This window comes from Mesorhizobium sp. P2_C7, from assembly GCF_056404515.1.
Window position 1 is genome coordinate 954,277 of sequence record NZ_JBFUDW010000001.1, and the last position, 54,700, is coordinate 1,008,976.

A 54,700-nucleotide genomic window follows, 5' to 3' on the forward strand; every position below is an offset into this window, starting at 1 on the left:
GCCGGCACGCTGGTGCGCGCCGGCCTCGCCGCCGACAAGAAGCTGATCACCGCTGTCTCGGTCTTCGATATTTTCGAAGGGGCGTCACTCGGCGAAGGCAAGAAGTCGATCGCCATCGAGGTGTCGATCCAGCCTGTCGAAAAGACGCTGACCGACGAGGATTTCGAAGCCTTGGCCAAGCGCATCATCGAGAATGTCGGCAAGCAGACGGGTGGCGTGCTCAGGACCTAGAACTGATGCTATGATGGGTCACACCAACGAGCTTTCCATCACTTGGCTGGCAACGCATATCGGGACGATCGACGGCTTCCTGGATGATCACGAATGCGCCGACCTGATCGCTGACAGCGAACGGCGCGGTTTTCGAGGCAGCCAGGGTGAACAGCTCCGGCGGTGCGACCGTCATGAAGGAGCTTCGCAACAACGACCGGGTTGTCTTTGACGACGAGGACCTTGCGGATCTGCTCTTTGCGCGGGCGCGCCCACTTCTCTATCGCGGCCTCGGCGACTGGCGGTTGACGGGACTGAATGAGCGTTTCCGGTTCTACCGCTACGGTCCGGGCCAGAAGTTCGATTGGCACAATGACGGCTATTTCGAGCGCAATGCGTCGGAGCGCAGCCAGTTCACCTTCATGATCTATCTCTCGGATGGATTTGATGGCGGCGGGACTTCGTTTCGGGGCGAGATGCCGGGCTATGACGGCACGAACCTCGTGGTGAAACCCAGGAAAGGCATGGCGTTGGCCTTCTATCACCCGATCGAGCATCGCGGCGACGAGGTGCTTTCGGGGTGCAAATATGTCATCCGGACTGACGTGATGTACAAGCGCCAATGACAGCGCAATGAGCTAAGGGATTGCAGGCAAGTGGCGAATCGCCCTCCAAAGGGCGATGGACCATTTGCGCTATTCCGGGCTCCCGTTCGAGGCACAACGCGCGGCGTTTCTGGACATTGTGTCGAGAGATGCGTTGCTGAGTGATGCTCTGGGTCGGGCGCGGCGTCTTGCCTTGCCCGACTGGCTGCTGGTCTCCGGCGCGCTCTACAACACCGTCTGGAACGAGCTTACCGGCAAGCCGTCGGGTTACGGCATCAGGGATGTCGACCTGTTCTATTTCGATGACAGCGACCTGTCCTATGAGGCTGAGGATGGCGTGATCGCCGCTGTCGCTCCGGTCTTTGCTGGACTGCCGCTGCCGGTCGAGGTGCGCAACCAGGCTCGCGTCCATCTCTGGTATCCCCTGAAGTTCGGACAGCCGTGCCCGCGCTACACGAGTTCCAGCGACTCGGTCCGCCACTTCGCCTCCAAAACCCACGCGGTCGGCGTCCGTTTCGACGCGGATGGGCAGCTTGACCTCGTGGCGCCGTTTGGCCTCGACGACATCTTCTCGTTTCGCATCACACCGAACCGGATGATGGACAACCGCCAGACGCATGAGGCCAAGGGCGCGCGTGCGAAGGCCTGCTGGCCGGAGATCACTGTCTATCCTTGGTGATGTCGGCGGGACAGAGGGGGTGTTTCGCGCCAACGTCTCGCACCTCCACGCGGTGCAAAAAGGAGGCGCCGCAGCGCCCCCTTTCAACTATCCGGCGGTGACCAAGCTCACCCATTAACAAGCGCCAGCAACTCCTCGGTGTAGCGCTTGCCGGTCACCTTATCCGGCGACAGCGCCTCGCCGATCGTTTGCACTTCGGCCGCGCTCAGCTCGATCCCGGCCGCCGCCGTGTTCTGTTCCAGATGGCGGATTTTCCGCGCGCCGGGGATCGGCACGATGAAATCGCCCTGGTGCAGCACCCACGCCAGCGCCAGCTGCGCCGAGGTCACGCCCTTTTCAGCCGCCATTTTCTCCAGCGTGGCGATGACAGCGGCGTTGGCCGCCATGGCGTCGGCCTGGAAGCGCGGCTGGCCACGGCGCCAGTCGTCGTCGCTCAAAGTCTCGGGCTTGGCGATCGTGCCGGTCAACAGACCACGGCCGAGCGGGCTGTAGGGGACGAAGCCGATGCCGAGTTCGCGGCAGACGGCGAGCACCTCGTCTTCCGGATCACGGCTCCACAGCGAGTATTCGCTTTGCACGGCCGATATCGGATGCACGGCATGCGCCCGGCGGATGGTTGCCGCACTCGCCTCCGACAGGCCGAGCGCCCGCACCTTGCCTTCGCGCACCAGTTCGGCCATGGCGCCGACCGTGTCCTCGATCGGCACGTTGGGATCGACGCGATGCTGGTAGTAGAGGTCGATGACATCGGTGCCAAGCCGCTTCAGCGACGCCTCGGCGACCGCCTTGACATGTTCGGGGCGGCTGTCGACGCCGGCCATGCGGTCGATGCCGGTGCCTTCCTCCAAAATCTTGAAGCCGAATTTGGTGGCGATGGTCACCTTGTCACGAACCGACTTCAGCGCCTTGCCGAGCAGGATCTCGTTCTCGTAGGGGCCATAGACTTCCGCCGTATCGAAGAAGTTGACGCCGATCTCGACGGCGCGGTGCAGGGTGGCGATCGCCTCGGCCTCCGCCTGGCCGCCATAGACAAAACTCATGCCCATGCAGCCGAGGCCGACGGGATAGACGTTCAATTCAGTTCCTAGCTTGCGGGTTTGCATCACGCGTCTCCTTGTTGCGATGCTTAACGCGTCGACAACGCGCTTTAAGTCTTAAGCATGTCGTTGCCCCCAAAACCGCTGCGCGCTTTTGGGCGACATGCATGGGGAGATAGCGCCTTGCTTTCCGTTCGATAATCGTCTCTCTTTTGCACGGCTTGTTCCAAGAAATAGATCAATGAATCGAACGAACCTCTCCCAACTCGTGGTGTTGGCCACCGTCGCCCGATGCGCCAGCTTTCGCGGGGCCGCCCGCGAACTTGGCATCGCGCCTTCGGCGGTCAGCCATGCGGTGTCCAGCCTGGAGGCGAGGCTGGGCGTTCGTCTTCTGGCCCGCAGCACCCGCAGCGTCGCCCCGACCGAGGAGGGCGCGCAGCTGCTTGAACGGTTGCGGCCGGCACTTTCCGAGATCGACCTTGCACTGGAGACGGCGGTCGAGGCGCGCGACCGGCCGGCCGGCAATCTTCGGCTCAGCGTACCGCGCACCGCCGCCCATCTGGTGTTGACGCCACGGCTCGGTGCGTTCGCGGCGGTCTATCCCGACATCGTGTTGGAGATCGTCATCGAGGATCGTTTCACCGATGTCGTCGAAGGTGGTTTCGACGCCGGTGTGCGACTTGGTGAGAGCTTGCAGCGCGACATGATCGCGGTGCGCATCGGGCCGGACATTCGTGGCGCGGTGGTCGGCGCGCCGTCTTATTTCAAAACCATGCCCAGGCCACACCACCCGCGTGAGCTTGCCGGTCATCGCTGCATCCGCTTCCGCTTCTCCAGTGGCATCCTCTACCGGTGGGAGTTCGAGAAGGGCGGCGAGGCGATCGAGATGGCCGTGCAGGGACCGCTTGTCCTCGATGAGGACCATCTGATCGCCCAAACGGCCGTCGATGGTGCCGGGCTAGCCTTTGTCTTCGAGGATTATGTCGCCACGCCGCTCGCCGACGGCCGACTGATCCGCGTGCTGGAGGACTGGTGCCCGCCTTTCGATGGGTTCTTCGTCTACTATCCCAGCCGCCGCCAGATGCGGCCGGCGCTCAGGGCTTTTGTGGATTTCTTCAAGATGAGTGGGTAGCGCGATCACCCTCCCCCTTGTGGGGAGGGTCGGCTCGCAATCGGAGCGAAGCGGAGGTTGCGAGACGGGGTGGGGGTGCGCCCTACGAGACCCCCACCCCGCTCCGCAAAAGCCGCCCTGCGGCATTTGCTGCGCGACCCTCCCCACAAGGGGGGAGGGTAAAGTGCGCCGGAAGAAAGTCCCACCGGCATTCGTTCACGTCCCATGCAGGCATCGATTACCAACAGCACGACCCGGTATGGCTGGGGTGCGATCATTCTTCACTGGCTTATTGCGCTGATCTTCATCGGCCAGTTCGGGCTCGGCTTCATCATGGTGCGGCTGACCAGCCAGCGCACTGCCTTCGAACTGATCCAGCTGCACAAATCCTTCGGCTTTCTGCTGCTCGGACTGGTGATCCTGCGCATCGCCTGGCGCTTCGGCAATGCGGCGCCGGCGCTGCCGGGCACAGTCGGAACCTTGGAGCGGCGGGCCGCGCCGCTCGCCCACATTGCGCTCTACGCGTTTCAACTGGCCCTGCCCTTGTCCGGCTGGGCGCTGGTGTCGGTGTCGATGCTGGAGATCCCCAGCCTGCCGTTCAACCTTTTCCTCATGCCGAACCTGCCGCTGGCCGAATCGGATGCGGCCGAAAGCTTCTGGACGTCAGCGCATTGGTATCTCGCCTATGCCGGCATGGCCCTGGTGGTGCTGCATGTCGCGGCGGCGTTGCGTCATCATTTCCAGCTCAGGGATGGCGTGCTCACACGCATGATCACGCCTTCGTCAGAGGACAGTGCGGAATAGAGCGGCCGGGCCATTCGTTCATTGGGTGAGGGCGCGCAGGAAATGCGCTGCCTACAACAAGGAACACCTCAATGTACACGCGTATCCTCGGATTTGCGGCGGTCGCCGTTTGCTTTGCCATGCCGGCTTCAGCGGCAATCGCGCTTGGTGATGCCGCCGGCAGCTACGCGATCAGCCCGGCCAACTCCTCGATCCACTTTTCCATCGGCAAGGTCGGTGGCGGCGGCCTCGATGGCGCCTTCGGCCGCTTCAAGGGCTCGATCCGCATCGACAACAGCGACGTCGCCCGCTCGCAAGTCAATTTCACCATATTTCCCGAAAGCGTCGGCACCGGCCAGGGCCGCATCGATGCCTTCCTGCGCTCGGACGCGGTGTTCGACGCCGCCGACAGCCCCGAGATCCGGTTCCGCTCGACCAGCGTGACCCGCACCAGCGACACCACGGCCCTCGTCAGCGGCCGCCTGACGGCGCGCGGCAAGACGTTTCCGGAAGAGTTCACGGCCCAGCTTGGCGACCTCAAGGCCGGCACGATAAAATTCCATGTCACCGGCAAGGTGCTCAGGTCACGCTACGGCATGGATGTCGGCACGCCGATCTATTCCAACATCGTCGCCTTCGACATGACGCTGACTGGCAAACGGAGCTGAGCTTGCAGGATGCGGTTTCCTCGTCCCCGCAAAGCGGGGGAGGTGGTCCGGCGAAGCCGGGACGGAGAGGGGGACGACGGTCGCGAAGCCAGGACCCTTCAAGGGACTGAGCACGAGACGGGCTATGGAGGGCCAACAAGGAGCGCTTGAACAGCAAACTCCCAGCCCGCCACGAAGGCCCCTCTCCGTCCCGGCTTCGCCGGGCCACCTCTCCCCACTTTGTGGGGCGAGGAAACCAGTCTCCAATTGGCTTTTCCTGAGATTTCGGGCAAACCTCGTCGCCTGCAATCGCTATGGAGAAGCCTGATGTTCCGATGGGGTGTGTTGTCAACGGCCAAGATCGGCCGCGAGCAGTTGTTGCCGGCAATGGTCGACGCGGAGAACGGCGTTCTGTCGGCGATCGCCAGCCGCGACCTGTCGAAGGCCAAGGCCTTGGCTGAGCGCTTCGGCGCGCGCCATGCATTCGGCTCCTATGAGGACCTGCTCGCCTCCAGCGAGGTCGACGGCGTCTACATCCCGCTGCCGACCTCCCAACACGTCGAATGGACGGCCAAGGCGATCGAGGCCGGCAAGCACGTGCTGGTCGAAAAGCCGCTGGCGCTCGACGCCAAGGAMATCCTGCCGCTAATCAAGCTGCGCGATGCCAAGAAGGTGCAGGTCTGCGAGGCCTTCATGGTCATCTACCACCCGCAATGGATCAAGGTGCGCGATCTCATCGCCAGCGGCGCGATCGGCCGCCTGCGCCACGTCCAGGGCGCCTTCTCCTATTACAATGTCGACCCCGACAACATGCGCAACAAGCTCGATCTCGGCGGCGGCGCGCTGCCCGACATCGGCGTGTACCCGACCGTCTCGACGCGCTTTTCCACCGGCAAGGAGCCGCTGCGCGTCCAAGCGACGATAGAGCGCGACAAGACATTCGGCACCGACATCTATTCCTCGATCCGCGCCGATTTCGGCGACTTCGAGCTGTCCTTCTACCTGTCGACGCAGATGGCGGCGCGCCAGGTCATGGTGTTCCATGGCGAGAAGGGGTTCATCGAGGTGTTTTCGCCCTTCAACGCCGGGCTCTACGACCATCACCGCGTCGAACTGCACAACCAGAACCACACGGAGGCGCAGGTATTCCGCTTTCCCGGCACCCAGCAGTACCGGCTGGAGGTCGAGACCTTCGCTCGGGCCGCACAGGGTGGCAAGGAGCGGGTCTTCACGCTGGAGGAATCCGTGCTCAACCAGAAGGTCATCGACGCCATCTTCCGCGCTGGCGGCAAGGAAGGTTGGGAAGCCGTCTAGCCAGCCCTTTGTTCGACGCAATTCCGGAGGGAAAACCGTTCACGCTGGAATTGCTTTAGCCGGCAAATGGGGAGGGGAAAGATGGCTGACGATGCGGACGTGATCATTGTCGGCGCAGGCCTTGCCGGGCTGGTCGCCGCCGCCGAGCTTGCCGAGGCCGGCAAGAGAGCCGTCATCGTCGACCAGGAACCGGAACAGTCGCTCGGCGGCCAGGCGTTCTGGTCGTTTGGCGGGCTCTTCCTCGTCGATTCGCCCGAGCAGCGGCGCATGCGCATCCGCGATTCGCATGACCTGGCGCTCGAGGACTGGCTGGGCACCGCCGCTTTCGACCGCCCGGAAGATCACTGGCCGCGCAAATGGGCCGAAGCCTATGTCGGCTTCGCCGCCGGCGAGAAGCGCTCATGGCTGACGCAGCGCGGCTTGAAATTCTTTCCCGTCGTCGGCTGGGCCGAGCGTGGAGGTGGCAATGCCATCGGCCATGGCAATTCGGTGCCGCGCTTTCACGTCACCTGGGGCACCGGCCCCGGCGTGCTTGAACCCTTCGTCCAGCGCGTGCGCGAAGCCGAGAAAAGCGGGCTGATCCGCTTCAAATTCCGCCACAGGGTCAACGAATTGACCCGCACGGGTGCCATCGTCGACGGCGTGCGCGGCGACATCCTGCAGCCGAGCACCGTCGAGCGTGGCCACAAGAGCTCGCGCGACATTTCAGGCGATTTCGAGCTTCATGCGCAGGCGGTGATCGTCGCCTCCGGCGGCATTGGCGCCAATCACCGGCTTGTCCGGGAAAACTGGCCGCAACGGCTGGGCGCGGCACCCAAGCGCATGATCACGGGCGTGCCCGACCATGTCGACGGGCGGATGCTGGCGATCACCGAAGCGGTCGGCGGCAGCATCATCAATCGCGACCGCATGTGGCACTATGTCGAGGGCATCAAGAACTGGGCACCGATCTGGACCGATCATGCGATCCGCATCCTGCCCGGCCCGTCATCGCTGTGGCTCGATGCCAAGGGCAAGCGCCTGCCGGTGCCACTCTATCCCGGCTTCGACACGCTGGGCACGCTCAACCACATCATGAGCACCGGCTTCGATTATTCCTGGTTTATCCTGACCAGGAAGATCATCCAGAAGGAGTTCGCGCTGTCGGGCTCCGAACAGAACCCCGACCTGACGGGCAAGAGCTGGCGCCAGGTGCTCGGCCGCGCCACGTCGGGCATTCCGGGCCCGGTGAAGGCGTTTATGGAGAAGGGCGAGGATTTCATCGTCGAGGCCGACCTGCCGAAGCTGGTCGCCCGCATGAACGCACTGGCCGGCGGCGAGCCGCTGCTCGAACTCGCAAAGGTCGAACGCGAGATCCGCGCCCGCGACCGACAGCTCGACAATCCGTTCTCCAAGGACATGCAGATCACCGCGTTGCGTGGTGCGCGTGCTTACCTTGGCGACAAACTGATCCGCACGGCCAAGCCACATAAAATGCTCGACCCGGCAAACGGTCCGCTGATCGCGGTCCGCCTCAACATCCTGACCCGCAAGACGCTGGGCGGCCTGGAGACCGATCTCGACAGCCGTGTACTGGGTGCCGACGGCCAGCCGGTGGCCGGGCTTTATGCCGTTGGCGAGGCCGCAGGTTTCGGTGGCGGCGGCGTGCATGGCTATGCGGCGCTCGAAGGCACGTTCCTCGGCGGCTGCATCTTTTCCGGCCGCAGCGCCGGCCGGGCGGCGGCCGCCGCGGTGGCGTGAAACAGCGCCGCGGCGGTCCGATTTCCCGCTTGGGGGCCACATACGCCCAGGCGATAAACATATGACTTTTTTATATTTTTCAGTTTTCGGCCGCCTCGAATACAAATGCGGATGCTTTTATCTTTCTGAGTGCAGCCGGTCCTGAGCCGCTGCAGGCAGTCACCACCTCGTGGCGACAGTTAAGAAAGAAGGAAGTCTTCGATGTTCCTCTCGGACGCGCTCTATCTGCCCACCCATCGTCCGCTGCCGGCGTCGCAGCTCGAACAAATCAGGCGGGCCGCCAACAACAATCGCCGGCCGGTCAGCCCGGTCGCGCCCTTCACTCCGACATGGTGGCTCCTGGTCGCCGGCGGCTTGCTGGTCGCGGCCACCATCGCTGCTCAAGTTTCCTGATCGCAAAGCAGAAGATTATCATGCAACGTTCTCATATCCCCCCTGACGGAAACGCCCTTCACCGCTTCGTGGTTGGGCGCGACGGCGAAGGCCACTGGATCGCGCGCGACGAAGAAGGCATGACCGGCGGTGTTTTCGCCGACAGGACCTCGGCTGTTCGTTTCGCCACGATGGAAAGCGGTCATCAGGCCGGGGCGATACGCTTCGCCCCGGCAAGCGTGTGCCTTTCCCTGTTCAACTGATCCTGTTTCCGGCTGCTTTCACCTTCCGAAACGGTCTGACCATGGACACGTCCAACACTGCCGATCTGGCCGGATTGTTCGATCGTCTCCCGCATGTTGGCAGGCTGCTCGAGCACCAGCTGTGGGAGGCCGCACGCGGCCTGTCGCTCGACAAATCGTCTAGGCAAGGCCGGCGGTTTGCCGGCCTGGTCGAGGCCGGCGCCACGCTCGACGCCGTCCTCCTGCTCGTCGCCCTGTCGAAACCGGAGCGCTCGGTTTCGTCGCTCAACACGACCGGCGAGCGATGGGTTTGCACCATTCAAACCCCGCCTGCAGGGACGCAGGGCAACGCCTGCATAGCCGAAGCGGATCACACCGATCTGGCTGTAGCGGTGCTCTCGGCTTTGCTTCTTTCGCACCTCGAACGGGCGGCGTCCCCAAACAATCACCAAGGAGAATTTGATTCCCATGACACCCGAACAATCACGAACGCGCCTGACCGGAGCGATGACCGCGTTGGTAACGCCATTCACCGACGGCGAGGTCGACCTGAAGCAACTGACCACGCTGCTGCGCTGGCAGATCGAACAAGGGATCAACGGGCTGGTGCCGTGCGGCACCACCGGTGAGTCCCCGACCTTATCGTGGGAGGAGCGCCTCGACATCATCGCGCTCTGCGTGAAAATTGCCGCGGGCAGGGTGCCAATCATCGCCGGCACAGGGACGAACAGCACCGAGACGACGATTGCCCTCTCGACAGCCGCCGAGGCTTTCGGGGCCGACGCTGCCCTCATCGTCACGCCCTACTACAACAGGCCGAGCCAGGAGGGGATTTTCCGCCACTTCGAAGCCATCGCCGGCAAGGTCAAGATACCGATTATCGTCTACAACGTCCCGGCCCGTACCGGTGTCGACCTGTCGCAGGAGACGGTCGAACGCCTGGCGCAGATTCCAACCATCGTCGGCATCAAGGACGCTACTGGCGATGTGAACCGCCTGTCCTCGCTGCCCGCCGTGCTGAGGCGTCGTTTCATCTGCCTGTCCGGCCACGACGCCACGTCTTTCGGCTTCAACTCGATGGGCGGGCGTGGCACGATCTCCGTGGTCTCCAACGTCGCCCCGCGACTGTGCGTCGAGATGCATGATGCCTGCCGGCAAGACGACCACCACACCGCTCGGGCCATCCATCATCGCTTGCGGCCACTCATCGCGGCGCTCGAGCTGGAGAGCAATCCGGTGCCGGTCAAATACGCCCTGCATCTGGCGCTGGGGCTGAGCCCGGACGTCCGCTTGCCAATGACCCCTGTCCGTCTTGAAACCGCGACGGCAATTCGAGAGGCGATGGTGACTTTGAACGAGGGTGGACCCAGCGCAATGCAATCAGGACGGATTGCGGTCGCGCCTGCTCAGCAGCGGTTTTGACGGAGCGGCCTTGCCGTCGGCGGCATAAACCAGGCCCGGTTGGACGATCCATTCGCCAGTCCGCAGCGCTTCGACATCGAAACGCCCATCGGCGTCGCGCGTTGCAACGCCGACATAGCGATATCGGGATCCGCTCGCATCGATGACCGTATCGGCGATCGGATGGCCGGCGAGCCGGCCGATGATCGCGCCCTGTTCTCTGAGGTTTGCCAGGACGAAATATTCCGTAGGCACCCTGCGGCTGACCCTGGAGGTCAGCCAGACTGAATGTGTTCTCATGGTCCTTGAAGCCAGTCTGTCGTTCCGGCCGCCGTCGAGCGGCGGCCCGGAAGTACTTAATCGCTCGCCGCATAGGAATTCGAGAGCAGGTTTTGGCCTGAATTATATACGCCGCATATGGATGACGGCGCTCAGGGGACCCATTCGCCCGTTCCCAAAGCGGCTACCGCATCGACGATCCGCGTAAAGCTGGCGCGGGCGCGGCCGACCGTGTGCCGGGCTCGCAGATAGCCATGCACCAGCCCAGGTTCCTCGAACCAATATGCCCGTCCGCCGGCGGCGGCGACGCGTGCGCGATAGGCTTCGCCGTCTGATGACAGCGGGTCGCACTCGGCAGTGATCAGCACTGTCGGCGGCAGATTGGCGAAGTCGCCATCGGCGAGCGGCGACAGCGTGATGTCACCGGTCCTATCCACGCCGCCGGTGCGGATGTTCTTGTAGAACTCGAGATCGCGCACGGTCAGCATCGGCGCCTCGGCATGCGTCACATAAGAGCCGCGCGAGCGGTCGCCGCCGAGCCCGGGATAGATCAGCACCTGGCCGATCGGCTTGCGCTGATGGCCGCGTGTCGCATGGCTGACGGCAGCGGCAAGATTGCCGCCGGCGCTGTCGCCGCAAAGCACAATGGGATGCTCGCGATTGGCGGTGGCCCATTCGAAGGCGCTCATCACGTCGTCGAAGGCCGCCGGATGCAGGTGTTCCGGCGCCAGCCGGTAGTCGACCGAGACGACCTCATAGCCGGTACGGGCGCAGAGTTCGGCGCAGACATCGTCATGGCTGTCCAGCCCGCCGAGGATGAAGCCGCCGCCATGGAAATACAGAACCGTCGCCGCCGGTTGCGGCGCGCTTCGGTAGACGCGGATCGGGATGTCGTGCGTGGGCGCGGCAATGGCGGAGGTTTCGACTGCAACCCCCTCGGGGTAGCCGGCAAAGAATTCGCGGCACATCCGGTCATAGATTAAGCGCTGCTGCGCGATCGTGTAGTCGATCGTATCAGGCGGATAATAGGAATTGGTCCGCTCGATGAAGGCCCAGGTCTCGGCGTCGATGAGGGTTTTGTAGTCGGTCATGGGCGCTGGAAGGGCTGCCAAGGTTGAGCCTGGGCACCCCCCTCTGGCCTGCCGGCCATCTCCCCCTCAAGGGGGGAGATTAGCAGCTTCGGCCCAGTTGCCGTTCCTGAAATGGTGAAGATTGGCGAACGCCGCTGCGACAGCCGATCTCCCCCCTTGAGGGGGAGATGCCCGGCAGGGCAGAGGGGGGTGTGACAGAACGCCATCGTTCCAGGGATGCTCACTACTTCCCCTTCCACACCGGCTCGCGTTTCTCGGCGAAAGCGCGAAAACCTTCCATATTGTCCTCGGAGCCATAGAGGGCATCGACGGTCGGCAACTGGCGGCGCGTTACCTTGTTCATCGCGTCCTGGAAGGTGAGCGCCTCGGCCACCCGCGCTGTCTCCTTGATCGCGGCAAACACCAGCGGCGGGCCGCCGGCGAGCAACCGGGCGATCTCCCAGACACGGTCCTCGAGCTTCTCCTTCGGCAGCACTTCGTTGACCAGACCCCAGCGATGCGCCTCCGCGACATCCATCCACCGGCCGGTGAGCAAAAGGTCCATGGCCACGTGATAGGGGATGCGCTTCGGCAGCTTGATCGTCGCGGCATCGGCCAGCGTGCCGGCGCGGATCTCGGGCAGCGCGAAGGAGGAATGATCGGAGGCGTAGATCAGATCGCACGACAGCGCCAGCTCGAAGCCGCCCCCGACCGCCATGCCGTTGACGCAAGCGATGACGGGCTTGTTGAGGTCGCGCAGCTCCTGCAGGCCGGCAAAGCCGCCGACGCCATAGTCGCCGTCGACCGCATCGCCGCCGGCAGCCGCTTTCAGATCCCAGCCGGCGCAGAAGAACTTGTCGCCGGCGGTCTTGACGATGGCAACGCGCAGATCAGGATCGTCGCGGAATGCCTTGAACGTCTCGCCCATCAGCCGAGAGGTCTTGAGGTCGATGGCGTTGGCCTTGGGCCGGTCGAGCGTGACCTCGAGGATGGTGCCCTCGCGGCGGGTCGAAATGACGTCAGACATTCTTCTTGTCTCCCAGCACCAGCAGCGCGTCGGCGATCCAGGCGCCCTTGCCCTCTGTGCAGACGATCAGCGGGTTGATGTCGAGTTCCTCGATCTCGCCGGCATTCTCCTGCACAAAGGCTGCAATGCCCGAGATAGCCTCGATGGCCGCGGCGACATCGGCTTTCGGCCGGCCACGATAGCCTTCGAGCAGCGGGAACAGTTTGAGGCCGCGCAACGCTGCCTCGATGTCGTCGCGGGTTGCCGGCAGCATCAGCGTGACGCTGTCGCGCAACAACTCGACCAACACGCCGCCGGTGCCCAGCGTCATCACCGCGCCGAACATTGGATCACGGGTGAAGCCGACGATCAGTTCTGCGACACCGTCGCGCACCATGCGCTCGACATAGAGACCGGTGCCGAGCGGCAGCAGGTCATGCGCTGCCGTGCTGACGGATTCGGCGTCCTTGAGGTTGAGCCTGACAGCACCGACCTCGGATTTGTGGGTGACGCCCAGCGCCTTCAGCGCCACCGGAAAGCCGAGCGCCATCGAGGAGATCACCGCCTCGACGGCATTGGCGGCGCGTTCGCCCTTGGGCACTGGCAGGCCGGCCTTGATCAGCCGCGATTTCGCCTCGGCCTCGTCGGGCGTGATGTGGTCGCCACCGGGCGCACCGGAGGCGGACGTGTCGATCGGCTGCGCCTGCGGTTCGCGCCATGCCCAGCCGATGAAGGCTGCCGCCTGGGCGGCGTCCATGGCCTCGGAAATGCCGAACAACGGCACCATGCCCCGCGCCATCAGTCCGGCCGTGTATTCTTCCGGCAGGTTCTCGGGCAGCGAGGAGACGATGGCGCCTTGTGCCTTGTTGGTCTTCAGCGCTGATTCGAAGGCGCGCAATGTCGCCCACCAGTCGGTGTCCGAGCAGCGGTCGGGGCGCGGAAAGTCCAGCACCAGCATGTTGAGGTCGAAACCGCCCGACACCATGGCGGTGAAGGTGGCGGTCATCGCCGGTTCGTTGTTCCAGATGAAGGTGTGGTAATCGAGCGGGTTGGCCACCGCCACCAGCGGCCCGAGCGTCGATTTGACGTGCGCGCGGTGCGAACCGGTCAGGTCAGGGAAATTGACCCAGCGTCCTTCGGCACTGTCGGCCATGACGGAGGCCTCGCCGCCCGAGCAGCTCATCGACGACAGACGATAGCCGGGAAGCGGACCAGTGACGTGCAGCAGCTTCAGCGCCTCGATGAAGGCGGGGATGGAATCGACGCGGGCAATGCCGAGGCGCTTCAGGAAGGCTCCCGAGGCCGCGTCCGAGCCGGCCAGCGAGGCGGTGTGCGAGACTGTCGCCTGCCGCGCCTGTTCGGAACGTCCGACTTTCATCGCGATGATCGGCTTCTTCAGCTCGCGCGCCCGGGCCGCCAGCCGTTCGAAACCGGCTACCGAATCGAAGGCCTCGATATGCAGTCCGAGCGACGTGACCCGCTCGTCCTCGATCAGGCCAAGCGCCATTTCGGACAGACCGGTCTGCGCCTGGTTGCCGGCGGTCATGAGGAAGGCGATCGGCAGGCCGCGCTTCTGCATCGTCATGTTGATGGCGATGTTGGACGATTGGGTGATGATGGCGACGCCCTTGCCGCCCTCGGCCAGCCTGATGCCGCCATGCTGGTCGGGCCACAGCAGTGCGCCATCGGCATAGTTGATCAGGCCATAGCAGTTCGGCCCGATGATTGGCATCTGGCCCGCCGCGGCGACCAGCTCGGCCTGCAGCCGCTCGCCGTCGTCGTCATAGGCCTCGGTTTCGAGGAAGCCTGCGGCAAAGCAGACGGCGCCGCCGGCGCCGCGTTCGGCCAGCGCCTTGACCACCTCGATGGTCAGATGGCGGTTGACGCCGACAAAGGCGGCGTCAGGTGCGCCGGGCAGATCGGCCACCGAACGATAGGCCTTGCGGCCGGCCACCTCGTCCTTGGTCGGGTGTACCGGCCAGATCCCGCCGGCAAAGCCCATCTTGATCGATTGCGCGACGACGGCGGCAGCCTGCGCACCGCCGAAGACGGCGATCGACTTCGGCCGCAGGAGACGTTCGAGTTTATGCATGATGGTTTTCTCGTTGGAGCATGATCTCGGGACAAACGAGATCGTTCGTCCGAGAAAACCGGATACCACTTTTCGCGATCATGCTCAGGCTCCAAACGGGCGCAGCAGCGCCCGTGAAATGATGTGGCGCTGGATCTCGGACGTGCCTTCCCAGATACGCTCGACGCGCGCGTCGCGCCAGATACGCTCCAGCGGCAGGTCGTCCATCAGCCCCATGCCGCCATGGATCTGGATTGCTTCGTCGGCGACGAAAGCAAGCATTTCGGTGGCCTTCAGTTTGGCCATGGCCATGTCCTGATCGGTGACGGTGCCCTGATCGTACTTCCAGCCGGCTTCGAACACCATCAGGTCAGCGGCCTTCAGTTCCGTCGCCATGTCGGCAAGCTTGAACGACACGCCCTGGAACTTGCCGATCTGCTGGCCGAACTGCTGGCGCTGGGCGGCATATTCGACAGCATGGCCCAGCGCCCGCTCGGCGCGGCCGAGACAAGTGGCGCCGACCTGCAGCCGGGTGGCGCCGAGCCAGGAATTGGCGACGTCAAATCCCTTGTGGACCTCGCCGAGCACTTGGCTGGCGGGAAGCCGGCAATCATCGAATTCGAGGATGGCGTTGGTGTAGCCGCGATGCGAGACGTTGCGATAGCCGTCGCGCACGGCAAAGCCCTTGGTGCCCTTGTCGACGAAAAAGGCGGTGATCTTCTTGCGCTTGCCGCGCGGTGAATCCTCTTCGCCCGAGGCCATGAAGACGATGGCGAAATCAGCGAGATCGGCATGGCTGATGAAGTGCTTGGTGCCGTTCAGCACCCAGTCGTCGCCATCCTGCACCGCGGTCGCCTTCATGCCGCGCAGATCGGAACCGGCGCCCGGCTCGGTCATCGCCAGGCAGTCCCATTTCTCGCCACGGATGCAAGGGAACAGATATTTTTCGCGCTGCTCCGGCGTACCGGCCAAAAGGATGTTGGAAGGCCGCGCCACGCAGGTCCAATGCAGGGCATAGTTGGCGCGGCCGAGCTCCTTTTCATAAAGCAGCCAAGTCACCGTATCGAGCCCGGCGCCACCGACGTCCGCCGGCATGTTGGCGGCGTACAGGCCGGCTTCGATCGCCTTGACCTTGATCTCCTCGATGAGTTCGCGGCGCAGCACGCCGGTGCGCTCGACCTCGCGCTCATGCGGATAAAGCTCGTTCTCGACGAAGGCACGCGTCGTCTCGACGATGAGTTTCTGTTCCTCCGACAGCCCGAAATCCATGGGGTTAGCCCTTCTTCTTGCCGGTCTTTTTCTTCGGCTTGCTTGCTTTGGCCTTCTCTGCCGCCTTGGAGGCGGTCGGCTTCTTCGCCGCCAGCTTGGCCAACTGCTTGGTATAGTCCTTGTGCAAGGCGCCGGCGCCCCAGCCCTTGCCTTTGTTTTGCTTCGACAGCGCGTCCATGATCGCGACCAGATTGTCGTCGCGGATCTTTTCCAGCTCGCGGATCGACAGCCCATGCGCCTGGTCGTCCGATTGCGTTGCGATCAGGTCGACGAGCTCATCGTTGAACTCTGGCACGTCCATCAGCTTGGTCCACGGCCATTTCAGGCACGGGCCGAACTGCGCCATGAAGTGGCGCATGCCGGCCTCGCCGCCGGCGACGCGATAGACCTGGAACATGCCCATCTGCGCCCAGCGCAGGCCGAAGCCATAGCGCATGATGTCGTCGAGTTCCTCGACCGTGCAGATGCCGTCCTTGATCAGCCACAGCGCCTCGCGCCATGCCGCTTCGAGCAGGCGGTCACCGACGAAAGCCTCGATCTCCTTGCGAATGACGACAGACTTCATGCCGATCGAGGCGTAGATCTCCTTGGCGACTTCGATTGCTTCGGGAAAGGTCTGCTCGCCGCCGACGATCTCGACCAGCGGCAGCAGATAGACCGGGTTGAACGGATGGCCGACGACCAGCCGCTCAGGGTGCTTCTTCATCGCCACCTGCATGTCGGTCGGCTTGATGCCGGAGGTCGAGGAGCCGACAATGGCGTTGGCCGGCGCATGGGCATCGATCTCGGCCAGCACGCGGTGCTTGAGGTCGAGCCGTTCCGGCACGCTTTCCTGGATGAAATCTGCGTCGGCGACCGCCTCGGCGATGGTCTTGGCAAAGGTCAGTCTGCCCTCTTTCGGCAGGCCGCCGGGCACCATCTGCTTGTAGGCACGGCGCGCACCCGTCATCACTTCGCTGACCTTGCGCGACGCCTCCGGATCGGGATCGAAGATCGAAACGTCAATGCCGTTGAGCAGCAGGCGCGCCACCCAGCCGGCGCCGATGACACCGCCGCCGATGGCGGCCGCCTTGTTGATGATGCTCATGCTGGGGCTCCGGTTCTCTTGGTGGCAGTTTCGGGATCGAGGAGGGGCACGCGCTCGCCGGCGCGGATCACGGAAGCGTCGTAGGCCTTGCGGGCAAAGACGTCGAGCACGAACGGTCGGAAGAATTCGATTGGCAGCGTGTCATAGTCGGGGTCGAAACTCGACTGGTCCCAGCGTTCGCAAAACGCATCGCAATCGTCGAAATAGGCGTGGCCGGCAAAGCGGTCGCGGGCGTGGCGGTCGCCGCCGAGATGATGGGCATAGTAGAGCCGCTGGAAGTCGCCATGCTTCTCCACCACCCAGGTGCATTGCTCGCGCACGAAGGGTTTCAGGATCGAAGCGGCGTATTCATCGTGATTGTAGGGCGCGTAGATGTCGCCGATGTCGTGCAGAAGCGCGCAGGCGATCCAGTCGGTGTCGGCGCCATCGCGCCAGGCGCGCGTCGCCGCCTGCAGCGAATGGCCGAGTCGGGTGATCTTGTACCCCGACAGGCCTTCATCGAGCTGGACCAGCGCGTCGAGCAGCCGCTCGCCGGTCTTCGCCGCATAGTCGATCTCATGCGCGGTCAGGAACTCGTAGTCCTGCCTGTCGCCGTCCTTCATCGCCGTGAACTTGACGGTAGTCATGCCGACCTCCCAGCGATTGAGTTATGCCGCTATCGGCGCCCGCTTGGTCAGGTTCAGCTTCTTGCGCACTTCTTCGGGCCCGAGAATCCTGGCGCCCAGATTGGTGACGATGCTGGCGGCACGCTCTACTAGCTGTGCATTGGTTGCCAGCACGCCCTTGTCGAGCCAGAGATTGTCTTCCAGCCCGACGCGGACATTGCCGCCGGCAAGCACTGCTGCAGCTGCATAGGCCATCTGGTTGCGGCCGATGGCAAAGGCCGACCAGTTCCAGGTCGACGGCACATTGTTGACCATGGCCATGAAGGTGTTGAGATCGTCAGGCGCACCCCACGGCACGCCCATGCAGAGCTGCACCAGGGCATCCGGGTTCAGCACCTTTTCCTCGACCAGCTGCTTGGCGAACCACAGATGACCGGTGTCGAAGGCCTCGATCTCCGGCTTGACGCCGAGCGCCGTCATCATGCCTCCCATGGCGCGCAGCATGCCGGGCGTGTTGGTCATGACATAGTCGGCCTCTGCGAAATTCATGGTGCCGCAGTCGAGCGTGCAGATTTCCGGCAGGCACTGGCGTACATGTTCCATGCGGTTGGTGGCACCGCCCATGTCGGTGCCTTTTTCATTCAACGGCAGCGGTGCTTCGGGCGAGCCGAACACCATGTCGCCGCCCATGCCGGCGGTCAGGTTCAGGATGACGTCGACGTTTGCCGCGCGGATGCGCTCGGTCACTTCGCGGTAGAGATGCACGTCGCGACGAGGTTTGCCTGTTTCGGGGTCGCGCACATGACAATGCACGATCGCGGCACCCGCCTTGGCCGCGTCGATGGCCGAATCGGCGATCTGCTTGGGCGAGCGCGGCACATGCGGGCTGCGGTCCTGCGAGCCACCGGACCCGGTCACGGCACAGGTAATGAAGACCTCACGGTTCATCGCGAGCGGCATCGAATTCTCCTCCCAATCGAAACAACCATGCATGCCGCCCAAAAGTGGCAACCGGTTTTGGGACACCGACATGCATAAGAACCAACCAACATTGCCTGACTTGCCGGAAACTGTTTTGCCTTTTACGAAGGGCATATGATAAAAAGCGAAAAACCTGACATCTTTCGCGCGGAGCGCCTGCCGCTCAAGGTGACGCTGCTGGTGTTTTCCGGCTCGTCGATCATGTGCGTCGCGTCGGCAGTCGATCCCTTGCGCGCCGCCAACCGCATCTCCGGCGAGACCCTCTTCGATTTCAAGCTGGTCTCGGTCACCGGCGAGGCTCCAGTCACCACGTGCGGCCTGCCGGTGGCGGTCAGTGGCCGCTTCGACGCGGCCGATCCAACCGACGTGCTTGTCGTCGTCGCCGGCTTCGGCACACAGAACTACGCAACGTCGGCTCTGTTATCAGGCCTGCGCCGGGCGGCACGGACGGCGCGTGCCTGCGGCGGCGTCGAGGCCGGTACCTGGCTGGTAGCGCGCGCCGGCCTGCTGGAAGGGCGCAGCGCCACCACCCACTGGGAGGATATGGAGGATTTTTCGTCGGCCTTTCCCGGCGTCGATGTCCGCCCGGACCGCTATGTCATCGACGGACCGGTCTTCACCTCAGGCGGCGCGTCGCCGACCTTCGACCTGATGCTGCATCTCATTCGCACGCGCCTTGGCATGGCGGTGGCGCTCGATGTCGCCAGCGTCTTCATCTACGACCAGGCACGCGCCGCCACCGATGCCCAGCCGTTGGTCTCGCTCGGCCGGCTCGATGGCTACGATCCACGGCTGGCGCAAGCCATCCGATTGATGGAATCGCATGTCGACCAGCCGCTGACCATAGAAGCGGTGGCCAAGCGCGCCGGCGTGACGGCGCGGACACTGGAAAGCATCTTTCGCAAGTCGATCGGCGAGACGCCGGGTGCCTACTATCTCAGGCTTCGGCTGGGGGCGGCGCGCCGGCTGGTGGTCGACACCCGAGTGGCTATGGCCGATATTGCCGGGCGGACCGGATTTTCGTCCGCCGCTGCGTTTTCCAGAGCGTTTTCGAGAGCTTTCGGCGAGGCGCCAGTCAGAGTACGGCGCGGTTGGTGAGTATCCAGTCGGTCGCGGCGGCGAGGTCATCTACCACCGCCGTGGGCGCCGGATTGAAACGTGTTTCGTCGTTTGGGCGATACTTGCCTGTCCGCACAAGCAGCGCCGCACCAAGCCCGGCGCGCAGCGCGCCGGCGACATCGCTCTCGGCATCGTCGCCGACCATGACCGCATCGGCGGCCGGGCAGTTCATATTGGCAAGCGCCGAAAGAAAGAAGTCCGGTGACGGCTTGCCGAGCACGACAGGGCTTCGGCCACTGGCGAATTCGAGGGCGGCAACGAAGGCGCCGGTGTCGAGGCTAAGCAGACCGTCCGCATCCTTGAAGGTGCGATTGGTGGCGAGCGCCACAAAATCGGCGCCGGCCACCAGCTCGCGGAACGCCCGGTTGAGCCTGGCATGATCGAAGGCTTCGCCTGCATCTCCGACGATGACGGCCCGCCCATTTGCGCCGTCCAGTCCGGAAAACTCAGGCTCCAGGTTGGGATGGACGAGCAAATGCGGTGTGAGGCCGCGCCCGCGCAGCCATTCGACGGCGGCACGCGCCGGCGTCAGCAATTCCTCTTCTCCAACCTCGACGCCGAGGGTGGTAAGTTGCGCGATGATTGCCTTGTGTGGTGAGCGAGTTGTGTTGCTGACAAAGCGGAGCGGCAAGCCCGCATTGCGCAGGCGATCGATTGCCGAGACAGCGCCCGCTATCGGGGTGTCGCCATTGTAGACGACACCCAAAACGTCCAGAAGCACCGCGCGTACCATAGGCGAAGGATGACGAAACAGGCTCCGTTCGTCAAACCACACGGACCTTCAAGCGACATCGCGGCTTTCGTGGACAATGCGCGAGCGCATGCTCTTGGCCAGCACTGTTTCAAGTCGCGCAGCAACCGCGCGATCCCATTCGTTTGTGCGCTGCGTGCCGTCTTTCGGATGCGGCATTGCCATCAGCCGGTCGATGATCGATCCGGCCTCGCCAGGTGAGAGCAGGGCGTCGATTTCACGTTCGTTCTGCATATCGGTTCGCCTCCTTCTTCCTTCCCGCCACGAGCCAGTCTTATACGAGATACGTGACGGCAGTTTGAAGGCAAGAGCGAGGTCATTGAAGGGCGGTAGAGGGCAGAACCGTGTCGTCGGAGCCAGCCTTGCGCAAAGTCGTTCCCGCGTCTGGCCAGGCCAGGTCGGAGACGTCTACAGCCGCTTCTCGAACAGCACGGTGGTGAAGCCGCTGTCCCATTCGTCGTCGGGGTAGCGATCTTTCTCGACATAGCCAACCGCTTTGTAGAGCGTCTGGCTGCGCAGATTGAACGTGTGTCGGTTTCCAGCCGCGCCTGCGCAAATCCGGCGGCAGCGATCGCCTGTTCGGCATGGGAAAGCAGCTTGCGGCCGACGCCTTGCCCTTGGCGCGACGCCATGACGTGCAGGGGTTCGATAAAGTCCGCACGCCAATGGATCAGGCCTGCGGCGTCGCCATCGATCTCAGCAACGGCAAATTCCGGCCAGCTCTGGTCGACGTAGCGCCCGCCAGTATCCAATTCGACGTAGCGCTGCGCCGATTTCTGGGTGATGTTCGGCAGCCAGGTGCCTTGGAATGTCTCCTGTAGCACCTGCTTCAACGCCGGGATGTCGGTTGCCTGCGCCCGGCGCACGATGATTCGATCCTCTGCCATCTGCTCCTCCTGCCAGCCGCCGCGTCGCCTTTTCGGCGGCGCGGCACCTTGAACTCGCACAGGCCAACAAAGATCCGTGACTAGCAGAAGGCGACCACGGCTGCTTTCAGCCAGAGGTGGTGGATGTCCGTCCAGAGATCAGGCTTCACACGTACCGGTTGACGATGTTTTCCAGCAGTTCCTGGCGGCCGGACCTTGGCTGCGGCTCGATCTTCTTCTTGACGACGCGCTCGGCGATCTCTTCCAGCGTGCGCTTGCCGGCAAGCATCGCCTTGCCCTCGGCCGTGTTCCAGCCGGCGTAGCGTTCTGCCAGAGGTGCGGACAGCGCCTTGTCCTCGACCATGCGAGCCGCGGCTTTCAGGCCGCGCGCGCACGAATCCATGCCGCCGATGTGGCCGATCAGCAGATCCTGGGGGTCGAGCGACTGGCGCCGCAGCTTGGCGTCGAAATTGGTGCCACCAGTCTTGAAGCCGCCGGCCTGTAGGACCTGGTAATAGGCCAATGCCATTTCCGGCACGTTGTTGGGGAACTGGTCGGTGTCCCAGCCCGACTGGTAGTCGTTGCGGTTCATGTCGATCGAACCGAAAATACCGAGCGCATTGGCCAGCGCCAGCTCGTGCTCGAAGGAATGGCCGGCCAGGATGGCGTGGCCCTGCTCGATGTTGACCTTGACCTCCTTCTCCAGCCCGAAGCGCTTGAGGAAGCCATAGACCGTCGCGACATCATAGTCGTACTGGTGCTTGGTCGGCTCCTGCGGCTTCGGCTCGATCAGGATCGTGCCCTTGAAGCCTATCTTGTGCTTGTAGTCGACGACCAGGCTGAGGAAGCGGCCGGCCTGTTCCTGCTCGCGGGCGAGGTCGGTGTTGAGCAGTGTCTCATAGCCCTCGCGGCCACCCCACAGCACGTAATTCTCGCCTTTCAGCCGCTTGGTGACGTCGATGCAGCTTTTCACCGTCGCCGCCGCATAGGCAAACACATCCGGATCGGGATTGGTGGCGGCGCCCGACATGAAGCGGCGATTGGAGAACAGGTTCGCCGTGCCCCACAAGAGCTTGACACCGGTCTGCTTCATCTTGGTGGCGAAATAGTCCGCGATCTCGTCGAGGCGTGCTGCACTTTCGGAAAAGTCCTTGCCCTCCGGCCGCACATCGGCGTCGTGGAAGCAGAAATAGGGCGCGCCGAGCAGCGAGAACATTTCGAAGGCGACATCGGCCTTGAGCTTCGCCAGTTCCATCGTGTCGACGCCGCCCGCTTTCGGGAACCACGGACGATCGAAGGTCTGGCCACCGAACGGGTCGCCGCCCGGCCAGGCGAAGGAATGCCAGTAGGCGACGGCGAAACGCAGATGGTCTTCCAGCCGCTTGCCGGCCACCACCTCGTCGGGATTGTAGAACCGGTAGGCCAGCGGATTGGTCGAATCCGGCCCCTCATACTTGATCTGTTTGATGTCGCCGAAAAATCCGCTGCTCATGATCTTTGTCCTCTCTCGAATAGTTCGCCCTGGTTACCTCAGGCGTAATTGGTTTCGTTCTTCCGCTGGTCGAAAAGGCTCACGTCAAAACCGTCAAACGAAGGAGACAGACCATGACCGACCTCATCAAGATCGCCGAAGGCTACATCAGCGCCTGGAACGAGAGCGACGCGGACCGCAGGGCCGAATTGCTCAAGGCGGCCTTCACCGAAGACGTCAGCTATCGCGATCCGCTGATGCAGGGCGACGGCCATGCAGGCGTCCAGGCGCTGATCGACGGCGTGCAGCAGCGCTTTGCCGGCTTCCGGTTCTCGCTGAAGGGCACGCCGGACGGTTTTGCCGACACCATCCGCTTCTCGTGGAACCTCGGCCCGGAAGGCACTCCCTCCATCATCGAAGGCACTGACATCGGCGTCATCGAGAACGGCCGCCTGAAGAACGTCACCGGCTTTCTCGACAAGGTGCCGGCGCAATAACGCCGCCCTGGCAGACCGCGGCGTGGGCGAGAACGCAGTCACGCCGTGGCCACCTTGATCGCCGGATACAGCGCCCGGTAGCGCTGATAGGCATCGGCATAGACGCTGCCGAGTGCCGCATCCGGTTCGATGGTGGCATCCGTCCTGGGTGCCGTGCAGATGCTGAGTGGATCGGCACCCGTCGCCGCGAGCAGGCCAAGCCGCGCCGCGCCGAAGGCGGCGCCGAAATCGCCATCGGCGGGAATATCGACGGGCAGGCCAAGCGCGGTGGCGATCGCTTTCAGCCAGTAGCGCGACCGCGAACCGCCGCCGATCGCCGTCACCCGCGTCAAGGTCGTGCCCGCGGTGGCGAGGGCTTCGAGACTGTCGCGGAAGGCAAAGGCGACGCCTTCGAGCACGGCCTGCGTCAGCACCACGCGGCTCGATTCATGCGCCAATCCGGTGAACGCGCCACGGATGGCGGCATCATTGTAGGGCGTGCGCTCGCCCGACAGATACGGCAGGAAGGACGCGCCGCTCGGCGCCTTCAGCGTATCGCCGAGCTCGGCGGTCAGTTCGCCCGCGCCTTTGCCGGTGATCTCCGCCAGCCAATTCAGCGAATCGGTCGCCGACAGGATGACGCCCATCTGATGCCAGGTGTTCGGAAGCGCATGGCAGAACGTGTGGACCGCGCTTGCCGGGTTGGGCAGATAGGAAGCATTGGCGGCAAACAGCACACCCGATGTGCCGAGCGAGACAAAGGCGTGGCCTGCACCGACCGTGCCCATGCCGCATGCCGAAGCCGCATTGTCGCCAGCGCCGCCGGCGATCGGGATGCCGGCCTGCATGCCCCATTTCGAGGCCAGTTCGCTGCGCAGGGCTCCAGCCTTCTCAGTGCCCTCGACCAGCGACGGCATCTGCTTCTCGTCGAGCGAGGTCGCTGCGAGTAAATCGGCACTCCAGTGCCGCTTGCCGACATCGAGCCAGGAGGTGCCGGCCGAATCCGACATTTCCGAAATGTGTTCGCCTGAAAGCCAGAGCCGAAGGAAATCCTTGGGCAGCAGCACTTTTGCGACCTTGGCGAAGACCGCGGGCTCGTTGTTCTTCACCCAGGCAAGTTTCGGCGCGGTGAAGCCTGGAAAGACGATGTTGCCGGTCAGCTGGCGAAAGCGCGGGTCGGCGTCCAGCGCCGCCGCCTCGGCATGGCTGCGCGTGTCGTTCCACAGGATGCAGGGCCGCAGCACCTCGTCGGCGGAATCGAGCAAGGTCGCGCCATGCATGTGTCCCGACAGGCCGATGCCCTTCACCGCGGCGAGCTGGCTTGGGTGGGAAGCCTTCAGTTCGGCAATTGCTTCTTCGCAAGCGCGTATCCAGTGACACGGATCCTGTTCCGACCAGCCCGGATGCGGCCGCGACACGTCGAGCGATGCGTGACCGGAGCCGATGACAGTCTGCCCGGCATCGATCAGCAGCGCCTTGACGCCCGATGTCCCGAGATCGAGGCCGAGATACATGATTTCCTCCCATGCCATTAATTTTTTCGGATCTCGAAAAAATCTGGCTTGGCCAGTTTTTAAGACAAGATCCGCTTCGGGTCAATTCTCTGACAAATCGGCGGCGCGCCGCGAAAGCAGCACTGACAGCGGACTGTCCGGCCGCGCCATCGAACGCTCGGCCGTGAGCGCCCTGGCGAGCGCGCCGTCGCCGGCCCGCAATGCCGCTTCGATCAGCGTCAGGTCGATGACGTCGCGCTGTGCGTGGCTGCCGCCGAAGCGGTTGGCGATCGCCCGGATCGGCCGTATCAGCTGCACGGTCTCGGTGTAGTTGGCCTCGCCGAATGCCTTGATTGCCAGCGTCAGCGGATGGCCGACATCCCGCGTGAAGGCGGCGTTGTCGCCGCTGCCATGCATCGCCTCGCGCTGCGCCTCGAGCAAGGTCCGCGCTGGGGTGCCGAGCCCGGCGCCAACGAAGGCCATCATCGCATGCGCATCGTTGAAGGCATAATCGCCGGCGCCGACCTTGGGCCAATTGGCGGCGAGCGCCGTCCAGCGGTCACCGACATCGATGCCGCCGAGATGCAGCCGCCACAGGATCGCCGACGCATCGACCATGTTCAGCGCCATGGCCGATGGCGTGCCATAGATCGGTCCATCATAGAGCGCCAGCACCTGGTCGGTCTCACCGAGATCGTAGTGGAACAGCGCCAGGTGCCACCAATTGTGCACCTGCAGGAAGCTCTCCCTTGTCCAGGCCTCGGGATTGGCGCGCATCCAGGCGATGCCGTCCCTTTGCCGGCTTTGCATTTCCATGACATGCGCGACCGCATGCTGCGCCCAGCCGTCGCGCGGCTCGATCTCGACCGCCGCGCGGCCAAGCTTTTCGGCCCTGGTGTAGTCGCCCATTTCCTCCAGCCCGAAGGCTTGCATGCCGAGAATGCCATGATAACCGGGCATATCGCTCCGCCAGGACGGCAAAGCGCGGGCGATGCGATCACGCAACATGCGCGCATTGCCTGTGAAGAAGTCGATCTGGTGCCCGACCTGCAGCGCCAGCGCGTCGAGCGGGGTCTCGATGGCGATATCCTCGAGAATCCTGGCGGCGTCATGCCAGCGCCCGTTGGCGAGGTGGCCTAGGGCCAAGACATGCGCCTCTTCGCGCGTCGTCGCGGCAAGCGGCAGCGCCGCCTCGTGGCAAGCCCTGGCTACCGCCGTCGCCTCGCGCTCGGTGGCGAGGCCGAAGAGATAGCCTTTGAAGACATGCGCCATGACGAAACCGGGATCCGCCGATATGGCACGGTCGATGGAGGCGACGGGATCGCCGATGAAGCACAGCAGTTCACGCACGGCCTGGCTGTAGGGCGTGAACCCCGCCTCCGTTGCGCCCGAAAGTGTTAGATCCAATGCGTCCCTGATGGCCATGCAATGTCCTTTGATCGGCTTGCGATGAGCCTCGATCCTTCGGCCCAAGGCGATCCTAAAGCATGGGCCACAGACTCGCCAACCGGTACATTTTCCAAGGCAATCTCGGCTTCAGCGTCAAACGGTGAAGCCGAAATTCTCCATTGTCCCTAATTGCCCGAACGCATCGCCACCGTGGCGATGCCGGCGCCGACCAGCAGCGTGCCGCCGGTGCGGTTGAAGATGCGGATCGCCTTGGGATTGCGCACGACGTTACGTGCGCGCGCCGCGATCAGCGCATAGCCGAAAGCATTGGCGAAGGCGAGCGCCAGGAAGGTCGTCTCGAAGATCAGCATCTGCGTCCAGAAATCGGCATGCCGGTCGAGGAACTGCGGCAGGAAGGCGACGAAGAAGGTGATGCTTTTCGGGTTGAGCGCGGTGACCAGCCAGGCATGCGCCATCATCTTGGCCGAGGACACCACGTCGGTGCGCGGTTCGGCTTTCAGCGCGCCGCCGGCGCGAAACAGTTTCACGCCGAGATAGATCAGATAGCCGGCGCCGATCAGCTTCAGGACGGTGAAGACGGTCGCCGAAGCGGCCAGCAGCGCGCCGATGCCCAGCATCGACAGCGTCATGGCGGTGAAGTCGCCGAGCGCCACGCCGACCGCCATAGGCAAGGCGGTACGCCAGCCTTGGCCCAGCGCGTAGGACACGACCAGAAGGATGGTCGGACCTGGAATGATGAGAAGGATCGTCGATGCGGCAGTGAAGGCGGCCCAGTTTTCGAAGGACATGCTCGTCTCCTTTGAGCGTAAAGAAGAGGATAAATCCTTGGCAGCGGGAGAATGTAAAGGGCGATTTCCCTAATTTCGCCAACGGCAGGTCGGTGTCAGTTCGCGCCGCTCAGCGTGTTCACGATATCGGCCAGGCTGACATCGGCACCGAGAACGATTGCTGCTGCGGCAATGGCCGCGGCAAAAAGCTTGATGTCGGTTCTTAAGGTCTTGCACATGGGTCCCCCTCGGTAGCCGCCTGCAGGGGTAGGAAGCGCCGGCGCCGGGAATATGACCTGACGGAGACCTTTTTGTGCAGCAGCCCTTCGGTCGACGGTCGGGCGGCAGCTCGAACGCCAGAAAGGCAATGCGCAAACGCAGGCAGCGCAAGGCCTTCACGCTTTATCAACCATGAATGATGAAAATGCGTTTCATCCGGCCGGACCGTGCTTCCCGCCGACAGCGTAGGGTTTGGGTATATGCGTGAGTTGCCGCAAGGTCTGACGCCGCCGCGAAACGGCGACGCAATCGAAACCGATCATCATCTTTCCCGTCGCACCATCCTGTCCGGCGCAGGGGCATTGGCTCTGCTCAGCGCTGCCGGCTGCTCGACCTCGGGCGGCGGTCTGCCGGTGCTGGATCTCGACGATACGGTCACCGGCTCAGTGCCGATCCGGCCGAGCATCAGCGTTGACAAGCACATCACCAGCCCCGACCTGATGTATGCGGGGCTGACCGATGGCGGTTTCAACGTGCCGGAAGTGCCCTATCTGAAGGTCAAGCCGGAATTCCGCCGCCAGATCGTCGTCGACACGACCGGCGAGGCGCCCGGCACCATCGTCGTCCATCTGCAGGAGCGCATGCTCTATCTCGTCCAGCCGGGCGGTGAAGCCATCCGCTACGGAGTCGGCATTGGCAAGGACGGCTTCCGCTGGTCCGGCCGCGCCAACATCCAGTACGGCAGGGAATGGCCGACCTGGACGCCGCCGCCCGAAATGATTGCCCGCAAGCCGGAGCTGGTGAAATGGCAGTCCGGCCAGCCCGGCGGCCTCACCAACCCGCTTGGCGCCCGGGCGCTCTATATCTATCAGGATGGCAAGGACACAGGCTATCGCATCCACGGTTCGCCCGAATGGTGGAGCATCGGCCAGGCGATGTCGTCGGGCTGCGTGCGCCTGATCAACCAGGACATCATCGACCTCTACAGCCGCGTCTCCAAGAAAAACCCGGTCGTCGTCATGTGACTCTGCCGGCCGCCGGTGCGGCCGCTTCTCTTTCTGTTCGAGCATGATCTCTGGCGAAAGCCGGTTCCCACCCTCGGGCCGGGGGCATGCTTTTCGGGATCATGCTCTGGTTCTCCCGTTGCGCGATGGCGAAAGACAGGCGAATGTGCCTGCGAATTTCATCGCTCGGGAGACGTCAGGAATGGCCGGAACTTTCGTTATCGCGCAGGGCGGCGGCCCGACCGCCGTCATCAACCAGACAGTGGTCGGGGCGACGTTGGAGATCCGCAAGCGGCATCCCGGCGCCAAGGTGCTCGGCTCCATTCACGGCGTGCGCGGCATTCGTGACGGCAACTATGTTGACCTCTCCGCCATCCCGGAAGACCGGCTGCGGCTGATCGCCGGCACGCCAAGTGCGGCCCTTGGCTCGACTCGCGACAAGCCGGACGCCGCCTATTGCGAGGTTATCCTGAACGGGCTGAAGAAGGCCGGCGCCGACGCCTTCATCTACATCGGCGGCAATGACACGTCCGGCACGCAGCAGATCCTGACCGACGCCGCCGGCGGCACGATCGCTTTCGTCCATGCACCGAAAACCATCGACAATGATCTCGAGGAGAACGATCACACGCCGGGCTTCATCTCGGCGGCCGAGTTCGTCGCTGGCGCCTTCCTGTCCGTCGACCTCGATTTCCGCGCTCTGCCCGGCATCTATGTCGGCATCGTCATGGGCCGTCACGCCGGCTTCCTCACGGCCGCTGCCGCGGCCTGGCAACTCGACCCCGACAGCGGCCCACACCTCGTCTACGTGCCGGAGCGCCCATTCTCCGCGGCCGGCTTCATCGACGACGTGCGCGCCACGCTCGACCGCCACAAGCGCTGTATCGTCGCCGTGTCGGAAGGGTGTCAGCACCGCCGATGGCAAGGCGCTGGTCGAAAGCCTGGTGCCGCCGGAGAAGCTCGAGCGCGACGCGCACGGCAACGTCAAGCTGTCGGGCAGCGACCTGCCGGCCGCACTTGAGCGCGCGCTGGCCGAAGGCCTGCCCGGCAAGCGGGCCCGCGTCGATGCACTCGGCTACATGCCGCGCGGCTATATCGGCGCCATCAGCGCTGTCGACGCGCAGGAGGCGTTTGATGCCGGCGCTTTTGCGGTCAGCGTCGCTGAACAGGGTGGCGGCTCGGTGGCGCTGCAATATGACGGCGCCAAAACGGTGCTGAAGAAGGTGCCGTTGAAGAACGTCGCCGGCAAGACCCGCCATATGCCCGACGATTTCATGAAGCCCGATGTCAATCAGCTGTCCGAGGCCGGCATGGCCTATCTCAAGCGGCTGGTGCCGGAAAAATACAAGGTCGGGAAGCCGTTCGTCTGATGCCGGCTTGTACGTGATGCCGGGCTCACACGTGATGCCGGGCTCACACTTGATGCCGGGCTGGTTTAGCAAGAGCATCGTCGACGAGAAGACGTCGATGCTGACCGAGCCGTTCGTGCACGAATACGTGCGCGCCAACATCTGGCATCTGCGCGGCCGCGATGTCGACCTTCTGGTCGACACCGGCATGGGCATCTGTCCGCTGGCGCCGGAGATCGAGTTGTCCGACGGCAAGCCGCTGCTCGTCGTCGCAACCCATATCCATCTCGACCATGTCGGATCGCTGCACGAGTTCCCGTTGCGGGCCGGGCCAAGGATGAGTGCCGCGCAGTTCGAGACCATGGATGACGCCGCGACCTATGCCTACATGCTCCACGACCTTGAAGGTGCCGTCTCGAAACTGCCCGCGCCGGGCTGGAAGGCAGCCGATTACAGGATCCCCTCAGCGCCATTGACGCGAACCCTTGACGAGGGCGACGTGATCGATCTCGGCGACCGTCAGTTTCGCGTGCTGCACCTGCCCGGACATTCGCCGGATTCGATCGCGCTGCTCGACGAGGCCGATGGCCTGTTCTTCAGCGGCGACGCCATCTACGACGACACGTTGATCGACGACCTGCCGGACTCCGATCGAACAGCCTATCGCCGCACGATGCAGCGCCTGCTCGACGTCCCGATCCGCATCGGCCATGGCGGCCACGGGCCGAGCTTCGACGGCAAGCGCATGCACGACATCGCCACAGCATATCTCGGGCGAACCGACGCGATCTGATCCCTCTGCGGGGCTGGGAAGACCGTCTTGCCGCCACCCCACGACATTGTGACCGGCCGCCGTCTGGAAATTAAATCTTCGTAAGGTCGCCTGAAAACCCTAAATCGGGCCAATCGGCACCCTAGATGCAGGGCTGTCGATCCGGTCGGCTGCCATGCAAGGCGAGACGGGCAATCGCGACCCTCGACACGCGGGATGGCCAGTTTCCAAGAGAGGCGGCCACAGCGCAGGATCAACTCTCGCCCGGACAAACGACCATGTCAGATATCATTCGCAGACATCGCGTCGCGGCCTCGCTGGGCGCTGCGCTGATAATATCTCCCTTTGTCATCTCTTTCGCTCAAAGTGCGAGCAACGCCGTTCCGACAACCCAGACACCTGTCGCCGGCATCGCTGCACCCAACGGCTCGTTCGCTCCCATCGTGGCCGCCGACAAGCCCGCGGTGGTGACAGTTACCACCGTCATGAAGGCGCAGCCGGAAAGCACGGACGACGGCATGCCTCTCGGCAACTCGCCGTTCGACGAGTATTTCCGTCAGTTCTTCGGCGACCAGGGCATGCCCGCTCCACAGGCCCCGCCGCAGCAGGCTCCGCGTGCCGAGGCGCTCGGTTCAGGCTTCATCGTCGCTGCCGATGGCACCATCGTCACCAACAATCACGTCGTCGATGGCGCCTCTTCCATCAAGGTAACGCTCGACGACGGCACCGAGCTTCCCGCCAAGCTCGTCGGCCGCGATGCCAAGAACGATCTCGCCGTGCTCAAGATCAAATCCGACAAGCCCTTGCCGACCGTCAAATGGGGCGATTCCGACAGGCTGATGACCGGCGACCAAGTGCTGGCAATCGGCAATCCGTTCGGCATCGGCACCACAGTCACGGCGGGCATTGTGTCAGCACGCGGCCGCGATCTGCACAGCGGGCCGTTCGACGACTTCATTCAGATCGACGCGCCGATCAATCATGGCAATTCCGGCGGTCCGCTGGTCGATGTCAGCGGCAATGTCGTCGGCATCAACACGGCGATCTATTCGCCCAATGGCGGCAGTGTCGGCGTCGGCTTCGCCATCCCGTCCGACCAGGCCCAGAAGGTGGTCGCCAAGCTGATGAAGGATGGCTCCATCCAGTATGGCTACCTCGGTGTCGAGATACAGCCGGTGACGCCGGATGTGGCCAGCGCCATCGGGCTCGACCATCCTGGCGGCGCGCTGGTTTCGCAGGTCAATGAAGGCTCGCCGGCTGCGAAGGCCGGCGTCGAGACCGGCGACGTCATCACCAGCTTTGCCGGACAGGATGTGAAGGATCCCAAGGACCTGTCGCGGGCCGTCGCCGATGTCGCGCCGGGCGCCAGGGAGACGCTGGATATCTGGCGCAAGGGCAAGGCCATGGATATTTCCGTCGACGTCGGGCTCAACGGCGACGATGTTAAGACCGCATCCGTGACCGACGGGTCCGGCGCGCCGAGTACCGAGCAGGGCTCGCGCGTCCCGGCAATCGGGCTTGGCCTGATGGACATCACCCCTGATGTCCGCCAGGAGTTGAACCTGGCGGCCAATCAGCATGGCGCCCTGGTCGCAAGCGTCAATCCCGACAAACCGGCCTCGGCCTCGGGCATCCAGCCCGGCGACATCATCGTTGCCGTCAATCAGGCGCCGGTGAAAACCGCCAGGCAAGTGACGCAGGCGATCGCCCAAGCCGGCAAGTCCGGCCGCAAATCGGTGCTTCTGCTGGTCGAGCGCGAGGGCAGCCAGATCTATGTCGCGGTGCCGTTTGCCAATGGCTGACGCCGGGGCGCTGACGTGAAGGCAGCGATCGGCGGGCGCGGCGACGCCGGCCCGCCGATCCTGTCCATCAAGATTTCGGTTGCCCGCCACGTCATCTTCGAGAACATTGCATAAGGCCGATAGTGGCCCGATGCAGGGGGGATTGCCGCGATGGTCACCCGAGGGTTTTCTTCAGGACGGCGCCCGCCGATCGACGGCGATGCGCGCATCCCGCCCGGGCAATATCTCGAGCAGGGATTTCCGGTCCTGTCAGCCGGCCCGACGCCGCGGGTGCGCACCGAGGACTGGTCGTTCACGCTGAAGCACGGGCCGCGGCCGATCAAGAAATGGAACTGGGCCGAGTTCAACGCGCTGCCCTTGACCAAGATGACGCGCGACATCCATTGCGTGACCGCATGGACAAAATTCGACACGCCATGGCAAGGCGTGCTTGTTGACGACATCCTCGCCGATGCCGGCATCGAGCCGCCGACCGCCTTCACGCTGGCGCATTCCTTCGACGGCTATTCCACCAACGTGCCGACCAAGGACCTCACCGCCGGCAAGGCGATGGTGGCTCTGCTTTACGAAGGCAAGCCGATCACGCCTGACCATGGCGGCCCGGCGCGGCTGCTGGTGCCGCATCTCTATTTCTGGAAATCGGCCAAATGGCTGAACGGCCTGCAGTTCACCGAGCGCGATGAGCCGGGTTTCTGGGAATTGCGCGGCTATCACATCTATGGCGACCCTTGGCGCGAGCAGCGCTACACGAACGATCCATGAGCGACGCTGCGGCAGTGCAATCGCCCTGGCAGACAGTCAGGATCGTCCGTATCGAAAAGCGCACGCCGCGTGTCACCAGCTTCTTTTTCCAGCCATCGCGGCCTTTCACCTATCTTGCCGGTCAGCATGTCGACGTCAGGCTGACGGCGCCGGACGGCTATCAGGCGCGCCGCTCTTATTCCATTGCCTCCGCGCCCGGAGATGGCGGGGTGATCGAACTGGCGATCGAAAAACTCGACGATGGCGAGGTCTCGCCCTTTTTCCACGACGTCGCAGCAATTGGCGACGAGGTCGAACTGCGCGGGCCGCTCGGCGGGCATTTCATCTGGCCCGATGTCGATAGCGGGCCGGTTTTGCTGGTCGGGGGTGGTTCGGGCGTCGTGCCTTTGATGGCGATGGTCCGTCACCGCGCCAGGCGCAATTCGGTAGTGCCCGTCACCCTGGTCTTTTCAGCGCGGATCTGGGACGAGGTGATTTTTCGTGACGAACTGGTTGCCCTCGACGATCGCAAGGACGGCTTCGACCTGGTGCTGACCCTGACGCGCGAAGCCGCACGCCGTCCAGCCGATTATTCGCGGCGGGTGGACGTTGCCATGATGGTGCAATCCATGGCGCACCTGCCCGGACCGCCTGATATCGCCTTCGTCTGCGGCTCCAACGCCTTCGTTTCGGCCGCCGCCCAAGCGCTGATCGATGCCGGCGTCGCAGCGGAGATCATCCGCACCGAGCGCTACGGAGTTTGAACGGACACGGCATTTCGAGAGGTTTCCCGTGTCGTCGTTCTGAGCCTTGGCATCGCCCGGCGGTCACGCCTCGATTTCGAGCGCAGAAAGCGGCTTCGAGCAGCAGGCGAGGATAAAGCCGTCGTCGATTTCGTGATCGAGGATGCCACCATTGTGGCTCATCTCGACATCGCCGGCGACCTTCTTCACCTTGCAGGTTCCGCAGAGGCCGAACTCGCAGGCGGCGGGTATCCGCACGCCCGAGGCGCGAGCCGTCTGCAGCACGGTCTGGCCGGCGACGCATTCGGCCTCGACATCCGAGAGCGAAAACCGGATCGGCGTCGCGGCTTCGACGACAATCGCGGCGCCGTCTTCCGCCGGCGAGGTGAATGGTGCCGGGATCTCCTCCACGACAGGCGCCGCAAAGCTCTCCTGATGGTATTTCGTCATGTCGAAGCCGGCGGCGTCCAGCATGCCGCGCACGGCGCGCATGAAGGGATCGGGGCCGCAGCAGAAGATTTCACGCTCGCGGAAATCGGGCGCCAGCAAGGGCAGCCGGATCGCGTCGATGCGGCCCATATGGCCGAACCAGCCCTCGCGGCTGGACCGCTCCTCGATCATGAAGCCGAGCGACAGGCCCGGCATGCGGCTGCCGAGCAGTTCGAGTTCCTTGCGGAAAATGATCTCTTCCGGGCGCCGCGCGCAATTGACGAAGCCGACATCGGTCCATGGCGCGCAGTCGTTCAGCCAGCGCAGCATCGACATCATCGGCGTCACGCCCGAGCCGGCTGAAATGAACAGGTACTTGGCGGCCGGGTGGCTGTGCAGCGAAAAGTCGCCTGTCGGCCCATAGGCCTTGACGTGCGAGCCCGGCGTCAGATGGTCGAACATCCAGCGTGTGCCGATGCTGCCCGCTTGAGCCTTGATCGTCACCGCGATCGAGAACGGCCGCGATGGCGACGACGACAGCGTATAGGTGCGCATCAGCGGCCCGTCGGCGGTCGGCAGTTCCAGCGTCACGAACTGGCCGGGCTTGTAGCGGAACCAGGTCTGGTTGTCGGAGCGGAAGGTGAAGGTCTTCACATCAGGCGCTTCGTCGCTGACGCCGATCACCTCCAGCACCTGGAGCCGGTCGTTCCAGGGCGTCATCTGGTCGAGATGGCGATAGAGGCCGAGATCCGTCATCGCATTCATCCTCTTGTCCTCACTCTTGCCCTGTGCATGTCGAGTTCCCAAAACCGCTGCGCACTTTTGGGCGACATGCACTATGCAACGCTGCGCAGCGCCGGCCGGCCGCCTTCGGCAAGGCGCGGGCCGATGAACGACGCGTACCACTCGACGAACTGGATGACGCCACCCTCATGCAGCTCCGAATAAGGGCCGGGCTCGTAGGCAGGCGACAGGATGCCGAAGGCGTTTTCCTCGACGATCCGCCGGTCCTGGTCGTTGGTCTCGGTCCAGACGTGGGTGAGTTCGTCGAGATCGTAATCGATGCCTTCGACCGCATCCTTGTGAACCAGCCATTTGGTCGTCACCGCGGTCTCCGTGGCGCTGATCGGCAACACCCGGAAGGTGACGGCGTGGTCGCCCAGAATGTGGTTCCAGGTCGTCGGATAGTGATAGAGCAGCAAGGAACCGATGCGGTCGGTCGAAACGCTGTCGGACAGGTTCTTCTTGACCGCACGCTTTCCCGTCATCGTGTAGCTGACGGCATCGCGCAGCAGCGGCGCGCGGGTGGCGCGGTACTGTCCGGCCGGATCGATGCGGAATTTGCTCGGCAGGCCGGCCGCTTCGCATTTCGCCCAGTGCGCAAGCATTTCCGGGTCGCTGTCGGCGCCTTGCACGCCGGTCACCGTGGGTGCCTCTGGAAAAGTCTTGCAGAGCTCCGGATGATTGCCGGCGCAATGATAGCACTCGCGGTTGTTTTCCCAGACCAGCTTCCAGTTGCCCTTCTCAACAATGGTCGATTCGAACGCCACCTTGGCCTCGCGCAGCCGGTGCGGCAAAAGGTAGGGCTCGATCATCGCGCGCATCGGTGCGAAATCCGCCGGCTCCTTGGCCAGGCAGATGAAAATGTAGCCGCCGACGCTTTCACAGGCGACGGGCTTTAAGCCGAACTGGCTCTTGTCGAAACCGTCGGCCATCTGCCTGGCAAACAAGAGCCTTCCGTCCAACTCGTAGGTCCATTGGTGATAGGGGCAGACCAGCTTTGCCGCCGTGCCCTTGTCGGAATTGCAGACGCGGCTGCCGCGATGGCGGCAGGAATTGTGGAAGGCGTTGATATTGCCCTTCTGGTCGCGGACAAGCACGACTGGATAGTCGCCAATCTGCGCCGTGATGTAGCTGCCCGGCTTCGGCAGCTCGCAATCATGACCGATGAACAGCCAGTCGCGATACCAGATCAGCTCCATGTCGAGCTTGAAATAGTCTGGATCGGTGTAGAAGGGCTGTCCTAGCGAAAAGCCTTGCCGCCGGCCACTCAAGAGCCTCAGCATGTCGTTGCGAGCATCCATGTCCTGTCCTCGTTTCTAAGGACTGAACTGGTGGTGACGGAGGAAGGATTGGACGCAGGCCGGCGATGCGCCGGACATGCACTATCCGCCTCTTGACCGCCCACCGCGATCAGTCGAGTCTAGACATCTCGGGCTGGTTTCCGGGCTCTGGAGTTGTCCTTGCGGACCATCGCGACACCTTCCCAGGCTGACGCCCAGTGGTCTCCCGTTGCGACTTGAACTCCACCACCGTTGCGGGGGCAGCGCCGGATTCTGACCGGCTTCCCAATTCTCCGCCTCGTCGTCACGAAGCGGCACCTGAGATGACATGATCTAATCACGATCGCGGGCGCGTCATCGGCATGAAAACGACATCGTATCCATGCGGCGCGACACGCTTGCGAAACGTTCCGGTCGGTGATCGCGAAGCGGAAGCCTTTCTCTTGGGCAACCATAGCCGGCTCCAATCTCGCCGAAACCGACCCCTTGCCAGGAAGCAGAAAAGGTTAACGGTATCGAAAAGTGACTATTAGCTGCCGCAAAAATCGAACCGAACGGTTCGTTTCTGTTGACTGTGCGTGCAGGACTTGTGAACGCTGGGCCTCCGACACAGTTGGTGATCGGGGTACCTGTTTCGTACAACTCTTTGATATGAATTAGAAAAACATTGAGTGTGGAAACCCCTGGCGCAATTTCAAGTGGTGGATTCTTGGTCCACGCGGAACAACTTCGTGATTGGAAATGGCTGGATGGCTCTCCCACATCGGGGCTGTCCGAACGACGCGATTTCTTCCCAAGACACGCCGCTAGACGGACGGCAAAAATAAGAAATACTGGAGTACCAAAAAATGAAAAAGATCATCCTCACTGCCGCCGCCCTTCTGGCCATTTCCGGCAGCGCCTTCGCGAACAGCGACCACTATGGTTCGAATGCCCCGGCAGCCACCGCTGCTGTCGACAGCTCGTACACTGCTTCGACCAAGAAGTCGGAGCCGGCTGCTCAGACGCCTGCCCAGGGTAGCAACCGTAACCTCTTCGGCAATAACTAACAGCCGATTCCCAGAAGGCGGCGGGCTCTCCCGCCGTCCTGGCGAAATCCAGAATTCAGGAGATTTGAAATGAAGAAGATCATGCTTGCTGCCGCCGCCGTCGTGGCGATCTCCGGCAGCGCTTTCGCCGCCAGCGACAACTACGGTTCGAATGGCGCCAACCAGCCTGCCGTCGGTTCGGTTGACAACTCTCAAACGGGCTCGATCCGCAACAGCGGTGGTTTCGTCGGCAAGCTGCTCAATTCGTCGGGTGACGTAGAGAAGTCCGCCCCTCAGAGCGCCGACCGCGACCTCTTCGGCAATCGCTAACAGCCGAAGTTGATTTCCAAAAAAGAGCGGCGGGCCTGGCCCGCCGCTCTTTTCGTGTCGAGACTTGGTTCTGTCTCAAGCCGCCTTTACTTCCGGCTGACGGAGCGAGAAGGAGTGCCCGTCCGCGTCGAAGATGTGAAGGTCGTTGGCGTCCGCGCTCAGCCGCAGCGTCGCACCGCGCTTGACCTCGACATTGCCAGGCAGCTTGGTCACCAGCGGCAGGTCGGCGCGGCCGATGTCGACATAGACAAGCTGGACTTCGCCGAGTTGTTCGACATAGTCGACCGTTCCCTCGAACAGATACTCCGTGCCGCTGGCGATGATCAGATCTTCCGGCCGCACGCCGAAACTCACCGCGGCACCCTTTGCCGAAGCCGGCGTTGCGATCGGCACGCTTGCCTTGCGGCCGCCGACATGGCTGACGACGGTCGGGTTTCCGGTCTTGTCGATGGTCGCCGGCAGGATGTTCATGGCCGGCGAGCCGATGAACTGGGCGACAAACAAATTGCCGGGCTTCTTGTAGAGGTCCATCGGCGTGCCGACCTGCTCGATATGGCCTTCCTTGAGCACCACGATGCGATCGGCCAGCGTCATCGCCTCGACCTGGTCGTGGGTGACGTAGATCATGGTCGTGTTGGGCATCGATTCCTTGAGTTTGGCGATCTCGATGCGGGTGGCGACACGCAGCGCCGCGTCAAGGTTCGACAGCGGCTCGTCGAACAGGAACACCTTCGGGTTGCGCACGATGGCGCGGCCGATGGCGACGCGCTGGCGCTGGCCGCCCGACATGGCCTTGGGCAGGCGATCGAGATATTTGGTCAGCTGCAGGATTTCCGCGGCCTGCTTCACGCGGCGGTCGATCTCGGCCTTGTTCTCCTTGCCGATCTTCATCGAGAACGCCATGTTGTCGTACACCGTCATGTGCGGGTAGAGCGCGTAGGACTGGAACACCATGGCGATGCCCCGCTTCGACGGCGGCACGTCGTTGACGACCTCGCCGGCGATCTTGAGTTCGCCGGAGGTGATTTCCTCCAGCCCGGCGATCGACCTCAGCAATGTCGACTTGCCGCAGCCCGACGGGCCGACAAAGACGATGAACTCGCCCGACTTTATATCGAGGTCGATGCCGTGGAGAATGTTCAGATTGCCGTAGGACTTCTTCACTTGTCTTAGCGTGACATCGGCCATTGGTTTCCTCCCAGTGATTTGAAATTCAAGTGATCTGAAGTTCAGTCGATGCGCCCAAACCAGGCGCCGTAGCCGTTGAGCTGTATGGAACCGCTGCTCGCCTGCCCCGAAAATCCGTGTCCCGGCAAAGGTTGCAGCGATCGGTTGCCAAGCTCAATCCTGGTTGGCTTGGCTGCCAGATTGAAGACGCAGACGACCTGCTCATTGCCTGCGCGGCGTGTGAAGGCGACGGTGTCGCCCTCGCTTTCGATGAATGTGATGTCGCCCTTGGCCAGCGCCGGATGGGCACGGCGGAAGGTGAGAAAGCGCCGGTAGTGCTCGAGCAGCGAGCTCTCGTCGCCCTGCTGGACATTGACCGCTTGCGACAGGTGCTTGGCCGGCACCGGCAGCCATGGCTTGGCCGAGGAGAAGCCGCCATTCCTGGCGCTGCCGTCCCACACCATCGGCGTGCGGCAGCCGTCGCGGCCCTTGAATTCCGGCCAGAAGCGGATGCCGTAGGGGTCCTGCAAATCCTCGAAGTGGAGGTCGGCCTCACCGAGCCCAAGCTCCTCGCCCTGGTAGATGCAGACCGAGCCACGCAGCGACATCAGCAGCGCCGAGATGACCTTGAGATAGGCGGTCGTGTCGGCTTCGCCTGCCGCCCAGCGCGAGGCCGGGCGCATCACGTCATGGTTGGAAAAGGCCCAGCACGACCAGCCGTCGCTGGCGACCTTGCCGAACGATTCCAGCACCGAGCGGACCTTGGCCGCGCTGATCTTTTCCGGCGCCAGGAAGTCGAACGAGTAGCACATGTGCACGCGCTTGCCGCCGGCGGTATAGGCCGCCACCACTTCCAACCCACGTTGCGAATCGCCGACTTCGCCGACCGCCGCGGTGGCCGGATACTCATCGAGCAGGGCGCGGAAGCGTTCGAGGAAGCCGAGGTTTTCCGGACGGCTCTTGTCGTAGAGATGGTCCTGGTAGTTGTAGGGATTGACCGCGGGTGCGGTCTGGTCGTTGCGCTGCTCGGGCGGCAGCGGCGGATTGTTCTCCAGGCCCTGGCTGTGGAAGTAGAAATTGATGGTGTCGAGCCGGAAGCCGTCGACGCCGCGCTCCAGCCAGAAGCGGGTGACGTCGAGCAGCGCGTTCTGGACCTCATGGTTGTGGAAGTTGAGATCGGGCTGCTCGGCCAGGAAGTTGTGCAGGTAATATTGCTGGCGGCTGGTGTCCCATTGCCAGGCCGAGCCGCCGAAGATCGACAGCCAGTTGTTGGGCGGCGTGCCGTCCGGCCTGGCGTCCGCCCAGACATACCAGTCTGCCTTCGCGTTGGTGCGGCTCGAACGGCTTTCCTTGAACCATGGGTGGTTGTCGGCAGTGTGCGACAGCACCTCGTCGATCATCACCTTCAAGCCCAGCCTGTGTGCCTCGGCGGTCAGCGCGTCGAAGTCGGCCAGCGTGCCGAACATCGGATCGACGTCGCAGTAATCGGTGACGTCGTAACCGAAATCCTTCATCGGCGATTTGAAGAACGGCGAGATCCAGATGGCATCCGCACCGAGTGCCGCGATGTAGGGGAGCCGGCCGATGATGCCCTTCAGGTCGCCGATGCCGTCGCCGTTCGAGTCCTGGTAGCTGCGCGGATAGATCTGGTAGATCACCGCACCTCGCCACCAGTCGCGATCGACGGCGAGGTCAGGCTTCGAACTGGCCTTCAAAGCGGATTGCATGGTCTCAGCCTCCTTTCACCGAGCCGGCAAGCAGCCCGCGGACAAAATAGCGCTGCAGCGAGAAGAACACGATCAGCGGCACGATGATGGTCACGAAAGCCGATGTCGTAAGGATCTCCCAGTCGCCGCCACGTGAGCCAAGCAGCGCGTTGAGCTTGGCGGTCAGCACGATCTGGTCTGCCTCCGTACCCAGGAAAACCATCGCGACCAGCAGATCGTTCCATACCCACAGGAATTGGAAGATGGCAAACGAGGCCAGCACCGGGAACGACAGCGGCAGCACGATCTTGACGAAGATCTCGAAATCGCTGGCGCCGTCGATGCGCGCCGATTCCATGATTTCGCGCGGCAGGCCGGCAATGTAGCTGCGCAACAGGTAGATGGCGAAGGGCAGGCCGAAGCCGGTATGCGCCAGCCAGATGCCTAGATAGGTTTTCGACGGCATGCCGAAGAAGGCGCCGACGCCGTTGTAGAGCTTCAACAGCGGGATCAGCGACATCTGCAGCGGCACCACCAGCAGGCCGATGATGACCGCGATCAGCAGCGCTCGGCCGGGAAAGCGCATCCAGGCCAGTGCATAGGCGGCAAAGGCGGCGATCAGGATCGGGATGACGGTCGCCGGTATGGTGACAGTCAGCGAATTCATGAACGACCGTCCGATGCCTTCCGAGAACAGCACAGTCTTGTAGTTGTCGGTGGTGAATTTAGGTGGCGCCGACGAGGCATAATAGACGCGCTGGCCGCGATCGCCTTCGAAGGCCTTCGGCGATTGCATGATGAAACTGCCGTCGGCATTGAGCTGCAGGGTGACGCCGTCGCCGAGATCGGCCGATGTGCCGGCGGGGTATTGCGTTGGTGCTGCCGACTTGACGCCGAAAGCGCTGATGTTGCGGACAGGGCTGTTGCCGAAGATGTTGCCTTGAAGGACGAACTTGCCGTCCTTTTCGACTTGCATCGAGGCCGCCGGCAGCCGGCTGGCTTCCGTCTGGGTGGAACTGGAGAACGAATTCCACCAGCCCGAGGCGATGATCTGGTCCTTGTCGCGCAGCGACGAGACCAGGATGCCGAGCGTCGGTATGGTCCAGATGGCGACGAAGATGAGGACGGCAATATGGACGCCGAAGCGGCTGGCGAAGGAATTTCCGGTCGCAACGGCCATCTCAATGTCCTCCCGTCTCTTTGTTCGCCTGGCGGATGTTCCAGACCATGATCGGAATGACCGCGATCATGATGATGATGGCGATGGTGGCGCCGCGGCCGAAATCGCCGCCGCCACGGAACATCCAGTCGAACATCAGGTTGGCCAGCACCTGGCTGTTCCACTGGCCGTTGGTCATGGTCAGCACGATGTCGAACACTTTGAGCACCAGGATGGTGATCGTCGTCCAGACGACGGCGATGGTGCCCCAGATCTGCGGTACCATGATCTTCCAGAAGATCTGGAACGGATTGGCGCCGTCGATGACGGCGGCTTCCAGAGTTTCTTCCGGGATGCCGCGCAAGGCCGAAGACAGGATGACCATGGCAAAGCCGGTCTGGATCCAGATCAGGATCACCATCAGGAAGAAATTGTTCCAGAACGGCAGTGATATCCAGACCTGCGGCTGGCCGCCGAAATGCTGGATGATGGCGTTGAGCAGGCCGATCTGGGTCTGGCCCTCGCCACGGTACTCGTAGATGAATTTCCAGATGACGCTGGCGCCGACGAAGGAGATCGCCAAAGGCAGGAAGATCAGGCTCTTGGCGACCGTGCCCCACCCGATCTTGTCGGTGAGCACGGCGATGATCAGCCCGAGGAAGGTGCAGGCGGCCGGCACCACAGCCAGCCAGACGATGTTGTTGAGGATCGAGTTGCGGAACTCGCGATCGCCGAAGGCCCATTCATAGTTGGCGAGGCCGACGAAGTTTATGCCGCCGCGATCGAGGAACGACAGCCGCAGCGTCTCGACCACTGGATAGATGAGGTAGATGGTCAGGATGATCATCGCCGGACCGACGAACAGCCACGGCCTGACCAGCCCTTGCCGGCGCAGATTGTCGATGGCAGCAGCGCCGGCGACGCCGCGCGACGGGAATATCAGGTCGACCAGCTTGTTGGCGCCCCAGAAATAGGCGACGCAACCGCCGACCCCGACGATGATGACGAATATGGCCGAGAAAATCTGAGCCGCCATGGGTCCCTCTCCCTGCGCATGATCCCGACAAGGAATGACCTTGGTGACGGGACCAGGCGCCGATTCAGTTGTTGGAGCGTCGTCGGCGGCGGAAACCTGCTCGCATGCCGATCGCGCTTTATGTCAATGCGCTCATGACGAATGGCTGCGGCACAGGCCGCCGTCGGATCCGGGCCGGTAGGGTCCGGATCCAGTGCGAGAATGGCAGGCTCGGCCGTTTGATCGCCGAGCCGGACAGGCCCCTGCTTGCCGGCCGCTACTTGATCGCGTCCCAGCTCTTCTGAATGTCGGTGGCGACATCCTGCGCGGACTTGCCGCCGACCAGGTCGATCATGCCGGTCCAGAAGGCGCCGGCGCCGATCTTGCCCGGCATCAGGTCGGAACCGTCGAAGCGGAAGGTCGAGGCATTGGCGAGGATTTCGCCCTGCTTCCTCAGAGCGTCGCTGGCATAGGCAGCCTTGTTGACACCCTTGAACGGCGTCACGAAACCGCCCTCGGCCATCCAGATCTCGTGAGCGAGCGGCATCTTCAGGAATTCGATGAAGGCGCGCGCGGCCTTTGAGTCCTTGGTGATCATCGCCAGCGTACCGGCGCCGAGCACGGGCGTGCCCAGTTCAGGCTTGGAGGCATAGGGCGGGAAGTAGAAGAAGTCCGCATCCTGGCCGACCTTGGTGCCTTCCGGGAAGAAGGTCGGGATGAACGACGCCTGATGGTGCAGGTAGCACTTCGGCGGCACTGAGAAGAGGCCCTTCGGGCTGTCGCGGAAATCGGTCGCCGCAACCGCCTTGGCGCCGCCGTCGACCATCTTGTCGTCGGTCGCGATCTTGCCGAAGATGTCGATGGCGTTCACCACGGCGGGATCGTTGAACGGGATCTCGTTCTTCACCCATTTGTCGTAGACGTCAGGCGCCTGGGTCCGCAGCATCAGGTCTTCGACCCAGTCGGTCGCCGGCCAGCCGGTGGCGCCGCCGGAGCCGAGGCCGATGCACCACGGCTTGCCGCCATCGGCGATGATCTTCTTTTCGAGATCGGCGAGTTCTTCCTGCGTCTTCGGCACCTTGTAGCCGGCTTCCTCGAAATTATCGGGCGAGTACCAGACCAGCGACTTCACGTCGGCCTTGTAGGGGAAGGCGAAGAAGCCCGGCTTGCCGTCCTTGTCCTTGAAGGTGCCGAGGTCGACCCACGACTGGCCCGCGCCGTAATTGTCCTTGACCCATTTGGCGGTGTCGTCGCCCAGTGGCGTCAGCAGGCCCTTCGATGCCAGGTCCTGGATCAGGCCCGGCTGCGGCAACACGGCGATGTTGGGCGGACTGCCGGCCTGCGTGTCGATGACGATCTGCTGCTCATAGTTCTCCGAGGAGGAGTATTTGATCTCGACGCCGGTGGCTTCAGAGAAATAGTCGAGAACGCCGCGCACCAGGCCTTCGTCCTCACCGCGCCACGGTCCGAAGATCGACAGCGTCTCACCCTTGAGATCGACTTTCTTGAGCTCTTCGTAATTCGCCCAGTTGAAGCGGGGATCCTCGCCCGGCTTGAACTTCAGTTCGGCATACGCGGGCGCGTTCAGGGCGAGCGTGGCAAACGCAGCACCCAGCAAAAGCATTTTCTTCATCGGTATTCCTCCCAGTGGGCCACAAACACCGGACGGAACCTCCATTCCGCCCGCCGACGCCGCAGGACTGTGACTCAGTCGGAAAGGAACCGCAACCTTTCGAAGAGTCTTCCAAAGCGCTTTGGCTTTTTTGATCTCGCCATTGAATCGCTCGGAAGTCAAGAGGGTGACCGGCTAATCGATTTGATTTTGAGCTGGCGACGTGTAAAAAGTGCGCTGCAACATGTATTTATGGCGGTGCAGCAGCAATTTTTGTTTCAAACTCGCCTAAAGCGCGCCTATGCTTGTCTTCATATCGCTGCGTCCCGCGTGGCGCTCGGATCCAATCGAATTAAAGCGCTTTGAGGCGCGGAGGCCTCCTGTGAACCTCAAGCAGCTCGCCCATATGCTGGCGCTTTCGCAGACCACGGTAAGTCGTGCCTTGAACGGCTATCCCGAGGTCAACGAAGAGACGCGCCGGCGGGTGATGGATGCCGCCAAGCGCCACGGCTATCGTCCCAACCCCAGCGCACGCCGGCTGGCGACCGGCAAGACCGGCATGATCGGCTATGTCCTGCCGACCGGTGCGTCCGTCGACATCGATCCGCATTTCGTCGAGTTCCTGTCCGGCCTCGGCGACTATGCCCGCTCGCATGAATTGGACCTGGTGCTGTCGCCGGCCGACGCCGACGACCAGGAAACGACCTACCGGCGCATCGTCGCCAACCGGCAGGTCGACGCCGTCTATATCTCCTCGCCGAGACCCGCCGACCGCCGCGTGGCGCTGGTGAACACGCTCGGCATTCCCTTCATCGTCCATGGCCGCAGCGAAGGCTTCGATTTCGACTATCCGTTCACCGACATCGACAATGAAGGCGCCTTTCACGAGGCGTCGCGGCTGCTGATCCAGCTCGGCCACCGGCGGCTGGCCCTGATCAACGGTGACGACCGCGAGACCTTTGCCATCCATCGCGAGCGCGGCGTTCGTCGGGCGCTGGCGGCGAGCGGGCTGGCATTGGGCGAACGCCATGTCTGCTCGGTGGTCATGACCGAGGAGAACGGCTATCGCGCCACCAGGCGCTTGCTGGAGGCGGGCGATGCGCCGACAGCAATCGTCTGCTCCAGCCTGATCATGGCGCTGGGCGTCGTGCGCGCTGTGCGCGATCTCGGCCTTACCATTCCAGGCGACATGTCGCTGATTGCCCATGACGACGTTTTCCCCTGGCTGAGGCCGGAGAACTTCTCCGTGCCGCTGTCGACGACGCGCTCGTCGATCCGTCTCGCCGGCGCGCGCGTCGCCGAACGGCTGGCGGCACGGATCTCGGGGCTGGAAGAGGGCGCCCGCGGCGAGGTCTGGCCGGTCGACCTGGTGGTCAGGGGATCGGTCGCCGGCGCGCCGGCCTAGGGACCGGACAACTCCGAACGACGGTTGGCCGGCGTCTCAGGCCGGGGATTTGAGGTGATCGATGAAGGCGCGCAGCTTCGGCAAGACCTGGCGCTTGCCGGGATGATAGAGGAAGACGCCCGGCGTCGAGCCGGCAACGTCGTCCAGTACCGACTTGAGTTTTCCTTCGGCTATAGGACCTTCGGCGACGGGTCGAGGCGTCTGCGCCAGCCCGACACCCTGCATGGCGGCCCCAAGCAACGTCGGATAGTCGTGTGCGATCAGCGGGCCTGAGACCATCGCCTCGATCGCCTCGTTGCCGTCGACGAAGGACCAGGGCGCGATCGCGCCGTTCGAACGGCGCAAGCGCAAGCAGGCGTGGTGGCGCAAGTCGTCGACACGCTCGGGGCGGCCGTGGCGCTCGAGATAGCCAGGGCTGCCGACGACCACGAACGCGAACGGCGGCGTGAGCCGCACCGCCACCATGTCAGCCGCGATGAACTGGCCAAGGCGGATACCGGCATCGAACCCGCCGGTCGCGAGATCGACCATCTCGTCGCTCGCGGCGATCTCCAGCTCGATCTCGGGATAGGCTCGGCAGAACGATGCGATCATCGGCTCCAGGATCAACGGCACGACGGCGCGGGGCACGGACAGGCGCAGCAGCCCGGTCGGCCGCTGGCTGGCGTCGCGCACCGCCTCGCCGGCAGCGACGAGTTCCTCGAAGGCAGGGCCGGCACGGTCGAGGAACCGTTGGCCAGGCTCGGTCAAGCCGACGCTGCGCGTCGTGCGGACGAACAGCGCCGTGCCCATACGCGCTTCCAGCGCGCGCACCGCCTGGCTCACGGCGGACGGTGTCACGCCGAGGTCCGCGGCGGCACGGCGGAAGTTGCGGTGCCTGGCGACAGCCAGGAACGCCTTGACGCCCTCCAGTGCACCGTGTCGGACTGTGTAGTTCTGCTTCATGGGTTGTTGTGATTACAGCGGATAGTCGAATTATGGAAGCGGGCTTAGGTATGAGGTGAAGCCAGGAGACATCTTGCAATGACCGATGAACTTGATGGGGTGCGCGACCACTATCGCGCGACCGGCCTGACTGAGCGGCTGAAGACGGTGCTGGCCGCCCTTGGTCCGGATGATCAGCTTCTCACGCCCCAGCAATTGGGCGCCCTTGACCAATTTCATACCCGTGGGCTCGCCGCCACCGCCGAGCTCGCCCAATTGACGGGGATCGCCGCCGGCATGTCAGTACTGGACGTCGGTTCGGGCATCGGCGGGCCGGCGCGCTTCCTGGCCGCGACCTATGGTTGCCGGGTCACTGGCGTGGATATCAGCGAGCCTTTCGTGGATGCCGCGCGTTATCTGACCGACCGCACGGGACAGAGCGGGCAGCTGTCGTTCCAGACCGCCAGTGCACTGGAGCTCCCATCCGATGATGGCGGTTTCGACATCGTGCTGCTGCAGCATGTGGCGATGAACATCTCCGACCGGGCGCAGCTCTATCGCCAGATACGGCGCGTGCTGAAGCCAGGCGGCAGGTTTGCCACCTTCGACGTCGTGTCGGGCGTCGGCGAGCCACGCTATCCGCTCCCCTGGGCGCGAACGCCGGCGACGAGCTTTCTCCTGACAATCAGTGCGACGCGCGAAGCGATCGAACCAGCCGGCTTCCGCATATTGGCATGGCAAGACGACACCGAGGTCGCCAAGGCCTGGTTCGCACAGCTCCGCGTTTCGGGACCCCCGCCTTCGCCAAATCTCGGCGTGGTGATGGGGCAGGACTTCGCGGAGCTTGCGGCCAACCTGGGACGAAATCTCATGGAAGGGCGGCTCGGCGTCCTGACCGCGGTGTTCGAGGTTGTGTGAACCAACCGTTGAGGAGGTCAAATGTCTACAGAAGTCCTGTTCCAAACCCATCTCGTTCTGGGCTATGTCGCGTGGCTGCTTTGCCTCCGTGCCTACGGTCTGCCGTGGCTGAGATCGATGGACAGGGTCGCGGCGCAACGCGCTATTGCTACCTTGCACAGCTTCCGCTTCTTCGGGCTCGTCTTCCTCGTCCCGGGCGTCGTCAGCCCCGATCTGCCGGCCAGCTTCGCCGTGTTCGCCGCCTATGGCGACTTCGCAACCGGGGTGCTGGCCATGCTGTCGCTGCTCACGGTGAGGATACCTCAGCTGTTCTGGGCGTTCGTCGTCGCCTTCAATCTCGTCGGGATAGTTGACCTCATCATCGACTATTACCATGCCGTCCAGATCGACCTTCCCGCTCGCGCGGGGGAATTGGGCGCCACCTACGCGATCCCGGTCATCTATGTTCCGCTGCTGATGATCACGCACATCGCCGCATTCTATTTTCTGGCGCGTCCCAAACCGCGACTTGAGCCGTCGCGGACTACTCCTTCGCCGCCTCGGCGGCCTTGATGTCGAGCAGGCCGTAGCCGAAATCATTGTCGCGCCCCTTGGGGCCGAGATCCCTGGCCGTTGCCGCCAGCGCCTTCTCGATGCCGTCGGCCGAGCGGTCGGGCGCGGCATGGATGAGATTGGCAATGGCGCCGGTCACGATCGCTGCCGCGAACGAGGTGCCGGTGACCACGTCCGAGCCGGCGCCGCTCGGCGCCACCATCTCGACGCCAGGCGCCGAGATGAAGACATAGGCTCCGCGATTGGCCTGCGGCATCAGCCCATCCTTGGCGTCGGTGGCGGTTACCGCGATGACGCCGTCGAAGGCCGCCGGGTAGCCATAGGGCGCCTTCGGCCCGTTGTTGCCGGCGGCGGCGACCAGCACGATGCCGAGCGCCCGCGCATTGCGGCAGGCAACGCCGAGCAGGTCGTTCTTCGGTCCGACGAAGCTCATGTTGATGATGCGCACGTCCTGGCTCGCCGCCCAGTCGAGCGCCGACAGGATGACGTCCATGGTCGACTTGCCGCCCTCGAAGGCGCGGGCGTGATAGATCCTGGCGCCGGGCGCCATGCCCTCGAGCGCGCCGACGCCGGCGATCAGCCCGTCGACAGAAGTGCCGTGATCGCGTTTTTCGATCGGCACGTCGGGCATGGCGTCGAATTGCCCGGCAATGACGCCCGAGAGCGCCGGATTGCTGTCGTCGATACCGGTGTCGATCACCGCGATGCGAACGTTTTCGCCGCTGGCCTGTTTGGAATCGAGCGCGATGCGCTCGAAGGCATAATTGACGATGCTGGCGGCCTGCTGCAGCGAATAGACATGGTTGGGTTCGCGCCGCTGCGTGCGGCCGTCGGCGGCCAATTGCGCCAGCACGACGCCGACGGGGCGGCCATCGGGGATTCCGAACCGCACCAGCGTGGTGCCAAGCAGCAGCGACTGGCGCTGCGAGCGCACCTGGAGGCCGAAGGACGCGGCGATCTGCTGCACGGCGCCGGCATCGCCGTCGACCGTCACCAGCACCTCGTCGGGCACGAAATCGCCGGCCACCGCGCGCGGCGGCAGAACGGCGATGAGATCGGTCGGCGAGACAATCGGGCCGCCAGGCGGTGGGCCGGCCTGGCTGTTGGCAGGCAGCGTCGCCGGGTCCGGCCGTGGCATCGGCGGCGGTGCCGCAACCGGATTGGGGAACAGGTCAACGATCAGGGCTGGCAGGAAGACAGCGCCGGGCTGCGCCGCGCCCGATCCGTTCTTTGTGTCGCTGCCATCCTTGGCGCAGTCGGCGCCTGCCGCATTGGTTGCGTTGCTGCAGTCGACTTTCGCCGGATCGGGGTTGGGGGCGTTGGTCTGCGCCGACGCAGGCACGGCGGCGATTGTCATCGCCGCCGCCAGGATTGCCGCAAATCGAATGACCGCCGCCTCAGCCGCCATCAACCGGTTTCCTTCCCTCGATCACAGTCTCGGTGAAGGGCTGGGCGGCAATAAGGCCGAGCTGTTTGGTGTAGTCGGCTGCGTTGGCGGCGGGAATGCCAAGCCGGAACACGCCATCGGCGGTCGGTCCGCCGATGATCTTCAGCCCGTTGCTGCCCAGAAAGCCCGAAATGTCCGACATCTTCGCATCCGGCTTGAACTTGACCAGGGCGAACGGCATTTTCGCCAGATCGCCTTCCGCCCCGGCAATTTCGAAATCCTTGCCCTTGCCGCCGGGCTGAACAAACGACTGGACCATGATCAGCGCCAGCAGGACCGCGGCCGCCGCCCAGGCAACACCGACCGGCACCGCCATGAAGCGGCCCCATGCCTGCGCCAGCCAGGACGCGCCCGCCGGCGCGCGCGCAGGTCCGGCTTCGGCGTCGAGCGCCTTGGCGAAGCGGCTCAACGCATCGGCAGGCGGGCGGATCGCTTCGTTGGCGGCCGTCGTGCCGGAAAATTCGGCCTCGGCCTCGCCAAGGGCGGCCAGCGCAGCGGGATCGCTGGCCAGCCACTCCTCGACGGCTTCCAGGTCCGAGCCTTCCAGCGAGCCGTTCAGATAGAACGGCAGCAGCGTTTCCATTTCATCGCGGCGCGACATCTTTTCAGCGGCGCTCATGGCCACCCCCTGTCGTAACCGGCGGCCTTCAGGGCCTCGCCGAGTTTCTTGCGGGCGTAGAACATCCGGGTCTTGACGGTCGCGACCGGAATGCCGAGCACCTCGCCGATCTCGCCCACCGACTGCCCATGATAATAGGCAAGGTCGATCACCGTGCGGTGCTCTTCCGGCAAGGCGTCGACGAAGCGCCGCAAGGCGGCAGCCTTGTCTTCCTTCATGGTGACGACTTCCGGCGTGTCGGCGCTGTCGGGCACCGCGGCGGCAGCCTCGTCGTCGATCCAGTCTTCCTTTTTCTTGCGCAGCGAAGACAGCGCCTTGAACCGGGCGATGCCGARCAGCCATGTCGAGACTTCGGAGCGTCCTTCGAAGCCTGGCGCCTGCCGCCAGAGTTCGAGGAACACCTCGTTGGCGATGTCGTCTGCCATCATTTCCGATCCCGTCTGGCGCGCCACGAAGCGGTAGACCCGCGCGTGGTGACGCATGAACAGGAGCCGCACGGCGGCACGGTCGCCCTTCGCGACCCGGTCGACAAGCGCGCGATCGGTCTCCGTCGCTGCCGTCATGGCCGGTCGAGCCGCCTGGCTCCTGTCTGCTCTGTCGCCGATCGGTCCAAAAAGGTTCATCCTCCGCCAAGGAATTCGCGGAGGCTAACCGAAGAGTCGGGCGGTTGCCAGACCATCCCTTCTCCACGTTCCTGTACCGGGAGAAGGTGTCGGCAGGCGGATGAGGGGCGGCGTCGGCGTTCGCTATTTATTTTCAATGTTGGCGTGCGTCGCCGGCACCCCTTCAGTCCAGGAAAGACTTCGCCTTCATTGTCGTCGGCACCGGCACGCCGAGGCGGCTCAAGATGGTCGGCGCCAGTTGCAGCTGGTCGAGCAGCGTCTCGGCCTGCGGCCCCTTGGCGGGCCCGAAATAATACAGCGCGAAATCCTGCATCTCGTCGTCATGGCCGCCATGATGGCCGCGATCGGTCTGGCCGTGGTCGGCGGTGACCATCACCTCGTAGCCAGCCTCGATCCAGCGCGGCAGGAAGGCCGCCAGCATGCCGTCCATCGCATAGACGGCATGATCCATCTCGTGACAGTCATGGCCGAAGCGGTGGCCCATCGAGTCCAGCGTGCAGGTGTGCAGGATGCCGTAATCGATGCCGTGGCGCCTGGTCAGCATGGTCAGCGTCGCGAACAAATCGACGTCGCTTGGCGTCATCTGGTTGCGAAGATTGTAGCCGGTCATGGTGTGGAACCGGCCATGCGTGATCGGCCCGCCCGGCTCGTCGAATTCCATGTCCTCGACCAGGTCGAAGGGATAGGCACGGAAGAATTCCGACCAATAGGAATGGGTCACCGCACCCGTCTTGCCGCCAGCCTTGCTGACTTCGGAGAAGATGTCGGGCTGTTCGACGCGGAACCGGTTCTCGTTGGACAGGATGCCATGCACCTGCGGCGAAACCCCGGTGTGGATCGAGGCGTAGCAGCAGGCGGAGGTCGACGGCAGCACCGAGCGCATCTTCCAGACGCTTGCCTCGCCCGATTGCACCCAGCCCTCGAGATTGCCCATCAGTCGGCGCCAGTTCCTGTAGGGGACGCCATCGAGGATGATCAGCAAAAGTTTTGTCTTGAGCGCCACGGGCGGCTCCCTGCGATTGACCAGTTGAAATCAGAACGCCGCGCACCGCTGGGCACACGGCGTTCCGTTGATGAACCAATAGGCAGGATAGGCTAGGCGGTCAGCCAGCACGCGCCAAGGGCATAACCGTCCATCATCTCGCCGTTCGGGTTCTTGACGTAGCCGGCGATCTTGTTGGTGGCGGCAGCGTCGATGAACTGGTTGAAGAACGGCACGATCAGCCCGCCTTCGTCGCGCATCAGCACCGCCATGTCGTGGTAGATCGCCTTGCGCTTGGCCTGGTCGAGTTCGGCGCGGGCGGTGAACAGCATCTTGTCGAATTCCGGCCGCTTGAAACGCGTGTCGTTCCAGTCGGCGGTCGAGACATAACCGGTGGAATACATCTGGTCCTGCGTCGGCCGCCCACCCCAATAGGAGAGCGAGAAGGGCTGCTTGTTCCAGACCTCCGACCAGTAGCCGTCGCCGGGCTCTCGCTTGATCTCGATCTTGATGCCGGCCTTGGCGCAGGACTGCTGGTAGAGCTGGGCCGCATCGACGGCGCCTGGGAAGGCGACGTCGGAGGTGCGCAGCAGGATCGAGCCGCTGTGGCCGGACTTCTTGTAGGCTGCCGCAGCCTTTTCCGGGTCGAACTTACGCTGTTCGATATCGCTCGAAAACAGCGGATAGGCTTCGTTGATCGGGAAGTCGTTACCGACCGAGCCATAGCCGCGCAGGATCTTCTCCAGCAATTCATCGCGGTCCATGGCCAGCTTCAGCGCCATCCTCAGGTCGCTGTTGTCGAAGGGCGCGGTGTCGCAGAACATGTTGAACGGATAGTAGCCTCGGCCCGACACGTTCTCGATGGTGACGCCGGGGATGCGCTTGACCAGATCGACCACTTTCGGCTCGACGCGGTTGATCAGCTGCACCTGTCCGCCTTGCAAGGCAGCCAGCCGCGCGGTCGCGTCGTTGATGACGACGATCTCGATCTGGTCGGCATGGCCCAGCTTGTCGCCCTGCCAGTAATTGGCGAAGCGCTCGCCGCCATGGCGCACGCCGGGCTGGTTGACGGTGACCTTGTAAGGCCCGGCGCTGATGCCGGCGTTGGGATTGTCCTTGCCGCCATTCGGCTGGATGACAAGGTGGTAGTCGGCCATCAGATAGGGGAAGTCGGCATCGGCGTCGCCGAGCGTGACGATCACTTCCTTGCCGCTCGGCTTGATGGCTTTGATGTTCTTCAGCACGCCGAGCGCGCCCGATTTCGATTTTTCGTCGGCGTGGCGCTCAAGCGTGGCCGCGACATCCTCGGCGGTTACGGATTTGCCGTTGTGGAATTCGATGCCGTCGCGCACCTTGATGGTCCAGGTCTTGGCGTCATCGGAAGCACCGATCTCCTCGGCGATCAGGTTCTGGACGCCGCCTTCGGGTGTCAGGCGCACGAGGAATTCGCCCCACTGCTTGCCGAAATTGTAGGTGACCTGGCTGAGGTTCAGCGCCGGGTCGAGGCTGTTGGTCGATTCGCCGCCTTGCAGTCCGGCCTTGATGATGCCGCCCTTGACCGGCGTCTGGGCGAAGGCCTTGCCGGCCAACGTCGTGGCCAGTGCCGCCGAGACGCCAAGTGCCGCGGTACGGCCGAGGAAGTCGCGACGCGATATCCGGCCCTGTCCGGCGAGTTCAGCGAGATGGTCGAGTTCAGTGTTCATGTCCTACCCCCTTTTCTAAAACAACGTCACACGGGCGGCGCCCGTCCAAAGGGACGTGTGGCAATCTAGTGTTGCATGCGGATGACGGCAGGCGTGCCTGGACCAGCGGGTCGGGTCTATCCCTGCTCTGACGCAGTTCCGGACGGGAAACGGCGCACACTTTTCCCGGAATTGCCCTAGTTCCCCGCGCTCGCCATGCGCCGTCCCTTGATCGCCTTTTCCAGCCAGCCGATCTCCATCTCTGGCACCGACGACAGGAGAAGGTCGGTATAGTCGTCGAAGGGCGGGCTCAACACCTTGCTCTTCGGGCCATAGCGCACCACTTCGCCGCGATACATCACCGCGATCGAATCGGCGATCGACTTCACCGTGGCGAGGTCATGGGTGATGAACAGATAGGCGACGTTCTCCTCCTTCTGCAGCTCGAGCAGCAGCTTCAGGATGCCATGCGCAACCAGCGGGTCGAGCGCCGATGTCACCTCGTCGCAGATGATCAGCTTCGGCTTGGCGGCGAGCGAACGGGCGATGCAGACGCGCTGCTTCTGGCCGCCGGAAAGCTCGGCCGGGTAGCGATCGGAAAAGCCCTTTCCCATCTCGATCTTGTCGAGCAGTTCGGCGACGCGTTTGTCGCGCTCGCGGCCGCGTATGCCGAAATAGAATTCCAGCGGCCGGCCGATAATGGTGCCGACGGTCTGGCGCGGGTTCATCGCCACGTCGGCCATCTGGTAGATCATCTGCAACTGACGCAGATCCTCCTTCGGCCGGTCGGCCAGCCGGTTTGCCAGCGGGCGCCCATCGAAGGTGACGGTTCCTTCTTCCGGCGGCAAAAGCCCGGTGATGGCGCGCGCCAGCGTCGACTTGCCGGAGCCGGATTCGCCGACCACGGCCAGCGTCTGGCCCGGATAGATGTCGACCGAGACGTTCTTCAGCACCTTGATATGGCTGCGGCCATAGGCGGCGGTGACGTTCTTCACCGACAGGAACGGCGTCGTGCCGGGCTTCTGCTCGGCGTGCTCGATCTCATGCACCGACACCAGCGCGTTGGTGTACTCCTGGCGAGGCTCCTTGATGATCTGGCGCGTGCCACCCCATTCGACCAGCCGGCCATGGCGCAGCACCATGATCTCGTCCGAGACCTGAGCGACGACGGCAAGGTCGTGGGTGATGTAGAGCGCCGCCACATGCGTGTCGCGGATGGCGTCCTTGATCGCAGCCAGCACGTCGATCTGCGTCGTCACGTCGAGCGCCGTGGTCGGTTCGTCGAAGACGATCAGGTCCGGCTCGGAGCAGAGCGCCATCGCCGTCATCACGCGCTGCAGCTGGCCGCCCGAGACCTGGTGCGGAAAGCGCTCGCCGATGGTTTCGGGGTTGGGCAGGCTGAGCTTCTTGAACAGCGCAACGGCGCGCTTCTCCGCCTCGGCGCGTGTCGCCGTACCGTGCAGCAGGGTGGCTTCCACCACCTGGTCCATCAGCTTGTGCGCCGGGTTGAAGGCGGCGGCCGCCGATTGCGCGACGTAGCAGACCTC

Annotated in this window: 57 protein-coding genes, 1 pseudogene and 1 riboswitch (2 of these 59 running past the window's edge); of the genes and pseudogenes, 25 read left to right on the plus strand and 33 right to left on the minus strand. The window is 63.6% G+C overall.

Annotated features, from left to right (window positions below; genetic code table 11):
- Positions 1-231, plus strand: the final stretch of a protein-coding gene (gene pheT, locus AC1D2G_RS04580; protein WP_477412274.1) for a phenylalanine--tRNA ligase subunit beta. It extends 2,178 nt beyond the left edge of the window; 231 of the gene's 2,409 nt are visible here — the last part of the coding sequence; its start codon lies off the left edge, out of view; it ends in the stop codon at positions 229-231.
- Here the strand turns inward: pheT and AC1D2G_RS04585 are convergent.
- On the minus strand, positions 221-406 hold the full coding sequence (locus AC1D2G_RS04585; protein ID WP_477412276.1) for a hypothetical protein: 186 nt from the start codon (positions 404-406) through the stop codon (positions 221-223). The genes pheT and AC1D2G_RS04585 overlap by 11 nt on opposite strands.
- On the opposite strand from AC1D2G_RS04585, the gene AC1D2G_RS04590 reads away from it, so the two are divergent.
- Both AC1D2G_RS04590 and AC1D2G_RS04595 read left to right on the plus strand, forming a co-directional pair.
- On the plus strand, positions 405-836 hold the full coding sequence (locus AC1D2G_RS04590) for a 2OG-Fe(II) oxygenase (protein ID WP_477412278.1): 432 nt from the start codon (positions 405-407) through the stop codon (positions 834-836). The two genes, AC1D2G_RS04585 and AC1D2G_RS04590, sit on opposite strands and share 2 nt — an antisense overlap.
- Before the next feature lie 55 nt (positions 837-891).
- A complete protein-coding gene (locus tag AC1D2G_RS04595; protein WP_477412280.1) occupies positions 892-1,494 on the plus strand; it encodes a nucleotidyltransferase family protein in 603 nt (200 codons plus the stop codon).
- A gap of 107 nt (positions 1,495-1,601) precedes the next feature.
- Here AC1D2G_RS04595 and AC1D2G_RS04600 read toward each other — a convergent pair whose 3' ends face one another.
- Positions 1,602-2,597 (minus strand): aldo/keto reductase, encoded by a 996-nt coding sequence (locus AC1D2G_RS04600; RefSeq protein ID WP_477412282.1) that lies wholly within the window; start codon positions 2,595-2,597, stop codon positions 1,602-1,604.
- A gap of 175 nt (positions 2,598-2,772) precedes the next feature.
- Here AC1D2G_RS04600 and AC1D2G_RS04605 point away from each other — a divergent pair, with 175 nt between their 5' ends.
- From AC1D2G_RS04605 to AC1D2G_RS04630, 6 genes are all read left to right on the plus strand, one after another.
- The gene (locus AC1D2G_RS04605) at positions 2,773-3,663 is read left to right on the plus strand and encodes a LysR family transcriptional regulator (RefSeq protein WP_477412284.1); all 891 of its coding nucleotides are present in this window, start codon (positions 2,773-2,775) and stop codon (positions 3,661-3,663) included.
- Between the two features lie 204 nt (positions 3,664-3,867).
- Positions 3,868-4,446, plus strand: a complete 579-nt coding sequence (locus AC1D2G_RS04610) for a cytochrome b (RefSeq protein WP_095083137.1) — start codon at positions 3,868-3,870, stop codon at positions 4,444-4,446.
- Between the two features lie 71 nt (positions 4,447-4,517).
- Positions 4,518-5,093 carry a YceI family protein gene (locus tag AC1D2G_RS04615; protein ID WP_457150094.1) on the plus strand — a complete coding sequence of 192 codons (576 nt, stop codon included), beginning with the start codon at positions 4,518-4,520 and terminating at the stop codon, positions 5,091-5,093.
- Between the two features lie 306 nt (positions 5,094-5,399).
- On the plus strand, positions 5,400-6,386 hold the full coding sequence (locus AC1D2G_RS04620; protein ID WP_477412286.1) for a Gfo/Idh/MocA family protein: 987 nt from the start codon (positions 5,400-5,402) through the stop codon (positions 6,384-6,386).
- Between the two features lie 81 nt (positions 6,387-6,467).
- Entirely contained in the window at positions 6,468-8,126 is a 1,659-nt protein-coding gene (locus AC1D2G_RS04625; RefSeq protein ID WP_477412288.1) for an FAD-binding dehydrogenase, read from the plus strand.
- 201 nt (positions 8,127-8,327) lie between these two features.
- On the plus strand, positions 8,328-8,519 hold the full coding sequence (locus AC1D2G_RS04630; protein ID WP_477412290.1) for a hypothetical protein: 192 nt from the start codon (positions 8,328-8,330) through the stop codon (positions 8,517-8,519).
- 184 nt (positions 8,520-8,703) lie between these two features.
- On the opposite strand, the gene AC1D2G_RS04635 is transcribed toward AC1D2G_RS04630, so the two are convergent.
- On the minus strand, positions 8,704-9,210 hold the full coding sequence (locus AC1D2G_RS04635) for a hypothetical protein (protein WP_477412292.1): 507 nt from the start codon (positions 9,208-9,210) through the stop codon (positions 8,704-8,706).
- On the opposite strand from AC1D2G_RS04635, the gene dapA reads away from it, so the two are divergent.
- Complete coding sequence (gene dapA / locus AC1D2G_RS04640) at positions 9,209-10,162, plus strand: 4-hydroxy-tetrahydrodipicolinate synthase (RefSeq protein WP_477412294.1); 954 nt, start codon at positions 9,209-9,211, stop codon at positions 10,160-10,162. The two genes, AC1D2G_RS04635 and dapA, sit on opposite strands and share 2 nt — an antisense overlap.
- Here dapA and AC1D2G_RS04645 read toward each other — a convergent pair.
- The 8 genes from AC1D2G_RS04645 to bcoG form a co-directional block, all read right to left on the minus strand.
- Entirely contained in the window at positions 10,121-10,441 is a 321-nt protein-coding gene (locus AC1D2G_RS04645) for a hypothetical protein (RefSeq protein ID WP_477392900.1), read from the minus strand. The genes dapA and AC1D2G_RS04645 overlap by 42 nt on opposite strands.
- Before the next feature lie 131 nt (positions 10,442-10,572).
- Positions 10,573-11,511, minus strand: coding sequence for an alpha/beta hydrolase (locus tag AC1D2G_RS04650; RefSeq protein ID WP_477412296.1), 939 nt, complete (start codon positions 11,509-11,511; stop codon positions 10,573-10,575).
- A gap of 223 nt (positions 11,512-11,734) precedes the next feature.
- A complete protein-coding gene (locus AC1D2G_RS04655; RefSeq protein WP_095083117.1) occupies positions 11,735-12,517 on the minus strand; it encodes a carnitinyl-CoA dehydratase in 783 nt (260 codons plus the stop codon).
- A complete protein-coding gene (locus tag AC1D2G_RS04660) occupies positions 12,510-14,588 on the minus strand; it encodes an acetate--CoA ligase family protein (protein WP_477412298.1) in 2,079 nt (692 codons plus the stop codon). The genes AC1D2G_RS04655 and AC1D2G_RS04660 overlap by 8 nt, the downstream gene beginning before the upstream one ends.
- A gap of 84 nt (positions 14,589-14,672) precedes the next feature.
- A complete protein-coding gene (locus AC1D2G_RS04665; RefSeq protein ID WP_457151090.1) occupies positions 14,673-15,836 on the minus strand; it encodes an acyl-CoA dehydrogenase family protein in 1,164 nt (387 codons plus the stop codon).
- A 4-nt stretch (positions 15,837-15,840) separates the two neighbouring features.
- Positions 15,841-16,923, minus strand: a complete 1,083-nt coding sequence (locus AC1D2G_RS04670; RefSeq protein ID WP_477412300.1) for a carnitine 3-dehydrogenase — start codon at positions 16,921-16,923, stop codon at positions 15,841-15,843.
- Positions 16,920-17,549 (minus strand): HD domain-containing protein, encoded by a 630-nt coding sequence (locus AC1D2G_RS04675; RefSeq protein WP_477392888.1) that lies wholly within the window; start codon positions 17,547-17,549, stop codon positions 16,920-16,922. The genes AC1D2G_RS04670 and AC1D2G_RS04675 overlap by 4 nt, the downstream gene beginning before the upstream one ends.
- 21 nt (positions 17,550-17,570) lie before the next feature.
- Positions 17,571-18,488: a 3-dehydrocarnitine:acetyl-CoA trimethylamine transferase BcoG gene (bcoG, locus tag AC1D2G_RS04680; RefSeq protein ID WP_095084316.1), complete on the minus strand. Its 918-nt coding sequence runs from the start codon at positions 18,486-18,488 to the stop codon at positions 17,571-17,573.
- A gap of 135 nt (positions 18,489-18,623) precedes the next feature.
- Between bcoG and AC1D2G_RS04685 the strand changes: the two genes are divergently transcribed.
- Positions 18,624-19,607, plus strand: coding sequence for a GlxA family transcriptional regulator (locus AC1D2G_RS04685; protein WP_477412302.1), 984 nt, complete (start codon positions 18,624-18,626; stop codon positions 19,605-19,607).
- Here AC1D2G_RS04685 and AC1D2G_RS04690 read toward each other — a convergent pair.
- Genes AC1D2G_RS04690 through AC1D2G_RS04700 form a run of 3 tightly spaced genes read right to left on the minus strand, consistent with a single transcriptional unit; the run spans position 19,585 to position 21,074 of the window.
- Entirely contained in the window at positions 19,585-20,349 is a 765-nt protein-coding gene (locus tag AC1D2G_RS04690) for a TIGR01458 family HAD-type hydrolase (RefSeq protein WP_477412304.1), read from the minus strand. The genes AC1D2G_RS04685 and AC1D2G_RS04690 overlap by 23 nt on opposite strands.
- Positions 20,350-20,409: 60 nt before the next feature.
- On the minus strand, positions 20,410-20,613 hold the full coding sequence (locus AC1D2G_RS04695) for a hypothetical protein (protein WP_095083103.1): 204 nt from the start codon (positions 20,611-20,613) through the stop codon (positions 20,410-20,412).
- Positions 20,544-21,074, minus strand: coding sequence for a GNAT family N-acetyltransferase (locus AC1D2G_RS04700; RefSeq protein WP_477412451.1), 531 nt, complete (start codon positions 21,072-21,074; stop codon positions 20,544-20,546). Before AC1D2G_RS04700 ends, AC1D2G_RS04695 begins: the two co-directional genes overlap by 70 nt.
- Between AC1D2G_RS04700 and AC1D2G_RS04705 the strand changes: the two genes are divergently transcribed.
- Positions 20,964-21,200, plus strand: coding sequence for a hypothetical protein (locus AC1D2G_RS04705; RefSeq protein WP_477412457.1), 237 nt, complete (start codon positions 20,964-20,966; stop codon positions 21,198-21,200). The genes AC1D2G_RS04700 and AC1D2G_RS04705 overlap by 111 nt on opposite strands.
- A gap of 211 nt (positions 21,201-21,411) precedes the next feature.
- On the opposite strand, the gene xylA is transcribed toward AC1D2G_RS04705, so the two are convergent.
- The gene (gene xylA, locus AC1D2G_RS04710) at positions 21,412-22,737 is read right to left on the minus strand and encodes a xylose isomerase (RefSeq protein WP_477412306.1); all 1,326 of its coding nucleotides are present in this window, start codon (positions 22,735-22,737) and stop codon (positions 21,412-21,414) included.
- A gap of 113 nt (positions 22,738-22,850) precedes the next feature.
- Between xylA and AC1D2G_RS04715 the strand changes: the two genes are divergently transcribed.
- Positions 22,851-23,213: a nuclear transport factor 2 family protein gene (locus AC1D2G_RS04715; RefSeq protein WP_477412308.1), complete on the plus strand. Its 363-nt coding sequence runs from the start codon at positions 22,851-22,853 to the stop codon at positions 23,211-23,213.
- 38 nt (positions 23,214-23,251) lie between these two features.
- Here the strand turns inward: AC1D2G_RS04715 and xylB are convergent, their stop codons facing one another.
- The 4 genes from xylB to AC1D2G_RS04735 all read right to left on the minus strand — a co-directional run bounded on the left by xylB (position 23,252) and on the right by AC1D2G_RS04735 (position 27,101).
- Positions 23,252-24,706, minus strand: coding sequence for a xylulokinase (xylB, locus tag AC1D2G_RS04720; protein WP_477412310.1), 1,455 nt, complete (start codon positions 24,704-24,706; stop codon positions 23,252-23,254).
- A gap of 81 nt (positions 24,707-24,787) precedes the next feature.
- The gene (locus AC1D2G_RS04725; protein ID WP_477412312.1) at positions 24,788-26,110 is read right to left on the minus strand and encodes a tetratricopeptide repeat protein; all 1,323 of its coding nucleotides are present in this window, start codon (positions 26,108-26,110) and stop codon (positions 24,788-24,790) included.
- A 149-nt stretch (positions 26,111-26,259) separates the two neighbouring features.
- Complete coding sequence (locus AC1D2G_RS04730) at positions 26,260-26,883, minus strand: LysE family translocator (protein WP_457151079.1); 624 nt, start codon at positions 26,881-26,883, stop codon at positions 26,260-26,262.
- A 95-nt stretch (positions 26,884-26,978) separates the two neighbouring features.
- Positions 26,979-27,101 carry a hypothetical protein gene (locus tag AC1D2G_RS04735; protein WP_477412314.1) on the minus strand — a complete coding sequence of 41 codons (123 nt, stop codon included), beginning with the start codon at positions 27,099-27,101 and terminating at the stop codon, positions 26,979-26,981.
- 240 nt (positions 27,102-27,341) lie between these two features.
- On the opposite strand from AC1D2G_RS04735, the gene AC1D2G_RS04740 reads away from it, so the two are divergent.
- The 6 genes and pseudogenes from AC1D2G_RS04740 (at position 27,342) to AC1D2G_RS04765 (ending at position 33,513) form a co-directional block, all read left to right on the plus strand.
- Positions 27,342-28,106 carry a L,D-transpeptidase gene (locus AC1D2G_RS04740; RefSeq protein ID WP_477412316.1) on the plus strand — a complete coding sequence of 255 codons (765 nt, stop codon included), beginning with the start codon at positions 27,342-27,344 and terminating at the stop codon, positions 28,104-28,106.
- Between the two features lie 181 nt (positions 28,107-28,287).
- Positions 28,288-29,455: pseudogene (locus tag AC1D2G_RS04745) on the plus strand (diphosphate--fructose-6-phosphate 1-phosphotransferase).
- Positions 29,456-29,507: 52 nt separating this feature from the next.
- Positions 29,508-30,227, plus strand: a complete 720-nt coding sequence (locus AC1D2G_RS04750; protein WP_477412318.1) for an MBL fold metallo-hydrolase — start codon at positions 29,508-29,510, stop codon at positions 30,225-30,227.
- A 257-nt stretch (positions 30,228-30,484) separates the two neighbouring features.
- Positions 30,485-32,008, plus strand: a complete 1,524-nt coding sequence (locus AC1D2G_RS04755; protein ID WP_477225131.1) for a DegQ family serine endoprotease — start codon at positions 30,485-30,487, stop codon at positions 32,006-32,008.
- A 150-nt stretch (positions 32,009-32,158) separates the two neighbouring features.
- Positions 32,159-32,770, plus strand: a complete 612-nt coding sequence (locus AC1D2G_RS04760) for a sulfite oxidase-like oxidoreductase (RefSeq protein WP_457151074.1) — start codon at positions 32,159-32,161, stop codon at positions 32,768-32,770.
- Positions 32,767-33,513 carry a ferredoxin reductase gene (locus AC1D2G_RS04765; protein WP_477225132.1) on the plus strand — a complete coding sequence of 249 codons (747 nt, stop codon included), beginning with the start codon at positions 32,767-32,769 and terminating at the stop codon, positions 33,511-33,513. Before AC1D2G_RS04760 ends, AC1D2G_RS04765 begins: the two co-directional genes overlap by 4 nt.
- Before the next feature lie 63 nt (positions 33,514-33,576).
- Here AC1D2G_RS04765 and AC1D2G_RS04770 read toward each other — a convergent pair whose 3' ends face one another.
- Complete coding sequence (locus AC1D2G_RS04770; protein WP_477225570.1) at positions 33,577-34,677, minus strand: FAD-binding oxidoreductase; 1,101 nt, start codon at positions 34,675-34,677, stop codon at positions 33,577-33,579.
- 80 nt (positions 34,678-34,757) lie between these two features.
- The gene (locus AC1D2G_RS04775) at positions 34,758-36,005 is read right to left on the minus strand and encodes an aromatic ring-hydroxylating oxygenase subunit alpha (RefSeq protein ID WP_477225133.1); all 1,248 of its coding nucleotides are present in this window, start codon (positions 36,003-36,005) and stop codon (positions 34,758-34,760) included.
- Between the two features lie 114 nt (positions 36,006-36,119).
- A riboswitch (cobalamin riboswitch) is annotated at positions 36,120-36,321 on the minus strand.
- Positions 36,322-36,832: 511 nt separating this feature from the next.
- On the opposite strand from AC1D2G_RS04775, the gene AC1D2G_RS04780 reads away from it, so the two are divergent.
- Positions 36,833-37,033: a DUF680 domain-containing protein gene (locus AC1D2G_RS04780; RefSeq protein ID WP_095083078.1), complete on the plus strand. Its 201-nt coding sequence runs from the start codon at positions 36,833-36,835 to the stop codon at positions 37,031-37,033.
- Between the two features lie 69 nt (positions 37,034-37,102).
- Positions 37,103-37,342: a DUF680 domain-containing protein gene (locus AC1D2G_RS04785; protein ID WP_095083076.1), complete on the plus strand. Its 240-nt coding sequence runs from the start codon at positions 37,103-37,105 to the stop codon at positions 37,340-37,342.
- 75 nt (positions 37,343-37,417) lie between these two features.
- Here AC1D2G_RS04785 and AC1D2G_RS04790 read toward each other — a convergent pair whose 3' ends face one another.
- From AC1D2G_RS04790 to AC1D2G_RS04810, 5 genes are all read right to left on the minus strand, one after another.
- Positions 37,418-38,530 (minus strand): ABC transporter ATP-binding protein, encoded by a 1,113-nt coding sequence (locus AC1D2G_RS04790; protein WP_184873141.1) that lies wholly within the window; start codon positions 38,528-38,530, stop codon positions 37,418-37,420.
- A gap of 41 nt (positions 38,531-38,571) precedes the next feature.
- Positions 38,572-40,236, minus strand: a complete 1,665-nt coding sequence (gene bglA / locus AC1D2G_RS04795) for a beta-galactosidase BglA (protein WP_457153517.1) — start codon at positions 40,234-40,236, stop codon at positions 38,572-38,574.
- Between the two features lie 4 nt (positions 40,237-40,240).
- Positions 40,241-41,395 carry a carbohydrate ABC transporter permease gene (locus AC1D2G_RS04800; protein WP_457153518.1) on the minus strand — a complete coding sequence of 385 codons (1,155 nt, stop codon included), beginning with the start codon at positions 41,393-41,395 and terminating at the stop codon, positions 40,241-40,243.
- 1 nt (position 41,396) lies between these two features.
- On the minus strand, positions 41,397-42,410 hold the full coding sequence (locus tag AC1D2G_RS04805) for a carbohydrate ABC transporter permease (protein ID WP_477412320.1): 1,014 nt from the start codon (positions 42,408-42,410) through the stop codon (positions 41,397-41,399).
- 256 nt (positions 42,411-42,666) lie between these two features.
- Positions 42,667-44,022, minus strand: a complete 1,356-nt coding sequence (locus AC1D2G_RS04810) for an ABC transporter substrate-binding protein (protein WP_477225136.1) — start codon at positions 44,020-44,022, stop codon at positions 42,667-42,669.
- A gap of 69 nt (positions 44,023-44,091) precedes the next feature.
- Between AC1D2G_RS04810 and AC1D2G_RS04815 the strand changes: the two genes are divergently transcribed.
- Both AC1D2G_RS04815 and AC1D2G_RS04820 read left to right on the plus strand, forming a co-directional pair.
- Positions 44,092-44,367: a hypothetical protein gene (locus AC1D2G_RS04815; RefSeq protein WP_477412322.1), complete on the plus strand. Its 276-nt coding sequence runs from the start codon at positions 44,092-44,094 to the stop codon at positions 44,365-44,367.
- A 16-nt stretch (positions 44,368-44,383) separates the two neighbouring features.
- Complete coding sequence (locus AC1D2G_RS04820; protein ID WP_477225137.1) at positions 44,384-45,406, plus strand: substrate-binding domain-containing protein; 1,023 nt, start codon at positions 44,384-44,386, stop codon at positions 45,404-45,406.
- Between the two features lie 36 nt (positions 45,407-45,442).
- Here AC1D2G_RS04820 and AC1D2G_RS04825 read toward each other — a convergent pair whose 3' ends face one another.
- Positions 45,443-46,351 carry a LysR family transcriptional regulator gene (locus tag AC1D2G_RS04825; RefSeq protein ID WP_477412324.1) on the minus strand — a complete coding sequence of 303 codons (909 nt, stop codon included), beginning with the start codon at positions 46,349-46,351 and terminating at the stop codon, positions 45,443-45,445.
- 78 nt (positions 46,352-46,429) lie between these two features.
- Between AC1D2G_RS04825 and AC1D2G_RS04830 the strand changes: the two genes are divergently transcribed.
- A complete protein-coding gene (locus tag AC1D2G_RS04830) occupies positions 46,430-47,248 on the plus strand; it encodes a class I SAM-dependent methyltransferase (protein ID WP_477412326.1) in 819 nt (272 codons plus the stop codon).
- A gap of 21 nt (positions 47,249-47,269) precedes the next feature.
- Positions 47,270-47,800 (plus strand): hypothetical protein, encoded by a 531-nt coding sequence (locus AC1D2G_RS04835; protein ID WP_457151931.1) that lies wholly within the window; start codon positions 47,270-47,272, stop codon positions 47,798-47,800.
- On the opposite strand, the gene AC1D2G_RS04840 is transcribed toward AC1D2G_RS04835, so the two are convergent.
- The 6 genes from AC1D2G_RS04840 to AC1D2G_RS04865 form a co-directional block, all read right to left on the minus strand.
- Positions 47,772-49,208 (minus strand): S8 family serine peptidase, encoded by a 1,437-nt coding sequence (locus AC1D2G_RS04840; RefSeq protein ID WP_477412328.1) that lies wholly within the window; start codon positions 49,206-49,208, stop codon positions 47,772-47,774. The genes AC1D2G_RS04835 and AC1D2G_RS04840 overlap by 29 nt on opposite strands.
- Positions 49,198-49,866: an anti-sigma factor gene (locus AC1D2G_RS04845; RefSeq protein WP_477412330.1), complete on the minus strand. Its 669-nt coding sequence runs from the start codon at positions 49,864-49,866 to the stop codon at positions 49,198-49,200. The genes AC1D2G_RS04840 and AC1D2G_RS04845 overlap by 11 nt, the downstream gene beginning before the upstream one ends.
- Positions 49,863-50,429, minus strand: a complete 567-nt coding sequence (locus AC1D2G_RS04850) for a sigma-70 family RNA polymerase sigma factor (RefSeq protein ID WP_477412332.1) — start codon at positions 50,427-50,429, stop codon at positions 49,863-49,865. Before AC1D2G_RS04850 ends, AC1D2G_RS04845 begins: the two co-directional genes overlap by 4 nt.
- A gap of 223 nt (positions 50,430-50,652) precedes the next feature.
- A complete protein-coding gene (locus AC1D2G_RS04855; RefSeq protein ID WP_477412334.1) occupies positions 50,653-51,492 on the minus strand; it encodes an alkaline phosphatase family protein in 840 nt (279 codons plus the stop codon).
- A 92-nt stretch (positions 51,493-51,584) separates the two neighbouring features.
- Positions 51,585-53,174 (minus strand): ABC transporter substrate-binding protein, encoded by a 1,590-nt coding sequence (locus AC1D2G_RS04860; RefSeq protein ID WP_477412336.1) that lies wholly within the window; start codon positions 53,172-53,174, stop codon positions 51,585-51,587.
- A 176-nt stretch (positions 53,175-53,350) separates the two neighbouring features.
- Positions 53,351-54,700, minus strand: the 3' portion of a protein-coding gene (locus AC1D2G_RS04865) for an ABC transporter ATP-binding protein (RefSeq protein ID WP_095083048.1). It continues 306 nt past the right edge of the window; 1,350 of the gene's 1,656 nt are visible here — the last part of the coding sequence; the start codon falls outside the window, past its right edge — the gene reads right to left on this strand; its stop codon occupies positions 53,351-53,353.

Coding starts and splice junctions, on each gene's coding strand:
- AC1D2G_RS04790 (WP_184873141.1), bottom strand. CDS start 38,530: ATGGCCGATGTCACGCTAAGACAAGTGAAGAAGTCCTACGGCAATCTG.
- AC1D2G_RS04805 (WP_477412320.1), bottom strand. CDS start 42,410: ATGGCGGCTCAGATTTTCTCGGCCATATTCGTCATCATCGTCGGGGTC.
- AC1D2G_RS04660 (WP_477412298.1), bottom strand. CDS start 14,588: ATGCATAAACTCGAACGTCTCCTGCGGCCGAAGTCGATCGCCGTCTTC.
- AC1D2G_RS04770 (WP_477225570.1), bottom strand. CDS start 34,677: ATGACGGATCTCGGCCTCTATCGCCATCTCGACCAGATGACGCCCTGG.
- bglA (WP_457153517.1), bottom strand. CDS start 40,236: ATGCAATCCGCTTTGAAGGCCAGTTCGAAGCCTGACCTCGCCGTCGAT.
- AC1D2G_RS04835 (WP_457151931.1), top strand. CDS start 47,270: ATGTCTACAGAAGTCCTGTTCCAAACCCATCTCGTTCTGGGCTATGTC.
- AC1D2G_RS04775 (WP_477225133.1), bottom strand. CDS start 36,005: ATGGATGCTCGCAACGACATGCTGAGGCTCTTGAGTGGCCGGCGGCAA.
- AC1D2G_RS04840 (WP_477412328.1), bottom strand. CDS start 49,208: ATGGCGGCTGAGGCGGCGGTCATTCGATTTGCGGCAATCCTGGCGGCG.
- AC1D2G_RS04780 (WP_095083078.1), top strand. CDS start 36,833: ATGAAAAAGATCATCCTCACTGCCGCCGCCCTTCTGGCCATTTCCGGC.
- xylA (WP_477412306.1), bottom strand. CDS start 22,737: ATGAGCAGCGGATTTTTCGGCGACATCAAACAGATCAAGTATGAGGGG.
- AC1D2G_RS04750 (WP_477412318.1), top strand. CDS start 29,508: ATGCCGGGCTGGTTTAGCAAGAGCATCGTCGACGAGAAGACGTCGATG.
- AC1D2G_RS04670 (WP_477412300.1), bottom strand. CDS start 16,923: ATGAGCATCATCAACAAGGCGGCCGCCATCGGCGGCGGTGTCATCGGC.
- AC1D2G_RS04675 (WP_477392888.1), bottom strand. CDS start 17,549: ATGACTACCGTCAAGTTCACGGCGATGAAGGACGGCGACAGGCAGGAC.
- AC1D2G_RS04765 (WP_477225132.1), top strand. CDS start 32,767: ATGAGCGACGCTGCGGCAGTGCAATCGCCCTGGCAGACAGTCAGGATC.
- AC1D2G_RS04725 (WP_477412312.1), bottom strand. CDS start 26,110: ATGGCCATCAGGGACGCATTGGATCTAACACTTTCGGGCGCAACGGAG.
- AC1D2G_RS04590 (WP_477412278.1), top strand. CDS start 405: ATGAAGGAGCTTCGCAACAACGACCGGGTTGTCTTTGACGACGAGGAC.
- AC1D2G_RS04635 (WP_477412292.1), bottom strand. CDS start 9,210: ATGGGAATCAAATTCTCCTTGGTGATTGTTTGGGGACGCCGCCCGTTC.
- AC1D2G_RS04740 (WP_477412316.1), top strand. CDS start 27,342: ATGCGTGAGTTGCCGCAAGGTCTGACGCCGCCGCGAAACGGCGACGCA.
- AC1D2G_RS04735 (WP_477412314.1), bottom strand. CDS start 27,101: ATGTGCAAGACCTTAAGAACCGACATCAAGCTTTTTGCCGCGGCCATT.
- AC1D2G_RS04610 (WP_095083137.1), top strand. CDS start 3,868: ATGCAGGCATCGATTACCAACAGCACGACCCGGTATGGCTGGGGTGCG.
- dapA (WP_477412294.1), top strand. CDS start 9,209: ATGACACCCGAACAATCACGAACGCGCCTGACCGGAGCGATGACCGCG.
- AC1D2G_RS04645 (WP_477392900.1), bottom strand. CDS start 10,441: ATGAGAACACATTCAGTCTGGCTGACCTCCAGGGTCAGCCGCAGGGTG.
- AC1D2G_RS04810 (WP_477225136.1), bottom strand. CDS start 44,022: ATGAAGAAAATGCTTTTGCTGGGTGCTGCGTTTGCCACGCTCGCCCTG.
- AC1D2G_RS04615 (WP_457150094.1), top strand. CDS start 4,518: ATGTACACGCGTATCCTCGGATTTGCGGCGGTCGCCGTTTGCTTTGCC.
- AC1D2G_RS04860 (WP_477412336.1), bottom strand. CDS start 53,174: ATGAACACTGAACTCGACCATCTCGCTGAACTCGCCGGACAGGGCCGG.
- bcoG (WP_095084316.1), bottom strand. CDS start 18,488: ATGCCGCTCGCGATGAACCGTGAGGTCTTCATTACCTGTGCCGTGACC.
- AC1D2G_RS04630 (WP_477412290.1), top strand. CDS start 8,328: ATGTTCCTCTCGGACGCGCTCTATCTGCCCACCCATCGTCCGCTGCCG.
- AC1D2G_RS04845 (WP_477412330.1), bottom strand. CDS start 49,866: ATGAGCGCCGCTGAAAAGATGTCGCGCCGCGATGAAATGGAAACGCTG.
- AC1D2G_RS04600 (WP_477412282.1), bottom strand. CDS start 2,597: ATGCAAACCCGCAAGCTAGGAACTGAATTGAACGTCTATCCCGTCGGC.
- AC1D2G_RS04800 (WP_457153518.1), bottom strand. CDS start 41,395: ATGGCCGTTGCGACCGGAAATTCCTTCGCCAGCCGCTTCGGCGTCCAT.
- AC1D2G_RS04760 (WP_457151074.1), top strand. CDS start 32,159: ATGGTCACCCGAGGGTTTTCTTCAGGACGGCGCCCGCCGATCGACGGC.
- AC1D2G_RS04655 (WP_095083117.1), bottom strand. CDS start 12,517: ATGTCTGACGTCATTTCGACCCGCCGCGAGGGCACCATCCTCGAGGTC.
- AC1D2G_RS04605 (WP_477412284.1), top strand. CDS start 2,773: ATGAATCGAACGAACCTCTCCCAACTCGTGGTGTTGGCCACCGTCGCC.
- AC1D2G_RS04705 (WP_477412457.1), top strand. CDS start 20,964: ATGGGAAAGCAGCTTGCGGCCGACGCCTTGCCCTTGGCGCGACGCCAT.
- AC1D2G_RS04625 (WP_477412288.1), top strand. CDS start 6,468: ATGGCTGACGATGCGGACGTGATCATTGTCGGCGCAGGCCTTGCCGGG.
- AC1D2G_RS04595 (WP_477412280.1), top strand. CDS start 892: ATGGACCATTTGCGCTATTCCGGGCTCCCGTTCGAGGCACAACGCGCG.
- AC1D2G_RS04665 (WP_457151090.1), bottom strand. CDS start 15,836: ATGGATTTCGGGCTGTCGGAGGAACAGAAACTCATCGTCGAGACGACG.
- AC1D2G_RS04585 (WP_477412276.1), bottom strand. CDS start 406: ATGACGGTCGCACCGCCGGAGCTGTTCACCCTGGCTGCCTCGAAAACC.
- AC1D2G_RS04650 (WP_477412296.1), bottom strand. CDS start 11,511: ATGACCGACTACAAAACCCTCATCGACGCCGAGACCTGGGCCTTCATC.
- AC1D2G_RS04825 (WP_477412324.1), bottom strand. CDS start 46,351: ATGAAGCAGAACTACACAGTCCGACACGGTGCACTGGAGGGCGTCAAG.
- AC1D2G_RS04685 (WP_477412302.1), top strand. CDS start 18,624: ATGATAAAAAGCGAAAAACCTGACATCTTTCGCGCGGAGCGCCTGCCG.
- xylB (WP_477412310.1), bottom strand. CDS start 24,706: ATGTATCTCGGCCTCGATCTCGGGACATCGGGCGTCAAGGCGCTGCTG.
- AC1D2G_RS04730 (WP_457151079.1), bottom strand. CDS start 26,883: ATGTCCTTCGAAAACTGGGCCGCCTTCACTGCCGCATCGACGATCCTT.
- AC1D2G_RS04755 (WP_477225131.1), top strand. CDS start 30,485: ATGTCAGATATCATTCGCAGACATCGCGTCGCGGCCTCGCTGGGCGCT.
- AC1D2G_RS04830 (WP_477412326.1), top strand. CDS start 46,430: ATGACCGATGAACTTGATGGGGTGCGCGACCACTATCGCGCGACCGGC.
- AC1D2G_RS04785 (WP_095083076.1), top strand. CDS start 37,103: ATGAAGAAGATCATGCTTGCTGCCGCCGCCGTCGTGGCGATCTCCGGC.
- AC1D2G_RS04715 (WP_477412308.1), top strand. CDS start 22,851: ATGACCGACCTCATCAAGATCGCCGAAGGCTACATCAGCGCCTGGAAC.
- AC1D2G_RS04695 (WP_095083103.1), bottom strand. CDS start 20,613: ATGCAGAACGAACGTGAAATCGACGCCCTGCTCTCACCTGGCGAGGCC.